The sequence below is a fragment of the Luteibacter sp. genome, from assembly GCF_035539195.1.
GTDB lineage: Bacteria > Pseudomonadota > Gammaproteobacteria > Xanthomonadales > Rhodanobacteraceae > Luteibacter.
Genome location: NZ_DATLIW010000042.1, coordinates 1 through 57,671, shown reverse-complemented (window position 1 = coordinate 57,671; position 57,671 = coordinate 1). Strand labels below are relative to the sequence as shown.

Below are 57,671 nucleotides of genomic sequence, written 5' to 3'. Positions count from 1 at the left end.
GGTGACGGCGGCGACAGGGTGATGGCACATCACGCCAGTACCGAATATGGCCCCGGTGTCGATATGCGCGTCGACATGCCGCGCAGCAACCTCGACGACCCCGGCGTCGGTCTGCGCGAACGCAGCCACCGCGTCCTCACCTACGCGGACCTGCATACCATCGGTGGCCCGCTGGATACGCGCGCGCCGGGACGAACGATCGAGCTCCATCTCACCGGCAACATGGATCGCTTCGCGTGGTCGTTCGACGGCGTGAAATATTCCGCGGCGACGCCGGTGCATTTCCGCCGTGGCGAGCGTCTTCGCCTGCGACTGGTCAACGACACCATGATGAATCACCCGATCCATCTGCATGGCATGTGGAGCGAGGTCGAGTCGCCCGACGGCGCCTTCCAGGTGCGCAAGCACACGGTGAACGTGCAGCCCGCCCAGCAGGTGACCTATGCGGTGACCGCCGATAACCCGGGGCGCTGGGCCTACCACTGCCACATGCTCTATCACATGGAAGCGGGCATGTTCCGTGAAGTGGTGGTGTCGTGAGGTGGCTCGCCTTCGCCCTCCTGGCGCTCGGTGGCATCGCCTCCGCCTCGGCACAGGACGCGCAAGGCATGCAGGACATGCCAGGCATGCAGCACAGCGATGCGCCGGCCCATGACATGGCCACGATGCACGACATGGCACCCATGGCCGATATGAAAATGGGTCCCATGCAGGGCGGCAAGGTACCTGCCGATGCGCGCAGTCCCAATTGGTCCGACGGCGTTCCTTCCAGCGGCATGCACGGCATGGCGATGAAGGACATGGACGACACGGCGCCCGTCGGCATGGTGTTGATCGACCGCCTGGAGTCCTTTGCAGGGCAGGGCGGTCATGGCCAGTCCTGGGAGGCCGAGGGCTGGTACGGCAATGACAGCGACAAGCTCTGGTTTCGCAGCGAAGGCGAGCGCGAAGGCAACCGGCCGCGCGATGGCGATGCCGAACTGTTCTGGAGCCATGCGGTAGCGGCGTTCTGGGACACCCAACTCGGTCTGCGGCGCGATATCGGCGAAGGACCGAAACGGAACTGGGCGGCCTTTGGCGTCCAGGGTCTCGCGCCGTACTGGTTCGAGCTGGAGGCGACGGCGTATGCGGGGGAGGGCGGTCGCACCGCGGCGCGGGTACGCGCGGAGTACGAGTTGCTGTTCACCCAGCGGCTGATCCTCCAGCCCGAGATCGAGGTCAACGCCTATGGCAAGGACGACGTCCAGCGGCAGCTGCGCGCCGGCGTGTCCAGCGTCGAAGGCGGCTTGCGCCTGCGCTACGAGATTCGCCGCAGCATCGCACCGTACGTCGGTGTGTCCTGGGAGCATCTGACCGGTGGCACGGCCGGCCTCGCACGCGACGCCGGTCGGCGTATCACCGACCGGCGCTGGGTCGCCGGCATTCGCATCTGGCTGTGAGGAACGACCAGGGCAGCGTCGCAGGTCAGGCGCCACGATCCATTGACGGAACAGGTGCCGAAGCAGATCGTTCGTGACTGACAATCACGAGTCGCCGCTCATGTCTTCCGATGGCCGCCTGCTCGGCAACCTCAGTGTCCTGGTCTCCGTGGTCGAGACAGGCAACTTCGCGCGCGCCGCCGATGCCCTCGGTCTGTCGCCATCGGGGGTGAGTCGCGCCGTGAGCCGGTTGGAGGAGCGGCTTGGCGTGCGCTTGCTCCACCGGACCACCCGGTCCGTCACCCTGACCGATGAAGGTGAGCGCCTCTACGCGCAGGTGGGCCCCTTGCTCTCGGGCATCGAGGATGCGGCCCTGGCCGCCGCCGGCGATTCGCAGGCGGTGCGCGGCCGGCTTCGGGTCAGCCTGGATGCCATGTTCGCCCGCCAGGTGATCGCGCCGCAGCTCGCCGCATTCATGGCCCGCTATCCGGCACTGGAACTGGAAATCGTCACCCGCGACGAACTCGGCGACCTCGTCGCCGACGGCATCGACGTCGCCGTCCGCTTCGGTGTTCCGCCGTCGTCCTCGCTCATCGGCCGCAAGCTGCTGGAAACCCGGGTGCTTACGGTTGCCGCCCCGGCCTATCTGGCCGCCCACGGCCGTCCCGCGGCACCGAAGGATCTGGTCGACCATCGTTGCATCCAGTTCCGCGACCCGGTGACCCGTCGTCCCTTCGACTGGGAGTTCCATCGGAAGGGCAAGGTGCTGCCGGTCGAAACGACGGGCCCGCTGCTGGTCAACGACTCGGGGATCATGTTTGCCGTTTGCGTAGCCGGGGCGGGCATCGCACAGGTGCTGGCGGTGAGCGTCCAGGACGCGCTGGCGGACGGACGGCTGGTCGAGTTGTTTCCGGACTGGGCGGAGGAGAGCTTTCCCCTGTATGCCTTCTATCCGTCGCGGAAGAACGCGCCGCCCAAGGTGCGCGCCTTCGTCGACTTCTGCGTCGAGCTCGCGTCTTCGCCCTGAGCGGCTTGGCTACGGCGTTCTCAATACACCCGGGTAAAATCAGGGTATCCGCGACGGCCTTCACAACATAAACGTGATAGGCATCACACTTTTCGGATAACATGCCGCAAACGCGCAGGCGCCGAACCGGCCCCGCGCTGCCCGCAGGGGGGCCCAAGCAACCATATCGACTCGGCTAACGCTGGGTACGCCTCTGCCTATGCACGCGCCCACGACCGAAGGTTGCTCGAATGAATCGTATCTATCGCCTGTGCTGGAATGCCGCCACCTCGCAGTGGGTCGCTGCCAGCGAACTCGCCCGTAACAGCCGGCCCGCGGCACGCTCCGCGTCCGCTTCGAAGGGCCCGCGCGCGGCTTCGATCGCGTTGGCCATCGCATGGGCGCTCGGCGCCGCGGGCGCCGCCCATGCCGGCCAGACCGGTGGGCAGATCGTCGCCGGCAGCGGCGCGATCCGCCAGAACGGCGCGACCACCACGATCAGCCAGAACAGCCAGCACCTCTCGCTGAACTGGCAGAGCTTCGACATCGCACCGAACGAGACGGTGAACTTCGTGCAGCCGGGCAGGGACGCGATCGCGGTCAATCGCATCCTCGGCAACAGCGCGTCGGAGATCTACGGCCACCTCAATGCCAACGGCCAGGTGTGGCTGATCAATCCGAACGGCGTGCTGTTCGGCCAGGGCGCGCAGGTGAACGTGGGCGGCCTAGTCGCTTCGACGCTCGACACCCCGGACAGTTCGCTGGCGTCGGACACGCGCAGCTTCAGCGGTAACGGCAAGGGCAGCATCGTCAACAAGGGCGCCATCCATGCCGCCAACGGCGGTTACGTGGCCCTGCTCGGCAATACGGTGTCGAACCAGGGAACGATCGGCGCGCGGCTCGGTACCGTCGCGATGGGCGGCGGAAGCGCGGTCACGCTGACCTTCGACGGCAGCCAGCTGCTGCACCTGCAGATCGATCGCAGCACCCTGGACAACCTCGTCGAGAACCGCCAGCTGGTGCAGGCCGACGGCGGCCGCGTGCTGATGACAGCGGGTGCGGCCGATTCGTTGCTGGCCAGCACGGTGAACAACACCGGCGTCGTCCGCGCGCAGACGGTGGAAAACCGCAACGGACAGATCGTGCTGCTCGGCGGCATGCAGGCCGGCCATGTCAACGTGGAAGGTACGCTCGACGCGAGCGCGCCGACTGGCGGCAACGGCGGCAGCATCGAGACGTCCGCGGCGTTCGCGCACATCGGCGCGGCATCGATCGACGCGAGTGCGCCGAAGGGCAAGGCCGGCACGTGGCTGGTCGATCCGTATGACCTGACGATCGACGCGACGGCGGCGGCAACCATGTCGACCACGCTCAACGGCGGCACCAATGTCACCGAAACGACGACGGCGACGGGTGCCACCGGCAACGGCGTGCAGAACGCCGCCGGTGTCGGCGATATCAACGTGAATTCGGCGATCGCCTGGAGCAACGCGGCGAGCACGCTCACCCTCGACGCGTACCGTGGCATCAACGTCAACGCGCCGATCTCCGGTGCGGGCCGCGTCGTCCTCAATGCCAACGGAAACGGTGGCAATGGCAACATCATCCTCGCCAGCGGCGGCACGATCGCCGGTGGCGCCGGCGTCACGCTCACCGCGGCGAACAACTTCATCAACAACGCAGGCTCCGCAGCACTGGGTTCGGCGTCGGGCAGGTGGCTGGTGTACTCGTCCGATCCCGCGCTGGATACGCGCGGCGGGCTCTCTCCGCAATTCATGCAATACGCCGCCAGTGCGGGCGCGACGCCGCTCGGCGCCGGTAACGGTTTCCTCTACAAGCTGGCGCCGACGCTCACCGTCACCGGTCTGACCGGCACGGTCGGCAAGGTCTACGACAACACGAACGCGGCCAGCTTCGCGGGTGCGAACCTCACCACGACCGGCCTGACCGACGGCGACACGATCGTCGGCGCCACCGGCGGCACGTACGCGACGGTCAACGCCGGGTCGAACATTCGCGTGACCTCGCCCGGCGCGATCGGCAACTTCAGCATCGCCGACAGCACCGGTGCGATTCCCGTCTTCGGCTACACGCTGGCCGGTACACCGGTGAGCGCCAGGGTGGGTCAGATCACCCCGAAACCGTTGACCGCACAGATCGTCGGCAACCCGACCAAGACCTACGACGGCACCACCACGGCGACGCTGGGCACGAGCAACTACGAGATCGATGGCTTTGTCAGTGGGCAGAGCGCCACGGTGAAGCAGCCGAGCTCGATCGCCTATGCCGGCTCCGACGCCGGCAGCGTGGCACTCAATGCGACGTTCTCGGTCACCAACTTCACTGCCGGCTCGGGCACCAACCTGGCCAACTACCTCCTGCCGACCGCGGCGACCGGCGTGGGCACGATCAACCAGGCACCGCTGCTGATCAGCGGCCTGCTGGCCAGCAACAAGGTCTACGACGGCGGCACCGCCGACACCATCGTCACCGGCGGCGCGAAGCTGTTCGGTGTGATCCAGCCCGACAGCGGCCATGTGCAGCTCGATACCAGCGGTATCTTCGGTAACTTCGCCGACGCGAATGTGGCCAACGGCATCGCCGTGACGGTGGGCGGCTATGCGCTGACCGGTGACAAGGCCCACAACTATGCGCTGGTGGCGCCTTCGGGCCTGAGCGCGGATATCACGCCGAAGACGTTGACGATCGACCAGGTCATCGCCAACAACAAGATCTACGACAACACGAAGAGCGCCACGCTCAACACGACCAATGCCGCCTTGAACGGCAAGGTGGGTAGCGACGACGTCACGCTCGACACGGCGGGTGCCACGGCGACGTTCGGCCAGGCCGACGTGGGCAACGGCCTTGCCGTGACCGCCGGGGGCTTCTCGCTCGCCGGTGCGGCAGCGGGAAACTACACGCTGGCTGCGCCCGTCCTGACCGCGAATATCACACCGGCGCTGCTGAGCATCGTGATGACCGGCACGCCGACCAAGACCTATGACGGCACGCGGGCCGTGACGCTCGGCGCGGGCAACTTCAACGTCTCCGGCTTCGTCGCTGGCCAGAGCGCGACGGTGGGCCAGAGTTCGGCCGCCTACGCCACCGCGAACGCCGGCACCGGCATCGACGTCACGGCTACATTGCAGCCGTCGGACTTCCTGCCGGGCGGCGGCACCTCGATGTCGAACTATACGTTCGCACCTTCGGTGACCGGTCTCGGCCTGGGCGTGATCAACCCGCTGCAGCTGACCGGGCAGATCGTCGGCAACCCGAGCAAGGTGTTCGACGGCACGACCGACGCCGCGCTGACCGCGTCGAACCTGCAGCTGGTCGGCCTGCTGTCCGGCCAGAGCATCAACGCCAGCTTCAGTGGCACCGTACCCGGCCAGTACGACAATGCGAACGCCGGCGCCCGTGGCGCGAGCGCGGGTGCCCTGCCCGGCGCGGACTTCACCGCCGCCAACGGCACGCTGCTGAGCAACTACATCCTGCCGAGCAGCTACCTCGGTTCGGGCTCGATCACGCCCGCGCCGCTGACCGGCAGCTTCACCGTGCTCAATGTCGGTATCGTCAACGCCAGCAAGGTCTACGACGGCCTGTTGACCATCCGCCTGCAACCCAACAACTTCACCCTGAGCGGGTGGGTCGGCACGGATGATGGCGTGGTGTCGCAGCCCATTACCGGTACGTTCGGCCAGAAGAATGTCGGTACGAATCTGCCTTTGTCGGCGGAGCTTTCCACCTCCGACCTCACGCCCAGCGGCAGCACCAATCTCGCCAACTACAGGATCAATTCGCCGGTGCTCGGCGTCGGCAACATCACGCCGGCACAGTTGACGGTGACGGTCGTCGGCAATCCGACCAAGACCTATAACGGAAGCACGGACGCTGCCCTGTCCTCGGGCAACTTCAGCATCAATGGCTGGGTCTCCGGCGAGAGCGGCACGATCAACCCCAGCGCCACCGCCAGCTACGACAGCGCGAATGCCAGCGCCGCCAACGGCCGCACCATCAGCGCGACGCTGACGCCGGGCAACTACGTCCTTGGCAACGCCACGCTGCTTTCCAACTACAACGTCGACCTGGTAGCGACCGGCACCGGAACGATCAACCAGGCGCCGCTGTTCGTCACCGGCGTCTTCGCGACCAACAAGACCTACAACACCACCACGGCCGACACGCTCAACCTGAGCCGCGCCGGTCTGGCCGGGCTGGTCAGCACGGATGCGAACGACACCAGCAAGATCGCGCTGGATCTGTCCGGGGTGAGCGCCAACTTCAGCCAGGCCAACGTCGGCAACGGCCTGGCGGTCACCGCCACCGGCTTCGGTATCACCGGCAGCGCGGCGGCGAACTACCTCCTGCAGCCGGTCACCGGCCTGCTTGCCAACATCACCCGTGCCACGCTGACGCTGGGCGGTGTCACCGCCAACGACAAGACCTACGATGGCAACGCCAGCGCCACGCTCACCATTGCCGATACCAGCCCGGCGGCGTTGAACGGTGTATTCGCCGGCGATACGGTGGGCTTCGATGGAACCGGGGCCTCGGCCCAGTTCGTGACGGCCAACGCCGGGAACAACCTGGGCGTCACCGTCGGCGGATTCGTCCTCAACGGCGGCAGCGCCGGTAACTACCAGTTGCAGCAGCCGGCCGGCCTGACCGCCACGATCAATCCCAAGCCATTGACCGCGATCATCACCGGCAGCCCAACCAAGGTTTACGACGGCACCGACTCGGCGACCCTCACCGCGGCCGATTACCAACTGAACGGCTTCATCGGCAACCAGGGCGCCTCCGTTCCGCAGTCGGCCACGGCCAACTACGCGACCAAGAACGTGGGCACCGGCCTGGGCGTGGTCTCCACGCTGGTCACTTCCGACTTCGTCGCCAACGCCGGCACCAATCTCTCCAATTACATCCTGCCGACGTCGGGCGCGGGCAACAACGGCGTGATCCAGTCGAAGGTCATCGATCTCACGGGCACGCGCGTCTACGACGGCACCACCACGGCGGCCAGTGCGCTGTTCGGCGTGCTGCAGGGCGTGAATGGCGAGACGCTCGGCGTGAGCGGCAGCGGTACGCTGGTCACCAAGAATGTCGGCGAACAACAGTCGTTCGCCGACCTCGGCAGCCTCGCGCTCACCAATGGCGGCAATGGCGGCCTGGCCAGCAACTACACGCTGCTCGGCGGCGTCGACTGGGTGACCATCACGCCCAAGGCGCTGACGGCCGACTTCCTCGCCTCGAACAAGACGTACAACGGCAACAACGGCGCCACGCTCAATGGCGCGGCCACGCTCGACGGCCTGGTCGCGGGCGACGACATCACGCTGAACAATCCGACCAGCGCGCACTTCTCCGACAAGAATGCCGGCGTCGGCAAGACGGTGACCGGCGACATGTCGATCAGCGGCGGCGACATCGGCAATTACACCTTCACCCAGGGCACGACGACGGCGACGATCGATCCGTTGCACATCACGGTCGCCGCCACCGGCAAGGACCGGCAGTACGACGCCACCGTCAACGATCCGGGCACCACGGTGACCAGTGCCGGCGTCATCGGCGGCGACGACATCGGTTTCGCGTACGGCTCGGCCACCTTCGGCGACAAGAATGTCGGCAACAACAAGACCGTGACGGTCGCCGGGGTCAACGGCACCGGCACCGACGCGGGCAACTACGTGGTGGACAACACCACGGTGACCACGACGGCGAACATCACGCCGCGCGTCATCAATCTCAGCGGTACGCGCATCTACGACAGCACGACGGTTGTCGATGCCAGCATCCTGTCGTCGGGCGGCGTGCTGTCGACCGGTCTGGCTGGCGAGACCCTCAACCTGACGGGCACCGGGTCGGCCGCCAACAAGAACGTCGGCAACAACAAGGGCTTCAGCCTGGGCACGCTCAGCCTCGGCGACGGTGGCAATGGCGGCTTGTCGGGCAACTACACCCTGCTCGGCGGTACCGACAGGGTCACGATCACCCCACGTCCGCTGACCGCGACGTTCACTGCCAACGACAAGTCCTACGATGGCAACACCAACGCGATCCTGGCGAACGCCGCCCCGGTGCTGGCGAATGGCTCGACCACGAGTGGGCTGATGAGTGGCGATATCGTCTCGTTGACCAATCCGACCGTCGGCAGGTTCGACGACAAGAATGCCGGCAACGGCAAGACCGTCACCGGCAGCATGGGTATCACCGGCGCCGACGCCGGAAACTACAGCTTCACCAACGGGACCGCGTTGGCCAATATCGGCAAGCTGGCCTTGACGGTCACCGCGCTGGGCGTGAACAAGGTCTACGACGGTACGACGAACGATCCGGGCCTCACGCTCGCCAGCAACAAGGTGGCTGGCGACGATATCGTCCTGGCCGATGGCTCCGTCGCGTTCAGGGACAAGAACGTCGGTAGCAACAAGATCATCGATGTCGGTGGCATCACGGTGGGCGGTGGCGACGCGGGCAACTACGACCTGCAGAACACCGATGCCACCGCCACCGCGAGCATCACGCCGTTCGTGATCAACCTGCACAGCACGCGCGTCTACAACGGCCAGACCGATGTGAACGCACTGCTGTTCGGCAATGGCGTGGTCAACGGCACGGCCGGCGAGACGCTCGCGCTGAGCGGCATCTCCAACGTTGCCAACAAGAACATCGGCTTCAACAAGGCGTTCAACGGCGTCGGCGATATGGCGCTGGGCGACCGGGCCGGCTCGCTGGCCAGCAACTACATCATCGGCACGTCGACCCTCGACATCACACCCTTGGCGATCACCGGCACGATCACGGCCAGCAACAAGACCTACGATGCCACCACCGGCGCCGTGACCCATGGGACGCTCACCGGTGTCCTCGGCGGCGATACGGTCGCCTTCAATACATCGGGCACCTTCGACACCAAGAACGTCGGCGATGGCAAGACGGTCGCCGTGAACGGCGCACTCGGCGGCGGCGATGCCGGCAACTACACCTTCACCGCCAACACCACCACGACCGCCGATGTCACCCCGCTGACGATCGTCGTGGGCGCCACGGCCAACAACAAGGTCTACGACGGCAACAACGCCGCCGTTGCCACCCTTGGCAGCAGCGGCATCCTGGGCGGCGACACGGTGACCTTCAGCGGCGACCCGGCGACCTTCAGCGACAAGAACGCCGCCAACGGCAAGACGGTCACGGTCGACCACATCGTGGCGGGCGGTACGGATGCCGGCAACTACGTTTACAACACCGTCGCGCAGACCCTGGCCAACATCACACCGCTGGCGATCACGCTGGATCTCACCGCGCAGAACAAGATCTACGACGGCGCCACCTCAGCCATCGCGACGTTGGGAAGCGCGGGCATCCTGGGTGGCGACGTCGTGACCTTCAGTGGCGACCCGGCCACCTTCAGCGACAAGAATGTTGCCAATGGCAAGACGGTCACCGAGAACAACATCGTGGCCGGCGGCACCGATGCCGGCAACTACACGTTTGCCAACACGGTCACGACGACGGCCAACATCACGCCGCTGACGATCATCGTCGGCGCCACCGCCGACAACAAGGTCTATGACGCCAACAGGACGGCCAACGCCCATGTAGGCAGCGGCGGCGTGCTGGCCGGCGACACGGTGGACTTCACCGCCGGCTCGGCGAACTTCGTCGACAAGAACGTGGGCAACGGCAAGCAGGTCGATGTCAACGGGATCACCGCGACCGGCGCCGATGCCGGTAACTACCTGTTCAACACCACCGCGCAGACGACGGCCAACATCACGCCGCTCACGATCGTGGTGGACGCCACCGCCAACAACAAGGTCTACGACGGCAACAATGCCGCGGTAGCCGCCCTCGGCAGCAGCGGCATCCTGTCCGGCGATACGGTGACCTTCAGCGGCAACCCGGCGACCTTCAGCGACAAGAACGTCGCCAACGGCAAGACCGTCACGGTGAACGGTATCGTCGGCGGCGGCACCGATGCGGGCAACTACACCTTCAACAACGTCGCGCAGACCACGGCGAACATCACCCCGCTGGCGATCGCCGGCAACATCATCGCCGGCAGCAAGGCGTATGACGGCAACACCACGGCGCAGACCAGCGGCACGCTGACCGGCGTGCTCGCCGGCGACCAGCTCGGCGTGACCAGCACGGGCGACTTCATCGACAAGAATGCCGGCAACGGCAAGACGGTGAACGTCGCGGGCGTGTTGACGGGTGCCGATGCGGGCAACTACACCCTCACCACCAATGCGACCACCACGGCCGATATCGCCAAGGTGGTGCTGAACCTCGACGGCACCCGCGTTTACGACGGCGGCACGGTAGCCTCCGCAGGGATGTTCGGCAGCGCCGGCGTCATCGCCGGTGTGGCCGGCGAAAGCCTGATCCTCAGCGGCCAGGGTGTGCTGGGCAGCAAGAACGTGGCGACCGGCCGGCCGCTGGCGAGCCTCGGCTCGCTCGCCCTGAACGACGATGGCGCGGGCCTCGCGGCCAACTACACCCTCGTCGGCGGCAACCATATCGCCACGATCACCCCGCTCGGCATCAACGCGGCCATCGCCGCGGACGACAAGGTGTACGACGGCAATGCGAACGCGGTGACCCATGGCGTGTTGAGCGGTGTGATAAGTGGCGACCAGGTCGGCCTTGCGACCAACGGCAGCTTCGTCGACAAGAACGCGGCCAACGGCAAGACGGTGAACGTGACCGGCAGCATCGACGGTGGCGACGCCGGCAACTACACGCTCATCGTCAACCCGACCACCACGGCAAGCATCACGAAGCGTCCGGTCGTCGTCGCCGCGCAAGGTACCGACAAGTTCTACGACGGCAACACGTCGGATCGCGCCACGCTGAGCAGCAACGGGATCCTGCCGGGCGACGTGATCGCCTTTGGCGCGGCCAGTGCCCTGTTCGGCGACCCGGCGATCGGGATCGGCAAGGCGGTGTCGGTCGACGGCATCTACGCCACGGGTGCGGATGCGGGCAACTATGCGTTCAACACCTCGGCGCAGACCACGGCCACGATCAGGCAGAGCTCGTCGCAGGGCGCCTCCGCCGTTGCGCTGACCCAGATCGAGTCGCTGCTCGGCCCGGACCTCATCGCCACGCCTTACGGTGTCGCCTCGAACGTCACGGTCGGCCCGTTCTCCGGCAACAACAAGAAGACCCGCCAGCCGATCGAGAAGAACGTGCAGCGCGCGGACTTCGTTCCGGGCCTGTCGTTGCAGGTCGTCGATGGCGGCGTGCGGCTTCCGGCGGACGCGATGCAGTGATGCACCGTTCCGCCACGCGCGACTTCATTCCCTCTTTCGTATCGAATTCCCGATGACCATGGCTATCCTCTCCAAGCGCGCCGCGAACACTCTCGGCGCATGCATCCTCCTCGCGCTGGCTTCCACGTCCGCTGCGCAGGTGCGTCCGCCGCAGAGCGGCGATCTGTTGCGCCAGGTGCCGGCCACGCCGCAGCCCTCGAAGGCGGACGACACCGGCCTCAAGATGGCGCCGCAAGCCAGGGCCGACCAAGGCGACAGCGCACCGTTCCATGTGACGACCATCGAGATCACCGGGGCCACCCTGATCCCCATGGAACAGTTGCACGCGCTGGTCGCGTCCGGTGAAGGCAAGGACATCACCCTGCGCGAGCTCAATGCGCTGGCCGACCGCATCACGGCCGCATACCGCGCCAAGGGCTATCCGCTCACGCTGGCCTATGTTCCGGCGCAGACGTTGAGCGGTGGCACCGTGCGTATCGCGGTACAGGAAGCGCGGCTGGGCAAGGTGGTCTTCGAGAATCACAGCGCCACGCACGATGGCCCGCTCAAGGCGACGCTCGACCCGCTGACCAGCGGCGCGCCGATCAGCGCGCACGGCTTCGATCGCAGCCTGCTCCTGCTCGGCGACATCCCCGGCGTGATGGAGACATCGGCGCTTCGCCCGGGTGACGAGCCCGGCACCTCGGATCTGGCCGTGCGCGCCGACGACCGTCCGCGCTACACGGGACTGGTCGCCCTCGACGACTACGGCAATCAGTACACCGGTCGCGCACGCCTGACCGGCACGTTCAACGTCAACGGCCTGTTCCACCAAGGCGACCTGCTCGACGCGACGGCGCTCTCGGCGGGCTCGAACATGAACTACGGTCGCCTCGAGTACCGCTACCTTCTCAATGGCGAAGGCACGGTGCTCGGTGCCTCCGCATCCTCGCTCGACTACAAGCTCAAGGGCGACCTGCGTGTCCTGGACGCGCACGGCACGGCGCAGGTCGCCAGCCTGTTCGTCAGCCACCCGTTCATTCGTTCGACCGAGGGCAATCTGTATGGCCAGCTCGGCTACGACCGTCGCCATCTCAACGATTCGATCGATATCGTCGGTGTGCGCACGCTGCGTCACACCTATGGCTGGACCGCCACGCTGGCCGGCGACCAGCGCGACGAGCATGGCGTGACCAACTTCAACATCGCGGCGACCTACGGCCTGCTCGGCTTCGACGACGCTTTCGCGCAGTTCGTCGATGCGATCGGCGCGCAGACCCGGGGTCATTACCTGAAGTACACGGTCTCGGTCGCGCGTCTGCAGCAGCTCTCCGAGGACAATGCCGTCTATCTCGGCTTCCAGGGCCAGTGGGCGAACAAGAATCTCGACACCGCCGAGCAGTTCTACCTGGGCGGTGCCAACAATATTCGCGGTTACGACACCGGCGTGCTGGCCGGTACGCAGGGCCAGATGGTCAACCTGGAGTTTCGCCGCAGCCTGCATCTCGGCCTGCCCGGTAGCTGGACCGCGCTGGCTTTCGCCGACGCCGGTCGCGTGAGCATCTACAAGGACCGTTTCGCGCCGGGCACCAACAGTGCGCACATGCAGGACGTGGGTCTGGGCATGCGCTGGCAGGGCGACGACCAGTGGTCGCTCAGCGCGGACGTGTCCCATCCGATCGGTGCGCGGCCGTCGCTCGCCGGCGAGACGCACAGCGCGCGCGCCTGGGTGCAGGTGCAGAAGGGCTTCTGATAGGCGCCGGCAGCGGGCTGCATCCTGGCCCGCTGCCGCGGGATCGCCGATGAATCGGCTCCCACATGAGGTCCGGTGCCGCGGGATCGCCGATGAATCGGCTCCCACATGAGGTCCGGTGCCGCGGGATCGCCGATGAATCGGCTCCCACACGAGGCCCGCTGCCGCGGGATCGCCGATGAATCGGCTCCCACATGAGGTCCGCTGCCGCGGGGTCGCCGATGAATCGGTTCCCACATGAGGTGCGATGACTGGCTACCTTGCTTTGTGTGGGAGCCGCTTCAGCGGCGATCGACCTTCATCGAAGGCCGGATCGTCACCCCCGCCACGACGGCCGATAGCCAGGCCAGCGCCGCCGACAACAGCATCACCCGCCGGAACCCCGCGACGAACGCCGCGTCGATCGCCTGTCGCGCCGCGTCGTTATTCACCTGGATGCCAGCGAGCTTCGCCTTCTGCGCCATCACGCTCTGTACCACGTCGGCCGGTACGCCCGAGGTCAGCCCCGCCTGCAAGGCGGCATCGAAACCCCGTGTCAGCACGATACCGAACACCGCGATGGCGAGTAGTCCAGCCACGCGCGACACGGCGTTGTTCACGCCCGATGCGGTTCCTGCCAGCGCCGGCGTCAAGGCGTTCATCACCGTCGTCGTCAGCGGTGCGATGGTGATGCTCATGCCCAGGCCAAGCACGCTTGCCGCAGGAAAGAAGGTGGTCCAGTACGAGCCGCCCACGCCGGGCAAGGCATAGAGCGCAAAGCCTACGCCGGCGATCGCGGGTCCGGCGACCAGCGGTATGCGCGCGCCCATCACATCGACCAGTCGCCCGGTCCATCGCGACAGGGCGAACATGATCGCGATGAAGGGCAGCAACGACGCCCCCGCCCCCGTCGGTCCGTAGCCCTGCACCTGGATCAGGTTCAGCGGAACGAAGAACATGCTGCCGCCAAGCGACGCGTACAGCAGCAAGGTCAGCAGGTTGGCGCCGGCGAAGTCGCGATCGCGAAAGAGTCCCAGCGGCAGCATCGGATCGGCGATACGGGTTTCCACGACGACGAAGACCGCCAGGGCAACGACGCCGATGACGGCCGAAGCGAGCACGCCGGGTGAAAGCCACCCGTGCAGCGGCGAATCGATAAGCGCATAGACGACCCCGGCCAGGCCGATCGTTGCCAGCGCCGCGCCGACGATATCGATGCGGCCTGCATCGCTGCCCTTGCTCTCGGGCACGCGCCAATAGCAGATAGCGACCAGGGCGATGCCCAGCGGCAGGTTGACCAGGAACGCCCAGTGCCACGACACGTGCTCGACGAGGAATCCGCCCAACACCGGACCGATCGCGGCGGTGATGCCACTGAAAGCGGACCACGTGCCGATGGCGGCACCGCGTCGCTCCTTCGGATACGCCGAGGTGATCAGCGAGAGGCTGCCCGGGATGAGCAAGGCCGCCCCGGCGCCCTGCACCGCACGCATACCGATCAACCCGGCCACGCTGCCCGCGGCGGCGCAACCGAGCGAAGCCAGCGTGAAGACCACGGCGCCGACGACAAAGACGCGTCGACGACCGTAGTGATCGCCGAGGACGCCGCCGACCAGCAACAGGGCGGAGACCAGGAGCGCGTAGCTCTCCATCACCCACTGCGCGTCGGCCGTGGTGGCGTTCATGGCTCGCTGGATGGCGGGCAAGGCCACGTTGACGATGGTGCCATCGACAAAGGCCATGCCCGAGCCGACCACCGCGGCGACCAGGGTCCAGCGGCGCGCCGCCTCGCTGCAGGTGACGGTGTCGCCGCCGGACGGGTCGTCGCTGGTCGTGGAGCCGGGCTGGGTCATCGGCGCAGCCTAGCGCGATCGGGTGCTCGCCGGCTTGGACGTGGCCTTGACGGCGCGGGTGGTCTGCTGGACTTTCGCCATGCGGAGCTTCCCATGAAAGAGCGCGACACTTACGACGAACCCACCACCGGATCCGGCGACCCCGGTCACGGCGACGGCCCCAAGCCGGTCGAGCCGGTCAATACCGGCTCCGGCGATCCCCAGCACAAGCCGGAACCGGCCGACTGACCCGTATGTCGATTCGGCTGCCTTCCGTTCGACGTAGACATGAAGTCCCAACGTAAGGAGGTCACCATGTCAGGCCGTTTCCAGCGCATCACACCCTTCCTCTGGTTCGACAGCCAGGCCGAGGAAGCCGCCAACTACTATGTTTCCATCTTCCCGAATTCCCGTGTCCTGTCGCTCACCCGGTACACGAAGGAGTCGGCCACCGCATCCGGCCAGCCCGAAGGCGCCGTCATGACCGCTTCGTTCGAGCTGGATGGTTGTCCGGTCACGGCGCTCAACGGCGGCCCCCTGTTCCAGTTCAGCGTGGCGATCTCGCTGGTCGTGCACTGCCAGGACCAGGCCGAGATCGACCACTATTGGGAGAAGCTGTCCGCCGGCGGCGATCCGAACGCGCAGGCCTGCGGGTGGCTCAAGGACAAGTACGGCCTGTCCTGGCAGATCGTGCCGGCGGATATCGAGACCCTCGTGCGAAGTCCCGGCGCGGTCGCCGCCCTCATGCAGATGAAGAAGATCGACATCGCGGCGATGAAGGCGGCGGCCTGATCGCTCGCGTTATGCCTGCTTCCAGGCGGCGGCGGTCTCGCGTGCGAAGTCGCGGTAGTTGCGCGGTGCACGACCGAGCAGCGAGGTCATGATGTCCGTGGCGGAAGCCTTGGCCAGCATGCCGTCCGAGTGGAAGCGGGCAAGCATCAGGCGCAGGTCGTACGCGGCCCAGGACGGCGCATTGCGTGCGATCGCCGCCTCGGCGGCATCGAGATCGTCGCCCCCGTAGACGACGGGCCGGCCGAGCGTTTCGCTCCAGATCCGCGCGGCGGACTCTCCGGTGAGCGCATCGGGACCGGCCAGTTCGATGACTTCGCGTGGCAGTGCGCCGGACGCACGCTCGCGGCGCAACAAGGCGGCAGTGGCGATGTCCGCGATATCGCGGATATCCACCATGGCTACGCCGACGTTGCCGAGCGCCATCGGATACACGCCGTGTTCGGCGATCGGCACCTGCAGGCTGGCGTCGTTCTGCATGAAGTACGACGGCCGCAGGACGGTCGCCGGCAGGTCGTATTGTTCGATCGCGCGCTCGATCGTGTATTTCACGGTGAAATGCGGGACATCGGCGAAGCGCTCGCCGTTGAGCACAGACAGATAGACGATCCGACGGATGCCGGCATCGCGGGCGAGGCTGAGCGTGGCCAGGCCCTGGGTCAGCTCGTCCGCCGTGACGGCATTGAGCAGGAAAAGCGTGTCGACGCCGTCGAGCGCAGCTCGCATCGAGGCGATGTCGGTGAGGTCGCCGGCGACGGCGCGTACGCCTTTGGGCGCCTTCAGCGTGTCCGGACGACGGGTGAGGGCACGGACATCGGCGCCGGCCTCGGCCAGACGTGCGGTAACGGCCGAACCGATATTGCCGGTGGCGCCAGTAACGAGAATGCTCATGATCGACTCCTTGGGTGGGTGGATGAGACCTAGATTGGGCGTTCCATCCGGTGGACGAAAGCCGCAGAATCGGGACACCTCGTCTCATTGGTGGAACACCTATGGATCTCCTCGCCCTCGCCGATTTCGACGCCGTCGCCCTACACGGTGGTTTCGGTGCCGCCAGCCGCGCCACGGCGCGGCCCAAGGCGACGCTGTCACGGCGGGTTCGCGAATTGGAAGACGCGCTTGGCGTACGCCTCATCGAACGGGGCGCCCGGCCGTTCCGCCTTACCGAGGAGGGAGCCACGCTGCACTCCGAGGCGCACGCCATGCTCGGTCGTCTCGAGGATGTCGCCGAGGGCCTCGTCGCCCGGGCTGGCGCGCCGCACGGGACACTTCGCGTGAGCGCGCCCGTGCTGTTCGCGCATCGTGGCCTGGGGCGCCTCGCAGCGCGCTTCGCGATGAACTACCCGGCGATCCATCTCGAGGTCGTCATCGACGACCGCTTCGTCGATCCGCTCAAGGAGGGCTTCGATGTCGTTATCCGCGCGAACCCGGCGCCGTCGACGGAACTCGCCGGCCGCTGCTTCCTGCGCGATCGCCTCGTCGTTGCCGCGGGCCCGTCGCTCCCCGTGCCGGAGGATGGCGATACGTTTCCGGCCATCGTGCTGGGCGGCGGCCAGTTGACGGCATGGCGACTGGCCGCCGACGGCAGGGCCAGGACGATCCTGCCGCGTGAAGTGATCCGCCTCTCGTCCATGGCCCTGGTCTACGACGCCGTGCGCGAAGGCATTGGCGCGGCGATGATGCCGGCCTCGCTCATCCAAGAGGACATCGCCAACGGCACGCTGACCGCATGGGGTGGTGTGGATGGCCGCACCATCGAAGTGTGGGCCCTGTATCCGCCACAACGGCACGTGTCGGGCAAGGTTTCCGCCTTCGTCGGTATGCTCGTCGACCACTTCCACGACGCTTCGCCGACGCATTTCCGTACGCTCTGACGCGACCGGCAGCGCTCTGTATGATGGCCGCGCGGTGACCATCACACCGAGACAGGGGCAGGACATTGGAAGACGCACAGATTTGGCTCGGCCTGAACGGACAACGCTTCGGCCCGTACACGCAGGCAACGGTCCAGCGCTGGCAGCAGCAAGGCGCCCTGGACACCGGCACGCTGTGCTGGCGCGAAGGCATGATCGAATGGGTGCCACTGGACCGTTTCCTGCGCGACAACGCCGGCGCCGGGACAGGTGTCTTCGGCGAACCCCCCTCGTTCGACGTGCCACCGCCGGGGCTGACGCCGCGCGCATCGGTGGCTACGGTGGCCGCGCGCGACGACGTACCCGTTGCGCCGTCGCTGCACTGGGGCTGGGTCGCCTTGCTCAGCGTGGTGACCCTGGGCATCTTCGCGCTGATCTGGATGTTCGTGCAGTCGACCTGGGTCAGGAAGATCGACCCGCGTAGCAGTGCCACGACGTATCTGATCGTCGGTGTGGTCTGCGGCCTCAGCGGTGGCTTCGTCGGACCCGACTCGCAGGTGTACTTCCTGTTGCAACTGGTCAACGTGGTTCTCGTGGTCATGGGCTACTTTTCGATGTCCGCGTCGATCAAACGCTTTGGCGCCGAGCGCGGGCTGCCCGTCGATATCGGTGGCGTGACGCTGTTCTTCTTCACTCTCTGGTACATGCAGGGCCAGCTGACCCGCATCGCCAACTGGCAGCGCACGGGTGTCGTCGAAGACGCGCCGAAGGGGATCTTCTGGGCGATCTACGCGGTCCTGGTCGTCCTGCTGATCGTCCTCGTCGTCGCCGCGGTGCAGTTATTCCGCTGAGCGTCACGAAATGCGCCACCGCTGTTTGACAGCGCTGGCGATGACGGCGAAAGTCGGTCGTCATCCCATGCGGAGATCGGCCATTGAATCGACGTGAGTTCGCCAAATCACTGGCTGTCGCCAGCGTGATCGGAAGTGGAGCGTGGTCCGCGACCCGCGTGAGCGCCGCGGCGGCGCCGCCGGCTTCGCCCGCGCCGGCGCCTTCAAGGCACGTGCCCGTGGACCCCGTGCGACTACAGGCCTTGCAGCAAGCCTTCCTCGACCTGCGCTTTGGCATGTTCATCCATTTGAACATGGCCACCTTCGAGGAGCGCGAGTGGGGCGACCCGACGTTGTCGCCCAAGCTGTTCGATCCGAAACACCTCGACACCGACCAGTGGGCGCGCGCGGCGAAATCGGCCAACATGGGTTACGCGTGTTTCACCACCAAGCATCACGACGGCTTCTGCCTCTGGCCGACGAAGACCGCCAGCGCCAACATCATGCAGTCTTCGTACCCGCACGATGTGGTGCGCCGTTACGTCGATTCGTTCCGCAAGGCGGGCCTCAAGGTCTGCTTGTACTTCTCCATCCTCGACCTGCGCGCGGATATCCGCGCCCGCACGGTCACGCCGGAGAAGATCGCGCTGATCAAGGCGCAGCTCACCGAGATCCTCACCCAGTACGGTCCACTCACGGCGTTGATCCTCGATGGCTGGAGGGCATCGTGGTCGCGTATTTCGTACGCCGAGCTGCCTTACCGGGAGATCTACGATCTGGTGAAGACGCTGCAGCCCGATTGCCTGGTCACCGACCACAACGCCGGCAGCTACCCAGGCACGGCGCTGTACTACACGGACATCAAGCAGTACGAGCAGCACGCCGGGCAGAAGATTCCGCCGAACAGTCCGGTGCCCTCGCAATCGGGCACGACCCTGCAGAGCGACTGGTTCTGGAAGAAGGCGTATCCGACCTCGGAGCTCGCCTCGGCCAAGACGATCGTCGACGAGTGGCTGGTCCCGTTCAACGAGAACCACTGCAACCTCATCCTCAATGTGGCCCCCAATCGTGACGGGCGCTTCGACGACAACGCCGTGGCCCGTCTCGCCGAGATCGGCAAGCTGTGGAAGAACCCCGGCCCCGCACCGAGGATCGGCCGCTCGGTCACCATCACCACGCCAGACCTCGCCGCGGGGAAGCCGGCCTGGGCCAGCGCGAGCGACGAAGCGGTCGGACCCGACCAGGCCTTCGACGACAACTTCCGCAGCTACTGGCTGGCCGACCGCGGCAAGACCGAGGCCTGGATCGAAGTGCGCTTCGAACAGCCCGTGGCGTTCAACACGCTATCGATCGTCGAGGCGCTCGGCGCCGAAGGGTATGGTCAGGCGAGCCGTATCACCGCTTACCGGGTGGAAGTGGAGCGCGACGGTGCATGGGTCGCCCTGGTCTCGGGCGGGCAGCCGGCGCCCTACCAGTTTCACGAGGTGGCGCGGACCACGGCGAGCCGGGTCCGTCTGAACGTGACCGGCCAGCAGCCGGGCATCACCGAGTTCGGCATCTACGACGAGCCCCGCGCCGGCTGAAGCCGGCATCGCCGCTGAAGCGGCTCCCACACGAGGCATCGCCGCTGAAGCGGCTCCTACATGAGGCATCGCCGCTGAAGCGGCTCCCACATGAGGCATCGCCGCTGAAGCGGCTCCCACAGGAAGCTTTGGCGCTTTGTGTGGGAGCCGATTCATCGGCGATGCCCTGGCCCCTTGGAAGGCGATGCCCGGGCCCTGCGGAAGGCGATGCCCTGGCCCTTTGGAACCAGTGACTTGGCACCATATCGGTAGCTTGAGGCAAGCCACCGGGAGGTGACCCATGGCAACCGGATGGGCGGGCGATACCGCCGTGCAGGACCAGATCGACGCGACCATCGAGGACGCGGTCAAGCGGGCGCGCAGCCAGCTGCCGAAAGGCCCGAGCCTCGAGCGCTGCGAGGAGTGCGACACACCGATTCCGCAGGCACGCCGCAAGGCCGTGCCGGGCGTGCGCCTGTGCGTGGCATGCCAGGAGCTGGCCGATCGCGACGAAGCCGCTTTCAGCGGCTACAACCGTCGGGGCAGCAAGGACAGCCAGCTGCGCTGAAGGCGTTGGCCAGATGCTTGGCGTGGCCTGTAACAAATTAGAAATAACTGATTGTAAAAGGGTTTTCTAAAGTATCGTCGCGGTCGGCCGTTACCTTTCGCAGTTTTCCGGCTCTCCCATGACGATGCTTATGAACACGCCCACCGGCAGTCGCGAACCGTCGTTGATCGAGCAGGCCCTCGCGGGAGACTCGCTGATGGCGGTCTTCCAGCCGGTCATCCGTGTCGACACCGGCGATGTCGTGGCGCACGAGGGGCTGATCCGCTCGTCCTTGCCCCACTTCAACCTCACCCCGCCCGATCTGCTCGATCTGGCACGGGCCCGCGGGCGCCTCGGTGAATTCGAACTCGCCGCGGCGCGTTGCGTCGTCTCGCACTTCGCGGCACGTGCCTTGACCGGCCGCCTGCTGGTGAACCTGAGCGCCCAGGCGATCATGCAGGACGGCGTGCGCGCCGAAGACGTGCTGGACGCGCTATCCATTCCGGGCTTCGACCTCGGCCGGGTGACGATCGAAATCACCGAGCGCGACATCGTCGAGAATCCGGCCCGACTGGCCCATTCGCTCGGTTTCCTTCGTGCGCGCGGGATACGCGTCGCGCTGGACGACTTCGGCAACGGTCATTCGAACTTCGAGATGTGGAATGAGGTGCATCCGGAGATCGTGAAGATCGATCGCTATCTCATCAACGGCCTGGCACACAGCGTGGAGCGACTGGCCATCGTGCGTGCCCTGATCTCGGTGGCGGAAACGTTAGGTGCCGAACTGGTCGGCGAAGGCGTCGAGGACGAAGCGGACCTGCTGATGCTCCGTGAACTCGGTATACCGTATGCGCAGGGCTTCCTGATCGCGCGACCGTCGGCCGGATCGACCATGGAGGCCCCCGCCCGGGTCACCACCGCGCTGTCGATCGCGCACGTGCCAGTGCCGCCACGTTCCCGCGGCCCGGTATCCGCACGGCCGTTCACGGCCGGCCACATGTTGATCGACGCACCGTGCCTCTCGCCCGCGCAGACGAACGAGGACGTGGTGGATCTCTTCGCCTCGCAGCCGCGTCTGCATGCCATCGCCGTTGTCGACCAGGGCCTTCCCATCGGTATCGTCAACCGACGCACGTTCACCGAGCGCATGGCGCAGCCTTTCGCGCGCGAGCTGTTCGGACGCAAGCCGTGCACCAGCTTCATGCATCCCGAACCGTTGCTCTGCGACGAGGAGATGTCGTTGCAGAGCATGGCCGATATCCTGCGCGGCGAGGATCAGCGTTACCTCAGCGACGGCTTCATCATCACCTCGCACGGTCGTTACCTGGGCCTGGGCACGGGAGAAGCGCTCGTGCGCCGGGTCACCGAGATTCGTGTCGAGGCCGCGCGCTACGCCAATCCGCTCACTTTCCTGCCGGGGAATCTCCCGGTGACCGAACACATCGTGCGCCTGCTGCAGACGGGCCGTCCGTTCGCGGCCGCGTACTTCGATCTCGATAACTTCAAGCCCTTCAACGACCAGTACGGCTATTTCCGCGGCGATGAAATGATCCGCCTGCTCGCCAGCACGCTGACCGGCGATCTGCGTCAGGATGGCGACTTCGTCGGGCATATCGGCGGCGACGACTTTCTGGTCATCTTCCAGGGCGACGACTGGGTAGCCCGCTGCGAAGGCATGCGCCTGCGCTTCAATGCCATGAGCGGTAACCTGTTCGACGAGATCGACCGCGAACGCGGTGGCATCGACAGCGAGGATCGCCATGGTCACCAACGATTCTTCCCGATCACCACCGTTGCCGTGGGCGTCGCCTGTTTCGTCGACGCGTACCCGGTCGACCCGGAAACCGTGGCCAGCCTTGCCGCGTCGGCCAAGCGAGTGGCGAAGAACACCGGCGCCGGCCTGCACATGGTGACGTACGAAGAGCAGCTTCGGGTTGTCGTGTAACCACGTATTCAAGTGCCTGAAACAAAAGCATAATCTTCGAAAATAAAGCTAAAGTTGCCGAATTTGCGGCCGAAAGGGAGGCATCCCCGTCCCCCCGAGTACGCCATGCGATCCCCCCGAATCCGCCTGCCCGAGCTCACCCTGCGCGCCCGTCTGTTGTTGCGCATGGCCGGCACCATTCTTCTCCTTCTCGCGCTCTGGATCGTCGGCGGCGTGCAGTTGCGCACCGCCGACCAGCGACTCCAGTCCGTCGTCGACGAGACGCTCGCCCCCGTCGCCGATGTCGGCCGCATCCAGAACGACTACAACGACCTGCTCGACGCGCTCGTGCACGCCACGCTGACCCGGCTGCCGTCCTCGGTCGACGACGCCGTCACCGCCATCGGCAGCGATCGCCACGACATCGACAAGCAGTGGAAGTCGCTCACGGCCAGTGGTTTGGGCAAGGCGCAGAGCAAGCTGGTCGCGCTCGCCGCGGAGCATCGCAAGGCGGCGGACAAGGCCGTGGACGATGTGATCGAGATGCTCAAGGCCGAGCAATACGACATCGCCCAGTTGCAGCTGTCCAACGACGTACAGTCCGCCGTCGTACCGCTGAAGAGCGACTTCTCGAACCTCTTCGCACTCGCGCTGGATGGCGGCAAGGCCGAGGCCGAGGCGCAGCACGCCGACATCCGTCGTGGCGGCGTCACCTCGGCGATCCTTCTGGTCGTCGCCTTGCTCCTGGCCAGTATCGTCGACCTCGCGATCATCCGTTCGCTCGGCCGCCGACTTCGCCAGGCCTCGGAGGTTGCCGCCGCGATCGCGCGCGGCAACCTCGGCGCACGCATCGATATCGGCCGCAACGACGAGATCGGCGCTTTGCTGACCTCGCTCGCGGCCATGGATGCACAGCTGGGTAACGTCGTCATACAGGTGCGCGATCGCGCCGAGCATGTGGCGCAAGCCGCCGGCGGCATTGCCCGCGGGAACGATGCGTTGAACGAGCGCACACGCACGCAGTCCGAGCATCTGCGCTCAACCTCGGCCTCGATGAACGACATGGCCCGGGCCGTCGCCGGCGGTCTCAACCATGCCAGCGCCGCGCACGGCGCCGTCGCCCAGACGCGCGCCATGACCGACGAAGGTCACAGCGTGGCGATGGACGCCATCGGCAACATGCGCGAGATCCGCCGCCGTACCGAACGCATGAACGAAGTGCTCGACCTCGTCGACCAGTTCGCCTTCCAGACCAACCTCCTCGCGCTGAACGCGGCCGTGGAGGCCGCGCGTGCGGGGGACCACGGGCGCGGCTTCGCTGTCGTCGCCTCGGAAGTGCGCGACCTCGCCAAGCGCTGCGCCGCGGCCGCCCGCGACATTCGCGGCCTCATCGCCGAAAGCGACGACGCCGTGCAGGCCGGCGTCGCCTCGGTCGATCGTGCCGGTGCCGTCCTCACCGGGATCGGCGAGCGCGTGAACCAGCTCTCCGCCCTGGTCGATTCGGTCATGGACGCCACCCGCGGCCAGAGCGACGGTATCGCGCGGGTCAACGGAGCCATCCACGGTATCGACGAGACCACGCGCGAGAACGCCATGCTCGTCGAACAGGCGGCAGCGGCAAGCCGCGCGATGCGCGAGAGCGCCCAGATACTGCGACAGGAGATGGCTTACTTCGTGCTGGAAGGCGAGGCCGCCTGATTCACGGCTAGGTCGCTTCGCGCACGGCCTTGAGTGTCTTGTACAAGGTCGCGCGCGAAAGACCCAGCAGCCTGGCGATGTACGTCGCGGCGTGGCGTACATCGAACAGGCCGCGGTCCTCGAGCAGCGTGACCAGGGCCTCGCGCTCGACGATGCTCATACCGGCCAGTGTCGTCCCGTGCTCGCCGAGGAAACGACCGACGATGTCGTTGATCTCTTCGCGCCAGTCGTTGCGAAACAACGCGGCAGGGCGCGGCGCCGTTTCGGCGAAGCGCAGGAAGTCCTTCGAGATCGCCTGCATCGCTTCGAACATGCTCACATCCACATTGATGCACAGCAGCCCGACGGGCTTGCGGCGGTTGTCGCGCAACACGGCCGTGATCGATTTCAGCGAGCGGCCATCCGCGTTCGTCTTGGGATAGGGGCCGATGACGGGATCCTCGAGCGAGCCGAGGTCGTCGAGTTCCGCGAGCGAGTCGTCGCCGGCCTTTCGCGGCGACATGCGATTGGCGATATGACGGATCGTCCCGCTGCCGAGGTCGTGGATGACGACCTCGGCATGCGGCTTGAACACAGTGGCTATCGCATCGGCGACGGGAACGTAGGGTGCAAGAAGGTCGGCCATCACCGGATCATCCGTGTCGCGATACGGATTGTCCAGATTGGACGTCCTGTTGAATATCCTTGGTCGCGGTCACGGTCGGGCGCGCCCAGGGGAAACGGCGGCCGGCAAGGGCGGCCCTCGTCGACGGCACGGTCTTGCTATCCTCGCCGGCAACGAAGAGGACCACGGATGAAAGTCGCCATCGTAGGCTACGGAACGGCAGGGCAGGCAAGTGCGATCCTGCTGTCCGCGCAGGGACACGACGTTACGGTTTTCGAGAGAAGCCCGACACTTGGCCCGGTCGGTGCGGGTTTCCTGCTGCAACCCACGGGTATCGCGGTACTCGACCGGCTCGGCCTGGCTGGGCAAGCGATGGCCCTGGGCCAGCGTATCGACGAACTTCACGGCGCCACGCCCCGCGGGCGCCCGGTGATGGCCATGCGCTACCGTGACCGTCGTGCCGACTGCTTCGGCCTGGGCATGACGCGCGGTGCGCTTTTCGAGCTACTGCGCGAGGCGCATCCGGAGGCGGCGCATGTCCGTACCGGTGTCTTCATCGCCGGCTACGACGCGGCTACGCGCTCGGTCATCGACGCCGACGGTGTATCGCACGGCCCGTTCGACCTGACGATCGCCGCCGATGGCGCACATTCGGTACTGCGCGTCGGCTGCGAGAACCAGGTCAGCCGCGAGGCGCTGTATCCCTGGGGCGCGGTGTGGTGTCTGCTGCGCATCGACGACTGGGCGTCCCCGACGCATCTGCGGCAACGCTACGCCGGCACGCGCGCGATGATCGGCATGCTGCCGGTCGGCACACGGCCCGGTCACGACGGGCGCTGGGTGACCTTCTACTTCAGCCTGCCGGGTACCGTGGTCGACGTCTTCGACGACCTCGCCGTCGTGGCGATGAAGGCGACGGTCGCCGAGATCTGGCCCGAACTCGCCCCGCACATCGCGCACCTGGCGCATGCCGAGCAGCTCAATCGTGCGCGCTACCGCGACGTGGTCCTGCGTCAGCCGCATCACGGGCGTCTCGTCGTCATCGGCGATGCGGCACACGCCATGAGCCCACAGCTGGGGCAGGGCGTGAACATGGCCCTGCTCGATGCCGCCGCCCTGGCCGACGCATTACGCGACCACCAGGATATCGATCGTGCCCTGGACGCCTACCGTCGCCGGCGTCACGCCCACGTGCGGATCTACCAGCGCATGAGCCGCTGGCTGACGCCGCTCTTCCAGTCCGATCGCACGGTGCTCGGCTGGTGTCGCGATGCCTTGTTCGGACCACTGGGCAGGATGCCCGGTGCCCGCGGGCCGATGCTGAGCATTCTCACCGGTGAGGCCGGTCACGCGGCAGAACCATACTCGCGCGTGCGGGCAGACTCGGTTTACGCTCTGGGCGAAGGGGAACAAGGGAGATCCGGATGAAACGCGTTGCCGCTGTCGTCGTACTGTTCGTGTCGCTCGCCACCGTCTCGTACGCCGCCAATCCCATTCCCATGTGGGGCGCGAAGCAGTCCAGCCCGGCGGATACCCGGCCGGCCGATCTCAAGCCCGGCCAGTGGATATGGGGCGGCCGCGGTGCCTCGCCGGGTCCGATGGCGGTGATCGTCAGCATTACGGAGCAGCGCGCCTACGCGTACCGCAACGGCATCCTCATCGGCGTGACCACGGTCAGCACGGGAAAGAAGGGACACGAAACGCCGACCGGTGTGTTCACCATCCTGCAGAAGGACAAGGACCACCATTCGAAGAAATACGACGACGCACCGATGCCCTATCAGGAGCGCCTGACCTGGGACGGTGTCGCCCTGCATGCCGGCGGGCTGCCCGGCTATCCGGAATCCCATGGCTGCGTGCACATGCCCACCGAGTTCGCGCGACTACTCTTCGATGCGACCAATATGGGCATGACCGTTGTCGTCGCCGAGGAAGGCACCGCGCCGGTGACCGTGGTTCATCCCAGCGCGGTCATTCCGATCGACCCACGCAACGGCAGCGATCTGCCACTCGAACCGCTAGCCGATGGCGTGCCCTATCGCTGGAATCCGGACGCCTCGCCTACCGGTCCGATCTCCATGGTGCTCAGCGTTCCCGACAGCAGGGTCATCGTCTTCCGCAACGGCATCGAGATCGGTCGCAGCCGCGTCGAAGTGAAGGACCCGCTGGTCGGCACGCACGCCTTCATCGTCGCCTCCGGTTATATGCCGGAGGCGCCCCAACGCGCAGGTCTGCAGATGCCCAACTGGATCACCATCGGTATTCCCGGCCATGGTGACGAAGCCGGCAAGGTCGTAGACGAAGCGCTGGTCGACCGCGTATCCGTGCCGCGCGAATTCATGGAGAAGATCGTGCCCTTGCTCGCGCCGGGGTCCGTGCTGCTGGCCACCGACGAGAGCGTGCAGCCGGAAACCACCGGCGGCAAGGTACAGGTCATCGACTCGAATCCGCCGGGCGTCTGAGCGGACCCTTCAGTTCGGTAGCGGCAGCGAGATCGGGTTGGCCTTCACCGTTGCGCTGAGGGACGGGAACGGATCGATGCCGGTCTCGTCGACGATGGTGTCGATCGAGACCACCGCACATACCGGCGCATCGACGTTCGAGCAACGCCACGCGGCCGCGCCGCCTTCGCTCGGGGCGTAGATCGCCTTCCAGGTGTAGTTCGGAACGACTACCGCATCCGCACCGATCGTGTCGGGCGTCGGGCCGTCGAAGGCCGGTCCGGTGACGACGAACACGTCGCCGTCTTCCGTCGCCATGGTGCGCAAGGCGGTTTCGATGCGCTCCCACTTCCCGGTATTGAGCGTGTGATTCTGCGGCACCATGTTGGCGAGCGAGAAACTCTGCTTCTGCGCCGTGGCATCCGGCTCGTCGCCGGACGGCGTCATGTGGCCACGGTCGTATCCGCTGCCCTTGTAATCGGCCAGCTCGGCGCGGTCGGCTACGGGAATCGCCGTCTCGGCATGGAAGGCGTCTTTGCGCGGTGTGTTCTGCGCATCGGCGATCTGTGCCGCGGTGAGGTGCTCGGCCGACCACAACGGACCTTTGGTGACGCCCGAGGCGAGCACCGAGTAAGCCTCGTTGCATAGGGCCGTGGTGCGCTCGGCAAGCGAGTTGTCGATCAGGTCGGGCGCCTGTTCACCCGGAAAGAACTGCGGACAGGCCGTGTCGGATGCATTGACGGCGCCGGCAAGGCACAACGTGACGAGCGCGACGAACGCGCGTGCATGGCGGATGCTCATGATATTTTCCCCACAAGAATGAACGAAGATCCCCTGTTCGCGAGCCTCGCCATTCTTGCCGCACGGGATGACGCTAGTGGTGCACGAACACCTCGCAAAGTGCGACCTCGTTCGCACTTCGAGATATCGCTATCGCGTGTTCAGTGATCGAAGCCGTTCTCGCCGATGGCGTCGACAAGATACGTTACGAGTGACGCGATGCGCGCGGAGATCGCCGTATTGCGGTAGTACACGGCATTGATCGGCTGGCGGAATTCGATGGTTTGCCTGGTCAGGACCTGCACGAGCCGACCGGATTCGCGATCGTTGCGGGTCATGAAGTCGGAAAGGCAGACGATGCCGTTGCCCTCGATCGCCAACTGGCGCAGCGTCTCGCCGCTCGACGCACTGATCGTCGGCTTGATATGCACAGGCTGTTTCTTCTCGTCGACAAGGGGCCAGTCGTTGAGTGCGTCGGGCTCGGTGAAGCCGAGCAGCGAGTGCTTCGACAGTTCCGACACCTTGCGTGGCGCGCCACGTGCATCGAGGTAGCCAGGACTGGCCAGGCAGCGCACACGGCTGCTGCCGATCGGGCGTGCGTGCAGCGTCGAATCCTTGAGCCGGCCGATCCGTAATGCGACGTCCGTGCGCCGCTCCAGCAGGTCGATGAAGCCTTCGTTGCTGTGCAGCTCCAGCTCCACGTCCGGGAAGCGCTCGCGGTACCCGGCGACCAGAGGCACGACAACGTGCAACATGAAGGGCGAGGCAGCGTCGACGCGCAGACGTCCGGCGGGGCGACTCCGCCGCGTGGCCATCTGCTCTTCCGCGTTCTCCACCGCGGCGACGATATCGCGAGCGCGCTCGAGGAAGGCTGCGCCCTCGTCCGTCAGCTCGATGCGGCGCGTGGTCCGACGGAGCAGGGTGGTCTGCAGCTTCTCTTCGAGCCGACCGAGCGTGCGACTCGCCGCCGAGACGGTCTGGTCCAGCTGCTGCGCCGCCCGGGTGATCGAGCCGGTATCGACGACGGCGATGAAGTTCTGGATCTCGTCGAGGGTGATGTTCATCGTTGATTTTCGCCCCGGGGCATCCGGTCCATACGTGTCAGGCAGCGGTGACGCTGTCGGCTTCGGAGGCGGCGATGACGCGATTCCGGCCGGCGCGCTTGGCGCGATAGAGCGCCTTGTCGGCCTCGCGACAGAGCAGGTGCAATGTGTAACCGCATCGGTCCGTGGAAGCCACGCCGACACTGACCGAGAGCGAGACAATGCGTCCATCGTCCTCGACGGGAGCGGCTTCGATGCCCAGGCGCAGGCGATCGGCCGTGGCCAGGGCCTGGGTGCTCGAGCAGCCGATCAGCAGGATGCCGAACTCCTCACCACCCAGGCGGCCGAACAGGTCCTTGGGCCGCAGGTGTTCCTGGAGAACGGCCACGGTGTGCTGGAGCACGATGTCGCCCATGGCATGGCCATGGGTATCGTTGACCTGCTTGAAATGATCCAGGTCGATGGAGATGAGGCAGGCGCTGCCGCGATTCTTCTCCTGAAGGCGCAGTAGCCGTTCGGCCTCGCTCATGAAATGCTGGTGGTTCAGGATGCCCGTCAGGCCGTCCAGGGAGGACATCCGCTTGAAGCGAAGCTGCGAACGTTTCACCCGGAACAGCAACATCGCGATCGATGCCAGGACGACGAGCAGGAGCGCGATGTAAAGCCGGCCCTTGGCCACGGTGCTGGCGTCCAGGGACTGCTGCAAGCGCAGAATGCGATTCTGCGTGCTCAGGCTTTCCGTCGTCAGGGTTTGCACCATCTGCTGTTGCTGGCTTACCTCGTAGGCCATGCTCCGCACGCCCAGGTCGTTGAGGTAGCCCTTGTCGAGGGTGACGAAGTGCTCGTAGTACGCGAGTGCGGCCGTAGCGTTGCCCTGCCGCTTTTCCACCCGGTACAGCACTTCGTAGGCTTCTTTGAGCCAATCGCTCATCGCATCGGCGCTGTTCATCGCGACGACGGCCAGCGCGGCTTTCTTGGCGTCGACGTCGTTACCCAGCTTTTCGAAGGCCTGTGCGCGCTGCACCTTGGCCGATTCTTCATGCGGGAAGTAGTGATTGTTGCGAATGCTGGGATCGAGTCGGTCCAGCATCGCGATCGCCTTCAACGGCTGCCCTTCGTCGAGCAGAAGGGTGACCATGAGCAACAGCGCACTGTTGGTCGTCACGCCCTCTCGTGAGGCGGTACAGGTGTCGATGGCTCGCGCCAGTTCCGGACTGGAGGACGTGAGTCGCTTTCCGTTATAGAGCGCCGCGGCCTTCAACCAGACGGTGAGGCAGTGGGATTCGCCCGGCGCGATGGCATCGTCAGCCATATCGGCATACTTGACCGCGAGGTCGGTTTGCCCCGCGAAATTCATCATCTGCGACAGGTTGGTGAGTACCGAGGATCGCGCCCGCGGATCCTTTATCGAGGGCAGGCTCGTCGACAGCTTGTTGGCCAGGACGAACGCCTCTTCGTAGCGTCGGTTGAGTGCAAGGTTGCTCAGCAGGAGCGCCGATGCCTTGGCGGCCAGGGTGTCGTCGCCCGAATGGCCGATGATCTGGCGAAACTCGGCCTCCGATTTCGCGTACGCGCCCTCGAACATGGCTTCCCAGGCGTCGAGATAGCGCAGGTGCCACTGTTCGGCGGTCGACAGGCTCATCGCTTCGGCGTGAACCTGCGAAAGGCGCTGTACGAACTGCGGGTGATCCTTCGTGCGCAGGTCCTCGATCTGGTCGAGGATGCCTGCACGTTCTATCTCCGCATGGGCCGAGACGGGATGCGTCAACGCACAAAAGGCCAGGGTCGTCGCGACGACCCATGACCTCATGGCGTTGCGCAGCCGAGTCACCGCTACTTCGTCGGATCGGATTTCGACGGGGTATCGGTCGTCTCGTCGTGCTCCGGATCCGTTTCGCCGTCCAACTGGCCCGGCGTCTGGGTGGCCTGGGGCGCCGCATTGGTGTTGTGCCCCAGTTCGACCGCGAGCAGCGAGCTGTCGCCCGATGCCACCGCCGCCGTCAGCGCGTCGGAGGCCTTGGCCTGCTGGAGGACGCTCGTCAGTTCCTCCGACGTGGCGTGACGCAGCGACGCGTCGCGCCCAATCGCTTCGAGAAGTTCAATCGTGTCGGACATGTCATCCCCTGTTTGGCGTGGTCGTATCGAAAGCACCATGACGGCGGTGCTCCCGATTTCTTGAGCTTAAGCCGGACCGCAATAGTGCTGGTTCACCTGCGGCACCTGCATGAGCTTGTATCCCAGCTCGGCAAACAGCGCCGAGGTGTCCCCTGAAGCGACGGCGGCGGTCAGCGCCTCCGAAGCGTGCGCCTTCGCCAGCGCGGTGCCCAGATCGTGTGCGGAGGCGTGGCGCAGGGAAGCGTCGCGACCGATGACTTCGAGCATTTCGATGGTATCTAGCATGTCGTTCTCCTTCCGGTGGTGGTTGGCGCAGCGGATCGGACCACTGGCCTCAAGCCGATGATGCTTCTTTTTCCATCTTGTCCAGGGCGGCGAGCCGTTCCCGGATCGCCATGTTCGCCTTCAGCGGTGCCGCCGGCGGCAGGATCACCGTTTCCTCGGTAGGCACGTCCACATGGGGAAGGTCGCGCAGAGCGATGCGACGAATGCGCGGCTTCTGAATGGGTAGCGTGACCGCGCGATAGAGGATGATCTCGTGGTCCAGCGGGTAGTCCTGGCTCAGTACGTCGACCAGCACCTGCCGGTACGCGCCGCTCGTGGTGAAGCGGGCCAGCGAGCGATCGCCGACCAGGCCGACCTGCCAGAGCACGAGATAGGCGCTCGGGTCGATACGGCGCTCGTAGAAAAGCAACTGGCCGGCTTCGTAGTGCTGGCAACCCACGGTGCCGGGGTCGATACCCAGATCGGCGTAGAGGCAGTCTTCGGCCGACACCCCAGGCTCCATATGCGCCGGGAAGCCTTCGGCGCGGGCCACCTCGATCGCCTTGTGCGGCGACCAGGCGAAGATGCCCGGGTGCCCGTAGAACACGCCGCAGACGCGCTTGCCGGCACGGACCTCGGCCATCATCAGGTCGACCCACTCCTCGTAGGTCTTCCGGCGCGATTTCCCTTCCTGGTAATACGGCTGGAGGCTGCGTACGTCGGGATGCATCCGCTCCAGCCACTGCTCGACGATGTTGTCGGAGAGGCCGGCAAAGACGACGTCGGCCTGTTCGATGTGGCTGCGCGACAGCGGGGTCAGGTGGGAGCCCAGGGTCATGCCCATGCCGACGATGGCCAGGCTGCCCCGGCGGGGGGCTTCAGGAGGGGCCAGCAGAGTGGTGTTCATCGCCTGATAGTAGGCGATGTCCCGCGGCAGAAGCACGCTCGCTTGCAGCAGCCTTTCCCTGGGCAAACGCGGCCTGGCCGTGCCTTGGTGGGCGACGGTTGCCGAATTTGCACGTCCTGCCCCGGTGGCTCCCTGGGAAAACGATGACAGGAGGCTCTCTCCTGTCGCTCGCATGTCAGCTCACTTGAGCGGCGCGTAAGTGGCCCGATAGCTGCGCGGGACGACGAACGGCATGATGAGCCGACGAAGGCCATAGGGAAGGCGCGCCGCCTTCGATAGACGGTCGGTCGCGGCTTGTACATGGGCGACCCGCGGTTGGCGCGCCTGCTCGAAGCGGCGCCCGATCGTCGCGGTGTCATCGGCCCCGGCGACCATGCCGGCGAGCGCGAGGGCATCCTCCATCGCCAGCGCGGCACCCTCCGCCCACACCGGTGCGGTAGCGTGTGCCGCGTCACCGATAAGGATCACCCGGCCCTCGCTCCACCGAGCCAGTCGCACTTCCTCGATCGGCGAATGGTAGAGGGCTTCGGGGTGCGCGAGCGCCCAGGAGAGGGCCTTACGGGCCCGCTCGGGGAAATCGCCGAACACCTGATCCAATGGGTGCGGATCGTCTGCGGCCACACCCGGCGAGTCCACGGCGACCCAGCCGTAGACAGTCGCGTCGTCGACGGGAAGCAGCAGGATCATGCCGCGCCTGCCGGTCCACAACGTCCAGCCCTCGACGCCCGGATTGGGCGCCATGAAACGCCAGCTGGCGGAGGCGAGACGTGCTGCGGACGGTTGCGATGCCGCCATGAGCGCCTGTCGCACGGTGGAGCGGACGCCATCGGCGCCCACCAGCAGGCTTGCGGAAAGCTCCTCGCCATCGTCGAGACGCAACGTGGCGGCGGTGGCGTCCTGATGGACGTCCGCGATGGAGCGATCAGCCCTGTGCGCGGACGCATCCAGGCCAGCACCGAGCAGGCCCATGAGATCGGAACGGCGCATTGCACGCGGGCGCATGGCCTCACCCCAGAACGCGTCTTCGTCGATGGTCGCAAGAAGACGATCGTCTTGCGCCCGGTATTCGCGCTTGCGCACCGGATGGCCCAGCCGCTCGATGTCTCCGGCCAAGCCAAGTCGCGCGAGCGCCGCGATGGCGTTTCCGGGAAGGTTGATGGCGAGGCCTCCGTCGGCCGCCAGCGGCCTGCGCTCGACCACGAGGGAGTCGATGCCTTGCTGCTTCAATGCGCGCCATGTCGCCAGGCCGGCGATACCGCCACCGGCGATGACGATGCGCTGCGAAGGTGCGGTTGCCATGGGAAGCGTCCTTAAAGAGCCAATTCCCGATTATGCCCCGCCAGCCTTCGATGGAGGCACCTAAGCGACGACGTCGACGCCCTTCGCTCGGACTATGCGTCACGACCGTGATCGCCAGCGTCGGTGGCAGGCGGCGAGCGAGCTGCACGCACGTCGTTCCGCCGTCCAGGATCACCACCTGCCCCGGAAGAATCATGGCTGCCGCGCGTGTCGCGATGGCCGACTCGGCAACGGCGCCGTCGTAGCCTCGACACGGGTCGGTCGCGGTGGCGGTCTCGAAGGGGAGGGCGAGGACATCGAAGTGATCGAAGTGGCGTTCGACGACGCGCTCGCCATGATCGAGCGCGGCGAGATCGTCGACGCGAAAACGATCATGTTGCTGCAGTACGCGGCGCTGCACATCTTCGCCTCGTCCCGCTCATTCGATCGCCTCGACGCCCATCTGCCTTAGCGCCTCAACGGGAAGGCGCGCCGCAGGAGCAGGACATCGAATCACCGCCTTCCGGTTCGCCAAACCATCGGCCCACCTGGCGTGCTACATCCTCGGCAACCGCGTCGCTATCGGTCGCCCAAGCCACGATGCCGTCGGGTCGAACCAACAGGGCGCGAGCACCAGGCCACCGCTTCGCGTCGCCGGACACGTAGACGATGCGATCCTCCCAGCGACGTGCCAGGGACGCCAGTGGCGCACTCGCGTCGAAGTCGAGTAACACGCCCTTTCCCGTTCGCAGGTGCTCGCCCAGTCGCGTTCCATCGGCCAGTTCGACGTCGGGGGCGCTGCGACCGATGAGCGGATGCTCGCCACCAAGGGGGTAGCGCAGCGAAACGCCCCACACGCGCTCGGCGAAATAGGTCGCGCCATCACGGGTGTCGACCAGGTCCCGAACGATGGCTTCGAGCGCGCGTGAACTTGCGCTTGGCCGCATCAGCGCCACCTGCGCGCGCGACCAGTCCAGGACCTTCGTGCCCACCGGATGCCGTTCCGTCATGTAGGTGTCGAGCAGCCCATCCGGCGCATGGCCGCGGATCGTCGCGGCCAGCTTCCAGCCAAGATTCATCGCGTCGCCAAGGCCGAGATTGAGGCCCTGGCCACCCAGGGGCGAATGGATGTGTGCGGCGTCACCGGCGAGCAACACCCGTGTCTTGCGATACGCGGTCGCCTGGTGGGCGCGATCGGTCCACGTCGTGGCAAGTCGAAGGGCCGTCAGGGTGATGTCCGTGCACGAGACGCGGCGAAGCACCGCCTGCACGTGTTCGAGTGTGATCGGGTTCACGCGATGGCAAGCACCGCCGTCGAACTCGACCATGCCGATGATGCCGGGCGGCGCGTACGTGTACATGCCCGTCGGCGTGTAGTGCCGGCCAGGCCGAAGTGCATTCGGTTCGGCGATGTCCCCATGGATGGTGTAGCCCGTGAACTCGGGATCCGTGCCGACAAACGCAAAGCCCGCCGCCTTGCGCACCGCGCTTCGGCCACCATCGCAACCGACGAGCCAGCGGCCGTGATATACCTCGCCGCCCGCGCTTACCGTCACGATGTCATCCGACTGCGCCAGGCTGTCGACGCCCGAGCCCCGCCTGATGTCGGCCCCCATGGCCGTCGTGTGGGCTTCAAGCGCCCGCTCCAGCGCTTCCATCTCGACCATCAGGCTCGTGCCGGCGGGGCCGGGCAGGCGCCACGGCCACTGCGACCGGTCGATCCTGTCTTCGTAGAACGGAATGCCGGCAAAGTGACCGGCCGGGCGTCGGGCCTGCCCGGCCCAATGGACCGTGCCCGAAGCGCCGCTCGCCTCGCTCGACGGCTGCGCCGCGACAACGGCGTCCAGCATGCCGCGGCGGTGGAGGCCTTCGATCGAGGGTGCGGAGAGGCCGCGCATTCCGAACGGGAGTCGCTTCAAGGCGGAGCCTGGATCTTTCCGCGGTTCCAGCACCAGCACGGACACGCCGTGGAGGCGCAATTCACCGGCGAGGAACAGACCGACCGGGCCCGCGCCCGCCACCACCACGTCGTAGACCAAGGCAATATCCTCCGCTGACGGCCAGGCGACGCTGGCGCTCTAAATAGTTACACTGAGTGTAAGTTTCTACAGGGCAGGCGGCCAGATGTCAAAACCGGACGGGCTTCGGAAGCAGAAGAAGGCAGAGACGCGGCAGGCGATTTCGAACATCGCCACGCGACTGTTCGTCGAGCGTGGCTTCGACAACGTCTCGGTGGCCGAAGTCGCCCTCGAGGCCGGCGTCGCGCGGAAGACGGTGTTCAACTACTTCCCGCGCAAGGAAGACCTGATCTTCGACCGTGAGGACGAAGTCAGGGCGCTGGTGCGCGAGGCGATCTCCGGGCGCGGAACGCAGCCGCCGGTCCCGGTGTTCCAGGCCCTGATGCGCACCCTGGTCGCGACGGGCCATCCGATCTTCCGGATAACGGAACGGCCGATCGCCTTCTGGCGTACGGTCTCGCAAAGCCCGGCGCTCACCACGTATGCGCGTGAGCTGCAGGTGACACTCGGCAACGATCTGGGGGACATGCTTTCGGACACCGTGGACCAACCACGCGGCGATCCCGGCGCACGCCTTGCCGCTGCGATGCTGGTTTCCACGCTCGTGGTGGCCTATGGCGAAGCGCTGCGGGCCTTTCGGGAAGACCGCGATCCCATGAAAGCCTTCGTGCGTGTGATGGAGCGCGGCTTCACAGGCGTTCATGCCGCGGTCGCCGGCACGCCTTATGGCTGAGCCGCCGGCACGCTGTCGATTTCTCGCCGGGCCATTCGACGAGGTAATGAAAGCAACATATCCCGCCGTCCCGAACACCGCCCCAGGAGACACGCACCATGAGCATCACCATTACCGCCTTTGAACACTCGCCCGACGGCGGCAAGGGACTCGCGCGCGATACGCGTGTCCGCTGGGCGCTCGAAGAAGTGGGCCAGCCTTATGACGTCCGTCCCCTGTCGATGCAGGCGCTCAAGGAGTCCACCCATCTGTGCCGGAACCCGTTCGGCCAGATCCCCACGTATGAAGAAGGCGATCTCTGCCTGTTCGAGAGCGGTGCGATCGTCTTCCATATCGCCGAGCGGTACGCAGGTCTGTTTCCGTCCGACGCGGATGCCCGCGCGCGCGCGATCATGTGGATGTTCGCCGCGCTCAACTCGGTCGAGCCGTCGATTCTCGAGATCGTTGTCGCCCGCTTCGCCGAGGGCGACAAACCCTGGGCACACGAGCGGCTTCCTCTGGTCTTCGATCGGATTCGCCAGCGGCTCCGGCCGCTTGCCGTCCGCCTGGGCGATGCCGACTGGCTCGATGGTGAATTCAGCGCAGGCGACCTGATCATGGTTTCCGTGCTGCTGCGCTTGCGACCCTCGGGCATCCTCGACGAATTTCCGACCCTGGCCGCCTACGTCGCTCGCGGTGAAGCACGGCCTGCCTATCAGCGGGCGTTCGCTGCGCAGCTGGCGCAGGCGACGGCGGCCATGTCACCGGGCGCGTAGCCTGCGACGACGGAACGACCAAGAGACGACATCCCGTGCCGTGCCGGACGGCCTTCGGCACGGGCACCAGCTGACGCCCGTGCCGGGGCAGCGGGTCGATATACTCGCGCAATGGAAATTCATTGAAGCGAGCAAGCATGATCAGCGCGGCACCTGGTGAACGGCTCTTCGAGGAACGACGCTTTTCCTTTCCAGGCTTCGGCTCTCAAGGACTGTGTTACATCAAGGCGTTGGTACGCCAGGACTCGATTGTCGTTCTATGCGCGCAACTGGTGGGATATCGCGGTACATCCGTGACGAATGGCTTCGAAGACATCCGTGACCGTCTTTTCCAGACACTCGAACAGCGCGGGGATCTCGATCGATTCAAGACCCGGTCGTTCCTGAGCTTTAGACCCACGCTGCAGGCAGACATCATGAGCCGCGTCGCCTGGATCGAGCACTATCCGGAGGGAACGAGCATGGCCGGAACGGCCACGTACGCCTTTGTTCGCGCCATTCCCGGTTTCCCGGCATGGAGTTACACGACGAAGGAACGAGCGGCCGCCGAATGCCATGTGGATCAGGGCTTCTTCGAGGTGCCCCTCGAGAGGCTGAGGTACGAAGATGCGTAAACCTCAGCCGTACAAGGTCGGTGTATTTCCGCAGTTCATGGAGTTGGTGGCGCACACCACCGCCGGCCGAATGATCGAGAGCGGACAGGGGACTCGTGGCCACATGGCTGAGGCGGAAGTACAGCGAATCATCACCAACCTGTTCACCGCTCATCTTCCGTCGCCGGAGCTGGTCGACTGGAACACCGAGTTGAAGCATCCCCAGTTCACGAGGAAGATGATTCCGGACATCAAGATTCTCGATGTGCAGAAGGATCTGTGGGGCGTCTTCGAAGTCAAGACGCTGTTCCAGGAGGCCAGGCTCGACCTGGAGGAAGCTCTCGACGATCTGGCCAAGCTGGTCGAGTACAAGGCGTGCTATCCGGAAACGACCGCCTGTTTCTGGCTCGTTGCCGACAAGAAGATGCTGGACCACGCCACGCGGAAGGATCGGTGGGGACGCTCGGCCCTCAATTACGAACAGCAGACCTTCGAATCTCGCACCGTGGTTTCGCGTGTCATCGATGACACAAAGCCGGAAAAGTTTGTCGTGGTGCCGAGCGGTTACTGCCTTGCGGGAACCGTGGCCTGTTATGTCTGGGAAGTGCTTCCGGCCGCCAAGGGATCCCACATGTCGCGCAGGTCCTACTCCTTCCAGGCGGAGATGATCGCCCCCTGAGCTGCCAGGGCCCTGCCACTCATGAGACCGGAGCTGCCTCGCATGGGTTTCGCTGGCGCAGCCGGAAGGGTGCCGCGCCCTGCGCGCGGCACCCCGCTCCCGGGCTTACTTGCCTTCGGGAACCAGGTTCGCGAGCTTGCCCTTCTTGTCGAACTGGCAGCTGAAGTTCTTCTTGCCGTCCATGCCCGCGTCGGCGGTACCGGCAATCGAGTAGCCCGAGCCGGAATCGGCGGCCTGGATCGGCTGAAGCTGGATGTAGTCGTTCTTTACGTCGTACTTCTTCGCGGCGGCATCGAGGCAGCGCGTGGTCAGCTTGCCCGGGTCGGGTCGGTCGGAAGCGAAGGACTGCGAGGCCAGGACAAGGCCGAGGGAACCGGCCAGAAGCAGGGCGGAAGTGCGCATGGGTCTATCTCCGTACGAGGCACGAGGCCGGGGTTATTGCCCGGCCGAGTGTGCCCATCGATTCCTTGCGCCAGGATGAATCACCCGCCCCGGCGCTGTCGCATGCGCAAAGAGATTCGCGGCTCACTCGGATTCACGCCGATGTCTTCGTGCCTGCCACGTGTCAAACGGGCGGCTGCGCACCCGACTGCTCGCTGACCAGGTACTCGGCGTACCAGTCCGGCCAATTCTCATCGTGTTTGCCGCCGGTCCGTTTCTCGTGCTCGCCGTGCGCAGCCCCGGCCCGCCGCAGCGCGGCTGCGAGGTCTGCCGCCGAGGAAAACGTCGTCGTGTTCGCGTCCAGTCGCCCGGGCAACCGATGCGTGAGCTCCTGGAACAGCCAGCCATTGCCGTCCGGATCGCTGAACGAAGCGAACGAGCGGTAACTGGCGTGTTCGGGATGCGCACCGCTGACCCTTACCCGGCCGAAGAGGTAGGGCGCGTCCTGGCCGAGGTAAACGCCGCTGCCATCGTGAAAGACGTCGCTGACCGCGATACCGCGGCCGACCAGTTCATTGCGGGCCGCCTCGATGTCGGAGACGATCAGGTACAGGCCCTGGGCGGAGCCGGGGGTAGCCGCGGTGACGTTCTTGCCGAAGATCACGGAGCAACCCGAACCGGGCGGCGTGAACTGGATGACACGGAACTCGCCATCGTCCGAGGCGAAATCGGCGTCCAGTCGCCAGCCCAGGCCACCATAAAAACCCTTGGCGCGATCGACGTCGGACACCGGAACGACGACGATCTCGAACTTCATGTCCACGCCCCGACTCCCCGGGGTCTCGACGGCGACGCTGCTCATGGGAACCTCCGATCGCTTTATGCGACCGGCGGAAAATCACACATAGCCGCCCCATGCGTCTTGCGAACGCATGCCTGGTGTTGGCGATTCAGACGATGCGTGTCAGTCGGCGTCGAGTTCCGCGACCTCGGCGCGAAGCGCCTCCACCAGTGTCGCTGCCTGGGCGTGGTAACGCGAACCCTGTTCCTCGATCAGGGTCTCCAGCTGGTGGGCCAACTCGCCGATCGCGTCATAACCTGCCACGCAGGCGGCGCCCTTCAGTCGATGCGTGAGGTCACGCAAGGCGTTGGAAGCCAGCACGTGCGCCAGGGCGTTCACGTCGTCCTGCAGGGCGTCGCGGTCGCAGACCCATCGCGATGCGCCACGGTTGTTCCATGCGGGAGGGTGGCGCGGCGAGCTGGGGAGCGGCCCTATCCACGTCTCCAGCATCCCCCGCAGCCGATCGAGTCGTAGCGGCTTCTCGAGCACGTCGTCCATGCCGCTGCGGATGCACTGCGCGTGATGCGCGGCGTCGGTGGCGGCCGAGAGCGCAATGATGGGAAGGCGGTTCCAACCCTGCTCGACCTCCCTTTGGCGGATCTGCCGGGTGGTCTCGTAGCCGTCCATGTCCGGCATGTGGCAGTCCATCAGCACGAGGGCGAACGACCGGTCCTCGACGGCCTTCAGTGCCGCATCGCCGCCCGACACCGTCACGGTCGTCACGCCGAGTTCCCTCAACTGCTCGGCGACAACGAACCGATTGATGCTGTGGTCGTCGACGAAGAGGATGTTGCCGGGTTCTGTGGGCGGGTCGGTCTCGAGCAGCGCGGCGTCGTCGACGAGGGACGCAGAAACAGTCGACTCGCCGGACGCCGCCACGACCCTCTCCCGTTCGACCCACTCGACAGGCAGGGTGAAGCGGACGCGGGTGCCTGCGCCCGGCGTGCTGTCGAGCGTGATGTCGCCTCCCATCAGCTCGACCAGCTCCTTGCAGATGGTCAGCCCCAGGCCGGTACCGCCATAGCGGCGCGTCGTGGAACTATCCGCCTGGGTATAGGCATGGAACAGCCTGCCCTGCTGTGCGAGAGGGATGCCCACGCCGGTGTCGATGACCTCGACCGCCAGCCTCGAGTTGGCCGGGCCGTTAGCTTGCACCGAGGTCTCCACCTTGACCGTGATGCTGCCGCGCTCGGTGAACTTCAGCGCATTGGTCAGCAGGTTCAGCAGGACTTGTTGAAGACGCGTCGGATCGATAAGGGCGTCGCGGTCGACCGGCAGTCGGGAGCGAACCTCCACGGAGAGCGCCTTGCCATGCGCCGTCGCCCTGACGATGCCGACGACTCTCGCAGCGAGCGTGCCGACATCGGTCGGGATGCGTTCCAGCGGCAGGTGCCCGGCATCGAGTCGGGACAGATCCAGCACATCGTCGAGCAGGCCGAGCAAGGCTTCTGCGGCGGTCGATGCGGTATCCGTCAGGACGTCCTGACGCGCATCCAGGGGCGTGCGCCGGAGCATCTCGACCGAGGCGATCACCGCGTTCATCGGCGTGCGAATTTCATGGCTCATGATTGCCAGGAAGCGGGACTTGGCCAGCTCGCTTTGCTCTGCCCGACGATGCGCCGCCCTGGCCCGAGAGGCGAACAGGACGAGCAGGGCGATGCATACGCCAAGTGTCGCCAGTTCCGCGGCGCGGTACTTGGCGATCGACAAGAGGCTGGGCGCGCCATAGTCGATCTGGTCGAGCGCGCGTTCCTCGATCTGATCCGTCTGGGCGGCTGTCAGGCTGGCCAGCGATTTGCGGATGATCGAATACAGCAGGACGTTGTCCCGGCGCACGCCCATCTCGACGGTCAGCGGCATGCCGTCGAGGGCGCCGGACACACCGAGGCGTCCCGCAAACTGTCGCCTGAGAAAGGGAACAAGTGCCGTCGACGGTCCGACCGCGGCCGCGGCCCGTCCGTCGATCACCGCCGCCAGTGACTGTTCGGTGGTGGCCGTCGGCAGCAAGGCGACGGTGGGATACCGCTCTTCGATGATCGCCGCATACGCACTATCCCCTTGTACGGCGATGGTCTGGCCGCTGAACCCGGCCAGGCTGGAGGTCACCGGACTGTTGCTGCGGGTGACGATCACCGTGGCGCTGAAGAAATAGGGCTCGGTACGCGACAGTTGCGATCTGGCCGCGTCAGATACGTTCCATGTGCTCACGTTCGGAATCAGATCGATACGTCCCTCCAACAGGTCGCGCTCGGCAGCGGACCAGGGGCTGACGGGCTCGAACTGGAATCGAAGACCCGATTGCCGCGCGATGGCTTCCAGGTAGTCGGCGGCTACGCCTTCGTATCGACCGTCGATCGTCATCTCGATGGGAGCGAGATTCGGCGCGCCGGTGAAGCGCAGCACGGGATGTTCCTCGATCCATCGCCGCTCTTCGGGGGTGAAAGCCGGCGTCGGCCGCGCGACCGCCATGGAACCGACCCCCATCAGGAGCAGGTAGATCGCAGCAGATCGATAGCTGCCGAGGAACATGACCCGGATGGGCGAGAGGGCGGGAGAAATCATGACGGTTCCTTCTCAGATTTTTCGGGCCACTTCGTCGGCCACCTGATCCATGGCCTGCGCATTTCTCAAGGGTCGGCACGACTTTCCGAGAGCCTCGGCCCTTTAACGTTCGTTTTCGGGAACGAGGCGCTCCGAGCTTATCGCACGAGCGATGCGTACCCGGGCCCGGCGATCTCCACCCGTGGCAGGTCCAGGCTCCGAACGGCCGCCTGGAGCGAAATTGGCGCTATGTGCCGGAAAATGTGAAAATTAACGGTCAATGGCGGTCCTCGCCATGCCGCTGACCCAAGAGATAGCTTGAAAACGCCCCAAGGCCTGCAGCCGTTGATCGACGACGGCATCATCGACGACGTGCTCCGGCCACTGAAGAGCGGCAAGGAGGCGGCGGTATACGTTGTCCGTAGCGGCAACGACATACGCTGTGCCAAGGTCTACAAGGACATGGCACATCGCAGCTTTCAGCAGCGCGTGCAGTACCAAGAAGGCCGCAAGGTAAGCAGCAGTCGCGAGGCACGCGCCATCGGCAAGGGCAGCAAGTACGGGCGCAAGCAGCAGGAAGTCGCCTGGAAGAACGCCGAGGTGGATGCGCTTTACCAGCTGCGCGATGCCGGCGTTCGTGTACCCGAGCCGTTCGGCTATTTCCACGGTGTGCTGGTGATGGAGCTCGTGACGGATGCCGATGGCCTTTCCGCACCGCGCCTGGACGATGTCGATCTCAGCGCCGACGATGCGCGGGAATTCCACCGGATCCTTGTGCGGCAGGTCGTCCTGATGCTGTGCGCCGGATTGATCCACGGCGATCTCTCCGCCTACAACGTCCTTGTCGGCCCGGATGGCCCCGTCGTGATCGATTTTCCGCAGGTGGTCAGCGCGGCGGGAAACAATGCGGCGCGCACCATGCTGCTGCGTGACGTCAACAATCTCACCGCCTACCTTGGGCGCTCGGCGCCCGACCTGCTGGACACCTGGTACGGCGAAGAAATGTGGGCCTTGTTTCAGGCCGGCGAACTCCGCACCGATACGGAGCTGACCGGTCACTTCGAGCCGGATGAATCCGAGGTCGATCTCGACAGCATCCGGCAGTCCATCAATGACGCCCGCGAAGAAGCGATCATCCGTCAGCAGGGTCGCGAGGCGGCGGAAGAAGATCAGGGCCGGTAGGGCTACGCCAACCCGGACGCGTCCCTCTCGGAGGCCCGGGCCAGTGCTTGGGTATCGATGTACTCCCGGATCTTCGCCACCTTCCCGTTCTGAACGGTGATGGCAAAGACCCAATCGTCCTTGAACGCCTTGTTCGTGGCTTTGATTTTCCCCGTGGCGACGCCGACGACCATCACCCGGTCCCCCTGCGCGATGAATTCCGGGGGGCTTGGGTAGGTCGTCTCCACCTCGTCGGATGCCTTCCGAAGTACGTTCGCCAGTGCCGCATGCCCGCGATGCGTTCCGGCGAGCGGCCAGTCCTTGCCTGGAATGATCCACTCGACATCCTCGGCCACCAACGCGAGCAGACGTCGCTCATCGCCACTGCCGATGGCGGCGAAGAAATCCTTCACGATCCGAATGTTCTGTTCGATGCTCATCACATGTCCTCGTTAGCCGATCCCGATGCGTCAGTCGAACGTGACCATGTCCTTGAAGATCAGTTGACCCCAGCTTTTTCCGCGTGCCTGCACCAGCAGTCCGCCTTCCGACAGGCCGCCAAGCATGATCGGCGAGAAACCGAGATGTTTCGCAAGCGTGCCAATCTCCGCCGCCGCACGATCGTCGTCGCTCGCCAGGAACACGACTCGCCTGCCGCCATGCACGGCGGGATCCTGGGCGAGCACCGCAGCGCCTAGATGGTTGAAGCCCTTGACCAGGCTTGCGCCGGTGAAGGCCTGCGCAACGACCTTGGACGAAGGCTCTCCGTTCAGTTCCTCGGGGGGCACACCGTAGGCATTGGTCACATCGATGATGGTCTTTCCCGTCCAGGTCGGCAGCGCCTTGGCGACATCCCGATGCGATTCGAAACGGACGGCCAGAAAGACGATGTCGGCCTCGACCGCTTCCATCAATGTTCTAGGAATGATCGTGGGTCCGATGGCGGCGGCGACGGATGCAAAGCTTGCCGGGTCGCGCGTGGTTGCAACGGATACGTCGATGCCGTTGCGGGCAAACGCCTTGGCGAGGGCCTGACCGATACTGCCGAAGCCGATGATCGCGTAGCTCATACATTCTCCTTGGTAGCGGGTCAGAGTTGCGCCAGGCCGCCGTCGACGGCGACTTCGCTGGCGGTCATGAAGCTGCTGTCCGACGACGCGAGAAACGCAGCCACCGCGCCGATCTCGGCCGGATCGGCCATGCGAAGGAGTGGCGTCATCGAGGCGTAGACCTTCTGACCCTCCTCGCCCAGCGCTTCCTTCGCGAGGTCGGTCGCCGTCGCGCCGGGCGACAACACGTTGACCCGGATGCCGGTGCCCTTGAGATCCTCCGCCCAGGTCCGTGCGAGGTTGCGCACGGCCGCTTTGCTTGCGCTGTAGGCGCTCATGCCCGGCGCGCCCGTGGTGCCGGCGCTCGATCCGGTCAGGATGATCGAGCCGCCCTGGCCCATCAGCGGCAGCGCTTTCTGGATGGTGAAGATCGTTCCCTTCACATTGGTATCGAAGTGCTCGTCGATGTGTTTGGCGGTGATCTCGCCGAGCCGGGCCTGGCTTCCCGCCCCGGCATTGGCAAAGACGATGTCGAGCCTTCCGCGCTCGGCCTTCACCGCCGCGTAGAGTCGGTCGAGATCGCCTTCATCCGAAACCGAGCCCTTCACGGCGCGCGCATGGGGCCCAAGCTCGGCGACGGCGGCATCGAGCGCGTCCTGTCGGCGGCCGAAGATGAAGACGAAGGCGCCTTCTTCGATGAAGCGCCGGGCAGCGGCGAGGCCGATGCCGGTGGCGCCGCCGGTGATCACGGCGGTCTTTCCAGTCAGTCTGTTCATGGCGTGCATCCTTCTTTGGAGTTATGGGAAAGCAGGGAGCTGCTTGCTTGAGTCCAAAGATGCAGGCCTGATAACCTAACGACAAGTATGCACTTTTTGGTAAGTACCCCATGACGACACCCCAGGAAATCTGCGACAGCGGCTGCGGGCTCAACGCCACGCTGCGCATCCTCTCGGGCAAGTGGAAACCACTGGCCCTGTTCTTCCTGCGCGACGGCCCTAAGCGCTACGGCGAGCTGAAGCGCTTGATCCCGGGCGTCAGCGACAAGGTGCTGATCCAGCAATTGAAGGACCTGGAGGCCGACCAGGTGCTGGTGCGGACCGACTACAAGGAGGTGCCGCCGCGCGTGGACTACGCGCTGACCCCGCTCGGCCGCAGCCTGGCCGAGGCGATCGTGCCGCTGTGCACCTGGGGGACGGAGAACGCGGTGGAGATGGCGAGCATCTTTGCCAGGCGTGACGCTTTGGCTTAGTGGGGTTTGGTGTTGTCGATCCCATGTTCCTGGTGGTGGGTATCACCGACCCTAGGAAAGTCCTGCATTCGACCCGCAACACATGGACGACGCAGGCCGATCTCGATTCTGTTCCTCGCAGTGCCTTCCGGGTCGTCAACGGCCATGCAGACGGGTCAGACATCGACGGCAACACGTACACCGCCCGCGCAACCCTGGTGGCCATGAAAAAGAGCATGGAGGCCACGGACATTCCTTAGACGCGTCCGAGCCTATAGGTGACGCTTGGATTTCGGGAAGCCGAACGGAGGCTCAGCCCTGCCAAGTGGCCGGTACAGGTGGCCCACGACGAGCGCGTGAATGCCCCGGCTCGCGATCTCTAAGTGATGGGTGCCGAAGCGCTCCGGGTCGATTAGGTCGGTGATATGCGCGATCCCGCGATTCGCAAACACCATGATGCTCCCGAGCGATTGCTCGGCTTCGTCGGCGTCCCCTTTGTATGCCTTGATGGCCTGCGCCCGTGTCACTGGCGGCAAGTCGAAGTCGGCAAGTCGCCAATCGGTATCGCGCGGGCCCTTCCGCTCGATTAGAGCACCATCTTTCTCGCTAAGGCCGAGGAACTCCAACAGGGCCCGGCCGTGAACAATGCCTACCTCCAGCCACGCATTAGTAATGCCGGCCGCGCTCCCTTGTACCGCGACGTTGCCGTTGACTTCGAGCGAGAAGCCCCCGGCATCGTCGGGGCTCTTCTTGGCAATTAAGTCGACGGCCATCGTCAGCGCGTAGAGTGCCTGCAGTCGATGTGGAACCGCGCGATCAAGAACGAAGTCTTTGTCAGCTTGGCTGCGCGGCATGGTTGCGGCTCGGAAGGAAGATGCTCGAAGGTAACGCTGCAAGAGTGTTTCTTGCCACTGGCAGGCACGTCGCGGTTCATCGCGATTTTATCAAACTGACCGCTGAATTAATCGCAGAACGCGGCGTGCCCGAGCCAGTGAAGAATCTTTCGCTCGACTACACGAACTAGATGATGCAGGTCCACATGTGCAAATGGCGGTCGTGTACACAAACACCTTGAAGCAAAATTTGACGATCCTCATAGCGTTCGACGATGGCAGAATTCCTCCGCATGAGCTTGCCGGCGACGATCCATTAGCTGTCGTTGAAGATCACTTTAGACGACTATTTGCTTCGGTTGGCGCCTCGCAGGCTGGCTTGTTGGCATACCACGGAGGACGGCGGTGGCGCCCACCGAAGTCCTCGCTCGCGTAAAACGCATCAGCGGCGAGCCTCGGGTGCTGCGCGCGGAGGGTCTGGCTTCCCTGCGTCGCATCTCCGCGACCTGAACCTCAAAGCGTCGCCACGCCTACCGCCGGTACGGTACGGCTAGCACCGTGCAGGCACCTAGGGGGACTCGCTGGATGTCTGGCTTGCGGTTATTCCAACCTGGCGACGGTTGCGTAAGGGCTACAGCATTACGGACAGCATCACGGCCCATAACGTCGCGCCTCGCCTCTGTCCGGTTTGCGTCCGGCCGTGATGCGGACACATCCCGGGCGCCGTCGAGGTCTGCTGGGTGGTGTCCGTGGAGATAGTGGATACCCCATGGAGCTGTAGGGCCCTTACAGCTCGAATACGTCAATGCCTGCCGGCAGGGTCTTCTTAAGCTCTTCAATCGACTTGTATTCATTCTGTCCAACCATCACAGCAACTCCTCCTCCACCGCCGGACTGTGCGATCTTTCCCAATAACGTTCGGAGCATGTCAGGATTTTCGAGGTAGGGACCAAGCGCCGCACGAAATGCCTCGAGCGAACTCTTGTCCTCTGCGTTTGTTGCCGCGTCTACCATCTTGTCCAACTCGCCTTTCCAATTGACATCTTCGCTGTTCACGAGGTCACCTCTCTTACTTGGTCGCGCGCTGTCAACGCTGGGTGGCCGGCAGCTACTTCGCTGCGAGCCATGAGATAAACAATTTTTCCTGGGCATTTGATTAGTGGTACCGACATTCCCGGCGAGAGTTCGCTCATTTCAATGAGGTCGCAGCCGAACATCATAAGATCCCGCCTCGGCTCATCATCAGAGACGAACACTTCGTGCTCAGCCCTCACAGCGTGCGATACCGAAGAATTGAACGAGTAAGCAACGCCAGGGTCGATAGAGATTTTCACCCTAGGATCGACAGAAAATCTAAATTCACCCGACTCCCGAAACGTGAGGCTCCCGCTTCTCAGGTCGGTGAAAGCAATCGTGATATCTGACCCCTCGCCAGAAAGGAACGTGTAGATCATTCTCGTCCGAGAATGCGCAACCTTCGATCGGCAAGTCTCGCATGGGTCGAGAAAGAGCACGTCGCTCACGCAACTATCTGTACTTGGGACGACTGTCCACGACCTTTCTCCGGTCTGTGCGTGAGACGAAGATGAGATATCAACCCCAAGTCTCTTTAAATCAGGCATCGGAGGTACAGATGAGGGTTTCCAGCCCGACGCATCAAGCATCACATAGCGGGCTCGTCCGCCTATCCTGACCTTGTGGCGAGCGAGATAGCGTTTTGGCGTCCTTAGTGCAGTCTGCGATAGACGCGAAACGAATAAGTGCGCATCGAATGGAAGTTTTAATTGATTGGTAACCACGGTCGGCCAGCACGCGCGACTTAGGTTTCTGGGAAAGGCGACAAGATCGTTATCGACGTTCCAGTCCTCGTTTGCGGTAGCCGAATAGAGAACTGGTTCGTCCCTTGTCACGACTCGCTCAAGATTATCAAAAGTGTGAGCCACCCCTCTCGGTATGACTAAGTGCCTTCGCTCGGTGGCAGCGTACTGGATCTCAACCCGTCTCCCGGCGCTAGAAGAGCCTTTCCTACAATCGATGAAGCTGCCGAATATTTCCTTATGTCCATCGCACATGAACGTGAGGCGATCATCCTGTCCTACGTGGATGCCGTAGTTTTCATACTCAAAACCGGCTGCGTGGGTCACGTAATCGGATACAAGTGGACCCTGACTGGATCCGAGCTTGCGGGAGAACCAGCCCGGTGGACCAGTGAGTATTTCGCAACGATTCTCTCGAAACTCGAGCCCGGGGATGGGTAGCGAGAGCTCGTTGCAATCATCAGGTACCCGGAACATCTTCGTCTCCTCACCAAAGGATGCGAGAGAATGTACGATTGGAAACACTCGAATCGGCATGGAGGGCCGAAGGACCAATAGACCATCAAGCCGATCCAAAGGGTATTAGCCATTCGGCTGACACAAAGGGGTTACACCTCTGTCCATGTGGACACTGGACATTTTTGCGAACAGGGTTCGTCAGGATCGAGGGCGTGAACGTATCCGCGTTACCGCATAGGTACGTGTCTAACCGTTCCATACCGACCTGGTAAGACAGCGTGACCGGGAATGCGTCCGCGCAAATCGTCGAAGCCGAACCGGCACGTTGCTGCCCGAAGGGAAAGCGCAAAATTGCCGAAAATGTGGGCTACGCCAGGATATTGGAGACGCAACCCTTGCGATGCACCCGGGGGCTGGGTCGCAGGTGCCGTCATGGAAGGAATAGCGTCAAGGAGATTCGCAAGTGGGACAGTTGTCGTCGCATATCGACCATGTACTGACGTTTCGGTGTGGCCGACGTGAATCGTTCTTTGGTAGCCGGGTGATGTCATACGTTGGGCAGATTCATCGATCTGTCCATGAGACATGCACCAAGTGCTATTGAGACGATCGTCAAAGAGCGAGAGGGGCGTGGATATATTACGCTTCGATGGTCTCGAAATATCGTCAGGCATTGCGGCTCATCAAATTATCGTTCCCTTTCGCTGCAAGTCCTCGCTCATCGTTGAGCTCGATCAAATCAACATCAATTCGCGCTCGATGTTCCCGAGATTGAATCGGTTTCAAAGTACATTAGCAGGCGATGGGTCATTCCTACCGGGACGAAGGGCGCAGCGGCCTGCGCCTCGACGGCAGGAAGGCGCTCCAACAGCTTTTTGCGTGATGTGCGTGCGGGCAGCTGTGGATTCGAAGCGGTGCTCGTCTTCGATGTGAGTCGGTGGGGTAGGTTCCAAAATGCTGATGAAGCCGCATACCACGAGTTTGTGCGCCACCCAGGCCTGGTGCTCGTAGTTGTGACAGCTAAGTCATTGTATTAGCTGAGTCCAGCCGGTCGAAACAGCAAAGTCTGTCTGTAGAAGCTCGACTTTGCTGTTTTGTCCACTAATTGTGGACGGATTCCCATAGTCGGTACGGGCAAATTCCCATAGTCGATCTCGAAACCAGTCGGAAGCGAAGCGGCTGTCAAGCCGCGAATGCTTCCAACGGGAAGCCGAGAGGCCGAATGGAGCAGTGAGGTCAAGGAGGGCGGCTCAGCCGCAGCGAAGGGCGTTGGCGCGGGATGGAGCGAAGAGACTGACACGTAGCCCGCAGCGGCCCTTGACCTGGCCAGCTGCAGCGGGAGGCGGGGAAGGGGGGAGCCGGCGCCGGGAAACGGTGACGGGGGAGGGGGCACCTCTCCCCGGGGGTCGACGTCGCGTAGGCGCAAAGCGCCGGAGGAAAGGGGGCGTAGCCCCGCGACGCGCGTTTGCACCTGATCGATCGGCGCACGCCAGTGCGGCTTGGTGCTACATGCGTTCACCGGGGACGCAGGGCGAACCATTGATTCTCCTAGTCGGGGCTATTCGACTATGGAAGTCCGCTTGGTAGCTGCCTGCGGCTGGTCGGGGAGCACGCAACCCCATGCCACCACTGACCCCGACGACGTCAATCTTGCCTTCGGCCAGTTTTCTGGATAGCTTTCAACGGCTGACGCGAATCGCCGTGCGTCGCTAGACTAGGCACAAAACAAAAGCTTTCGCGGCGCTGACGATATTGTCGTTTCGATCGTCATAAAGCTAGTTAGGACACCCCTCACTGCGCATGGAGAAGCTAGTGGCGCTTGGACGGTTTCAAAGGGTAGAGAACCCGCTAACCATCATCGCGATTTTTGCCGGAATTACGGAAGTCGCATCATCGGCCTGTCTTCCCTTTCTTGCCGAAACTGCTCAACAGACGTTCGTGTGGTTCCTCGTCCTGTTCCCGTTCGTACTGATTTCAGCATTCTTCTTGACCCTTAACTTCAACGCCAAAGTGCTGTACGCGCCGGGTGACTATCAGGATGAGACCCATTTTCTTCGGGCAATGCACCTGTCCGATAGCATCACGCAAGTGAGTGTTACCTCGCCCGACGAGATCGTCCCGCGCATTGAGCTGCCGAGCACACGTCCCGAAAGCAGGATTGCTGGGTCTCCCTTCGAGGGAATATCTCGAGCCGAGCTGGATGCGATGAATGAAGCGTTTCGCCACTTGGGGGACGGCATTCGTGAGCTGCTGATGAAGTCAGGTGACGTCCCAGGGTTCTCGTTCGGAATCGTAGGCGAGGGACTATTCAAGCTGAGCGTATTTACCAATGATCCAGCAGAGCCGCTTCTGGACACCTGGGTCTTGAAAGTGACGACGGGGACTGACGGGAAGCAGACGCTCTCATTGGTCGGAACCAAGATTAGTAGTTCGATCCCGGCCGACTTCGCTTCCAGTGTGGCCAAAAAAATAGAGTCGACCTTTCGGAGGTTCCAAGCTCAGCATACGAAATAGACAAGGGTGTCGTTGTGCGAACACTCGGATGATCTAACGCATGACATCGAAGGTGACTTCCACTTTTCCTGCGCCCAATGACATCAAAGCGGTCGTTGCATGTCGGTGTTGATCCGACGACATCGGACCTTACCGATTTCACGGCCGTCGGTGGCGCGCTTCTTCATGCCATCGCTGAGCTGGCGGCGGCTAAATGTACCGCTGAAGCGACGCGTCGTACGTCCGTAGGTCGCTTTCTCGATCGAGCTATACCCGATTCAAGTCACGGCACGATCGATAGCTTCGCATTTGCTCGTGCGTGCCTTCCTTTCTTAGAACGCCCCACCGCTCCCGATGAGTCTATGCGCGTCCCGACGGCGTCCGTCCTGGGCGAGAGCTGGAGACGGCGGCCGGAGAATGTGGACCCGAAGAATGCTGAAGCCTTGGAAGCATTCCTGCTCGACGACGAGCGTGACCGTCCATGCGACCTCCTTGGACTCGCGTGACAACAAGCGCACGGTAGGCCGAGGCCAGCCTCAATAGAAGTCAGAACGTCCCCGCGCAAAGCGTTCGTACGCTTGCTCGATTTGCTCTGCAGACAGTGGCAACGGCTCCTTCCATCGTCCGGCCTGCAGGCGTAGTTCGACCTGGTACCAGACTGCGAACTCATCGAGGCTTATAACAATTGCCGCGCCCGCTATGCGCGTTACAGGGTCCAAGGGCGGATTGCGGGCTGGATCTGCCAAACGAATAGCAGTTACGCATCGAGCGGCCGCTCCGGCGGCGCTCTCCACACTAACGTCTGGAAAGCGCATCGCGAACGTTGTGGCCCAGACAGTTCTCTCAACGTTATCCATAAGTTCCCAATCGATCATCAACGGAACGTTCGACTCGCTCATGGCCCACTCTCCGATCCATCTACTGGGATGGCTAGAGGAGTGGGGCCTGACAGTAGACGACTTCACTACAGAGACCGATGGAAATGTCTTGACGAGAATATGGTCGAAAGTTTGCTTGAACTCCTGGCCGATCCCAATGCAGACGAAGCGGATGCGGAGATCATCCTTGGCTTCCTGCGCGAGAAGGTCGACAGCTCGACCCCGTATCTTGCCGGCCTCTTCGCCCGCTTTCCTAACATTGCTAAGCAGTTGTATAACCTGGTCGGGGACGTACACGAGAAAAACGAGCTCTGTGCGAGTTTCGTAGAGTTGGTCAAGAGCGACGTCTATCTAATTGAGTATCAGCTCTTTTGGCTTGCTGTCATCGCTGAAGACCATCTGAGCGGGACTGGCGCATACGGCGAACTTTTGGTGGCCATCTACGAACGATCGGCGAACTATAACGTCGCGCTCGCCAAAGTGCTGGAGATACCGACTCAAGACTTCGGTTTCAAGCAGATACGCGCTGCGATTCTGAACTCTGGATCTTCGGATTGGCCTGCATGGGCAGCGGCTATGGGCACTCGAAGCCTCGGAACATCTGAGCGTAATCAACAGCTAAAGTATTTAGGTAGGGCGTCGACGATAAATCACATCATTGCTGATTGCGTCATTAGTCCTCCGTAGGTCGAACAAGACCTAGGCCCGCCGGCGTAGCTGCATCAGTCTGCAAAATGTCCGACCCATTTCGGCCGACGGGCACGCGCAGGCGTAAAGGTGCAGCCTGCAATCGGTACCGACGACGCATGACTTGGGCACCAGCCTCCGGAGGCCGCGGTGCCGAGCGCTATCCTCGATGGGTACGATTTTAGCGACAAGTACTCTACAACGGCTTAAACGAGACTTACCGGATCCGGTGGCGGCTGCACCCAACCATGGGATCGGAAGAAGGTAAGAACGTCGTTATATTTATCGGTGCAGCTAACTCGTCTAATGTGCTGATAGAAGCGATTTCGCCCGTCAATGCTCGGCTGATCAAAGGGTGTCGCGTTGCGGAGCATTCCGAGGACAAGCGTGTCCGTCTCGGCGGCATACCAGTTCTGTCCATTGGCGACCACGGCATCGAGGAGTTGATCCAGTTGCTGACTGCTGAGACGGCCGGCGAACGGCGTGATCAGGCCTCTGAAGTTTGCCTCTGATCCACGCCAGCTACTGGAACCTTCGTATTTTTCAATTGCGCCGGGCCACAATTCATCGAGCGGCTGAGTTGCGATCGCGTCGACTAACTGCTCTCGACTGAGGCCAGCGATCAAGGGCAAGAGTGCAGCTCGGAACTGCGGGACGGTCACGCCCGCCAGGATGCGATAGTCAATATGAGCTGCTGGAACGGCGTTATCGATTGTTGCTTGCAGTGCAGTTCGTGTCGGTTCCTGAAGTCGTGGCCAGAAATCCTGAAAGGCGGCGATGAACGCGATTGCACGAGGCCGGTTTCCTGGTTCGAGATTGTCGATGAGCCTGAGGATCGCCAAGGAAACGTCCGGCCAGGCGTGAGCGGCGCGTTCGCGTACCGCGACCAGAGACGGGATTATTTTCCGATGAAGCGTTTCCCATTGCGCCGGCACACCTTTGAGAAGCGACTTTGCGAGCACCGTGCCGAAATTTCGGACATTCTGAGCGCGGACCCGTGCGAGGTAGCGTTGCTCAACGTAGTCAAAGATGCGCTCGTAGGCATCGGGAAACCCTGGCGACTGCACGTCGGCGTCGTACAAGTCGAAGATCGCCTTGCCTTGTAGAGGCTCCTGCGAGAGAACGAGGTCAACCGCGTTGACTAGGTGAAGCCGCACCAGCTCGGGCGATGGTTCGAAGAGGTCCGCCTCAGCCGAGAACGCCGGATGCGCACAGAGATGTCTATCCTCGCGAAGACGTTCCAGATGCATTCGGGCGATGCGATTGACAACCTGGGTGTTGACCGTTGCATCTTCGAGGATGCCCCCCTCAAGTTGAAGAAGTTTGGCGATGTCGCCCGTGGCGGTCGCGTGATCCCACGACTGAAGAAACGCGGTGGCCGCGGCATCGCCCATGGCGTTCAATTCGCGATACTTGGCGATCAGATCGTAGACTAGAGCGACCCAGGCAGAGGTCAGTGCACCACGCAGAGCGCCCGACTTATAGGCTTTAACGGCGTCAAGAAAGTACACCTTCGATTGGGCATGCCGAATTCGTATAAGGAGAATATCGAGATCAACAAATCCGGCGTCCATATTTCTTTATCCAGGGATGAGTGTACAGCGATGTGTTGCGGCGAGATTGCGAAGTGTGAGTCACGAACATTGTCATGAACGAATTCTCCACTTTGATATGAGGCTCAACCTGGCGATAAGGAATTTCCCGAGCGGAGTTTAAGCAAGGGCTGTTACGCGTTCGACGATCTGCCGAAGGACCGGAAACCCTATTCCCTCATCATGAGCCCTCGATAAGAACATCGCCATCACTTCCGAGTTTTTTAGTGCCTTTCCTGGCTTCGGGTGACCGCACTCGTTAGCGCACTCGTCACGCAAAGGAAGGAAACGGTCACCAGCCTGATTTTTCAAATAGGCCTCGATGTCCTCATCAAAATTAGCGCAGCTTTGGCCGACCTTAGTATCGGGGTAGTCCACGACTTCTTCGCCCCCCAGTCTGAGTAGAAGACGATTGGCCGACGCACCCTCGTTCTTCGCCCGATCACCGTCGAAGATAAAGTATGTGGGGATGCCAAATCCTTGGAAAACGACAACAACCCTGTCTAAGTTGTTCTTCCCGCCAGCGGGTACTAATACGATCCCCTTTTCATCCCAACGTTGATTCATCAGCATCTGCATGGACCAAAGCGCTGCGATGTCAGACTCCCCTTCCACAACGACAGCGACGTCCGCAAACAGCCCTTCGTTGACAATCGATGTTAGTACAGGTGCAGCATGCGTAACGAACGACTTGGCGGAGAATTCCTCTGGACGGCGCCCCGATATTTCCGCCAACCTCGTTGCCGCCTGCTCGCGAGAGAATGGCCGGAACCCAGTTGTGCCGGGTGCGTCCGCTTCACCGGGTACCTTACGACACAAGCGGACTTCGTCGAAGTGCTCGACATCCACAAAGTACGGAGAGTGGGTGACATAGACCACTTGTGTTTCGGGACGCACTTGCCCCTCTATCTTCGCAGCCAATCCCCGAAGGATCGTAGCGAGGTAGCGACTTCTCGCCGGGTGCAGATACAGCTCGGGCTCTTCGATGGCGAGAATCAGATTCGGTAGCCTCGGCGCTAGTTCGCCCACATTCTCGCCTTCGTTGCCCTGTCCGTCTGCCGGATCACTCGGAGTTTGCGTCATGGACAACTGTTCGAGAAGCGCCAAGATGAGGGCGCGCTGCAGTCCGTGTCCGCTGTAGCGAACAGGGGCCTTGAAGTTGTCCTCCGAAACTGTGATGAGGGCATCGGGGAGAGGAATTACTGGAGGCTTCAATTCACCGAAATCGATTACTAGTTCGGCGCCAGGCGCATAACGAGCCAACTTCTCAGTGACGAGCTTGCCGAGATCGGTCAACTCCGGAAGATTGTCCTTGCCATACAGACGACGGGCCTCATCCTCAAACTGCCTTTTGAAGTTTTGGAAGTCCTGGCGACTCGCAATGCTTCGCGTAACAATTAGCTCCAGAAGCTGCATGATCGCGCCACGCTTCTCGGTTTCTGCATTTGCGTCACGCACGGCAGGTACCAGGACAAACTTTGTAAACTTGTCGAGCTTTCCACCACCTACATTCCGAGGGCCAAAAAATTGGGTTTCTCGATCCACTGGGCGAGTTAGATCCGGGTGCGCAACCTCGTACTCGTCCATGACGCGGTCTATGTCGGCAGATGCCCGCGGGACCGCCGGAAAATCCGGAAAGTCCCCCGCGTCTACTCTGTCCACCAAGCCTCGTCGCTTGTCCGCAGCGCCAAGGGTACGCAAGTGTGCGAATTCAGGGACTTGCATGGCCGTGCCGTAGTATCGGGCGCCGCCCGCATTGATAATCTTCGAGACTGTCAGCTTTCCGCCCTGCACGTACCTTCCGAATTCATCGATCTCGTCCTGTCGGAGCTTTCCATAGGTGACCCGAATGCGGATCGATGTGTCCAGCGTTACGTGGTTGTAATAGTCCAATTCTGAATACTGTGCTCCGACGTTATAGAAAGCTTCGAGCGCATAAAGTACGGTGGACTTGCCAGCACCATTTCTGCCTACAAAGGCGGTGATATCGTCGAATCGGACCTCGGCTTCCCTGATGGATCGAAAGTTCTCGATTTCAATTTTATCGATTTGCATGGTCTCCGCCTCTTGCGGTCGATGGGCGGCTTCTGCCGCGGTAATGGGATCATGATCTCCAGATCAACGGCTAACTGTCTGTCAGGGAACCCTTACGCCGCAAGTTGGATCCTGGATCTATGGAGCACGCTCATGGGCTCGCCGGTTCAACCGGAGGAACTCTCTGTGCGGGCGTGAAGGACAGGTGGCTCCTACGAACAATCTTGCGGGCCAGGAAGACTTAACTGACTGATGTGGCCGGGCGACGGCGTTGCGCTCGCCACAGCCGGATGTGTTGTTCCATCTGCGTGACGAGTAAGCTAGGTCCGCGCTGAACCCAACCTCAAAATGTCCTGGCGGTGGGAGACGAGTATGGAAACGCAAGATCTGCTTGCGCGAATTGAGAAGCTAGAAGCGGAGACGAACGTTTTACGGCGCTATGTTCGAGCCATGATCTCGCTGCTCCCGAGTACACCGCCGATCAACTCGGTCTTCGAGGAAGCGCATAGGCAAGCCAACCTTGATGCTATCGCTGCGCATGGACCTGGGGAAAATCATCTCCAGAAGGCCAATGCCGCCATGGGTATTCTCAAAGTGCCCAGATTCGGCCATCTCAAGTCGTGACGGCAAGGGCGGCACCGCCGTCTGGCCGTGCCCCCGCGTGGAAGGTCGGTGGGTGACCGAGTGCCCCGAGTTTCCCAAAGGGGCGCGATGCGTGCTTGGTCATAGGTTGGGGGTGTCGGGAGCCTTTTCTTTGCCTCGCCGGCTGGGTCGTGGCGGGGCCTGGCTTGGGGCGGCCCGCGTGGCGAGTCTCGGCGACCCTAGCGTTCTCTCGCCCCCGGACTGGGCGAGGCATCGTGTTTAGCCTGACCTGACCCAGCCCCTGATAACTGGCTCGTCGTAAAGTAGGGACTTCGGCCGTCTGGGCCCCGTTACCAAACGAGGAATCAGCGCGTGAAGAAGTCGCGTTTTACCGAGGAGCAGATGGCCTATGCGCTCAAGCAGGCCGAGTT

49 protein-coding genes and 3 pseudogenes (1 of these 52 running past the window's edge) are annotated in these 57,671 nt (G+C 63.9%); 27 read left to right on the top strand and 25 right to left on the bottom strand.

The window, feature by feature from the left end; all coding sequences use genetic code 11:
• The 5 genes from VM621_RS19095 to VM621_RS19075 all read left to right on the top strand — a co-directional run.
• Positions 1–540 carry the end of a copper resistance system multicopper oxidase gene (locus VM621_RS19095; protein WP_325470554.1) on the top strand. 1,149 nt of this gene lie to the left of the window's left edge, so the window shows 540 of its 1,689 coding nt (coding positions 1,150–1,689); its start codon lies off the left edge, out of view; the stop codon is at positions 538–540.
• Positions 537–1,439 carry a copper resistance protein B gene (locus tag VM621_RS19090; RefSeq protein ID WP_325470553.1) on the top strand — a complete coding sequence of 301 codons (903 nt, stop codon included), beginning with the start codon at positions 537–539 and terminating at the stop codon, positions 1,437–1,439. Before VM621_RS19095 ends, VM621_RS19090 begins: the two co-directional genes overlap by 4 nt.
• Positions 1,440–1,539: 100 nt before the next feature.
• Entirely contained in the window at positions 1,540–2,445 is a 906-nt protein-coding gene (locus VM621_RS19085; RefSeq protein WP_325470552.1) for a LysR family transcriptional regulator, read from the top strand.
• 230 nt (positions 2,446–2,675) lie between these two features.
• Positions 2,676–11,708 carry a YDG domain-containing protein gene (locus tag VM621_RS19080; RefSeq protein WP_325470551.1) on the top strand — a complete coding sequence of 3,011 codons (9,033 nt, stop codon included), beginning with the start codon at positions 2,676–2,678 and terminating at the stop codon, positions 11,706–11,708.
• Between the two features lie 52 nt (positions 11,709–11,760).
• Entirely contained in the window at positions 11,761–13,440 is a 1,680-nt protein-coding gene (locus tag VM621_RS19075; protein WP_325470550.1) for a ShlB/FhaC/HecB family hemolysin secretion/activation protein, read from the top strand.
• Positions 13,441–13,721: 281 nt separating this feature from the next.
• On the opposite strand, the gene VM621_RS19070 is transcribed toward VM621_RS19075, so the two are convergent.
• Positions 13,722–15,272: an MFS transporter gene (locus tag VM621_RS19070; RefSeq protein ID WP_325470549.1), complete on the bottom strand. Its 1,551-nt coding sequence runs from the start codon at positions 15,270–15,272 to the stop codon at positions 13,722–13,724.
• 93 nt (positions 15,273–15,365) lie between these two features.
• On the opposite strand from VM621_RS19070, the gene VM621_RS19065 reads away from it, so the two are divergent.
• Both VM621_RS19065 and VM621_RS19060 read left to right on the top strand, forming a co-directional pair.
• Positions 15,366–15,500 (top strand): hypothetical protein, encoded by a 135-nt coding sequence (locus VM621_RS19065; RefSeq protein WP_325470548.1) that lies wholly within the window; start codon positions 15,366–15,368, stop codon positions 15,498–15,500.
• Between the two features lie 66 nt (positions 15,501–15,566).
• Positions 15,567–16,043 carry a VOC family protein gene (locus tag VM621_RS19060; protein ID WP_325470547.1) on the top strand — a complete coding sequence of 159 codons (477 nt, stop codon included), beginning with the start codon at positions 15,567–15,569 and terminating at the stop codon, positions 16,041–16,043.
• 9 nt (positions 16,044–16,052) lie between these two features.
• On the opposite strand, the gene VM621_RS19055 is transcribed toward VM621_RS19060, so the two are convergent.
• Complete coding sequence (locus tag VM621_RS19055) at positions 16,053–16,931, bottom strand: NmrA/HSCARG family protein (RefSeq protein WP_325470546.1); 879 nt, start codon at positions 16,929–16,931, stop codon at positions 16,053–16,055.
• Between the two features lie 101 nt (positions 16,932–17,032).
• Here VM621_RS19055 and VM621_RS19050 point away from each other — a divergent pair, with 101 nt between their 5' ends.
• The 6 genes from VM621_RS19050 to VM621_RS19025 all read left to right on the top strand — a co-directional run bounded on the left by VM621_RS19050 (position 17,033) and on the right by VM621_RS19025 (position 24,454).
• Positions 17,033–17,914, top strand: a complete 882-nt coding sequence (locus VM621_RS19050; RefSeq protein WP_325470545.1) for a LysR family transcriptional regulator — start codon at positions 17,033–17,035, stop codon at positions 17,912–17,914.
• A gap of 65 nt (positions 17,915–17,979) precedes the next feature.
• Positions 17,980–18,744 carry a GYF domain-containing protein gene (locus VM621_RS19045; RefSeq protein WP_325470544.1) on the top strand — a complete coding sequence of 255 codons (765 nt, stop codon included), beginning with the start codon at positions 17,980–17,982 and terminating at the stop codon, positions 18,742–18,744.
• 218 nt (positions 18,745–18,962) lie between these two features.
• A complete protein-coding gene (locus VM621_RS19040) occupies positions 18,963–20,306 on the top strand; it encodes an alpha-L-fucosidase (RefSeq protein WP_325470543.1) in 1,344 nt (447 codons plus the stop codon).
• Positions 20,307–20,586: 280 nt separating this feature from the next.
• Entirely contained in the window at positions 20,587–20,853 is a 267-nt protein-coding gene (locus VM621_RS19035) for a DksA/TraR family C4-type zinc finger protein (RefSeq protein WP_325470542.1), read from the top strand.
• Positions 20,854–20,971: 118 nt separating this feature from the next.
• Positions 20,972–22,777 carry a GGDEF domain-containing protein gene (locus VM621_RS19030; protein WP_325470541.1) on the top strand — a complete coding sequence of 602 codons (1,806 nt, stop codon included), beginning with the start codon at positions 20,972–20,974 and terminating at the stop codon, positions 22,775–22,777.
• A 105-nt stretch (positions 22,778–22,882) separates the two neighbouring features.
• Complete coding sequence (locus VM621_RS19025) at positions 22,883–24,454, top strand: methyl-accepting chemotaxis protein (RefSeq protein ID WP_325470540.1); 1,572 nt, start codon at positions 22,883–22,885, stop codon at positions 24,452–24,454.
• Between the two features lie 7 nt (positions 24,455–24,461).
• Here the strand turns inward: VM621_RS19025 and VM621_RS19020 are convergent, their stop codons facing one another.
• Positions 24,462–25,079 (bottom strand): helix-turn-helix transcriptional regulator, encoded by a 618-nt coding sequence (locus VM621_RS19020; RefSeq protein WP_325470539.1) that lies wholly within the window; start codon positions 25,077–25,079, stop codon positions 24,462–24,464.
• A 168-nt stretch (positions 25,080–25,247) separates the two neighbouring features.
• Here VM621_RS19020 and VM621_RS19015 point away from each other — a divergent pair, with 168 nt between their 5' ends.
• Positions 25,248–26,486, top strand: a complete 1,239-nt coding sequence (locus VM621_RS19015) for an NAD(P)/FAD-dependent oxidoreductase (RefSeq protein WP_325470538.1) — start codon at positions 25,248–25,250, stop codon at positions 26,484–26,486.
• Positions 26,483–27,520, top strand: a complete 1,038-nt coding sequence (locus VM621_RS19010) for a L,D-transpeptidase (RefSeq protein ID WP_325470537.1) — start codon at positions 26,483–26,485, stop codon at positions 27,518–27,520. The genes VM621_RS19015 and VM621_RS19010 overlap by 4 nt, the downstream gene beginning before the upstream one ends.
• Positions 27,521–27,529: 9 nt before the next feature.
• On the opposite strand, the gene VM621_RS19005 is transcribed toward VM621_RS19010, so the two are convergent.
• The 8 genes and pseudogenes from VM621_RS19005 to VM621_RS19680 all read right to left on the bottom strand — a co-directional run.
• Positions 27,530–28,300 (bottom strand): DNA/RNA non-specific endonuclease, encoded by a 771-nt coding sequence (locus VM621_RS19005; RefSeq protein ID WP_325470536.1) that lies wholly within the window; start codon positions 28,298–28,300, stop codon positions 27,530–27,532.
• Between the two features lie 140 nt (positions 28,301–28,440).
• The gene (locus VM621_RS19000) at positions 28,441–29,343 is read right to left on the bottom strand and encodes a LysR family transcriptional regulator (protein ID WP_325470535.1); all 903 of its coding nucleotides are present in this window, start codon (positions 29,341–29,343) and stop codon (positions 28,441–28,443) included.
• A 37-nt stretch (positions 29,344–29,380) separates the two neighbouring features.
• On the bottom strand, positions 29,381–31,132 hold the full coding sequence (locus VM621_RS18995) for a GGDEF domain-containing protein (protein ID WP_325470534.1): 1,752 nt from the start codon (positions 31,130–31,132) through the stop codon (positions 29,381–29,383).
• A 23-nt stretch (positions 31,133–31,155) separates the two neighbouring features.
• On the bottom strand, positions 31,156–31,437 hold the full coding sequence (locus VM621_RS18990) for a hypothetical protein (protein ID WP_325470533.1): 282 nt from the start codon (positions 31,435–31,437) through the stop codon (positions 31,156–31,158).
• A gap of 66 nt (positions 31,438–31,503) precedes the next feature.
• Complete coding sequence (locus VM621_RS18985; RefSeq protein ID WP_325470532.1) at positions 31,504–31,722, bottom strand: hypothetical protein; 219 nt, start codon at positions 31,720–31,722, stop codon at positions 31,504–31,506.
• Between the two features lie 49 nt (positions 31,723–31,771).
• Positions 31,772–32,608, bottom strand: coding sequence for an SAM-dependent methyltransferase (locus VM621_RS18980; RefSeq protein ID WP_325470531.1), 837 nt, complete (start codon positions 32,606–32,608; stop codon positions 31,772–31,774).
• A gap of 180 nt (positions 32,609–32,788) precedes the next feature.
• Positions 32,789–33,907: an NAD(P)/FAD-dependent oxidoreductase gene (locus VM621_RS18975; protein WP_325470530.1), complete on the bottom strand. Its 1,119-nt coding sequence runs from the start codon at positions 33,905–33,907 to the stop codon at positions 32,789–32,791.
• 148 nt (positions 33,908–34,055) lie between these two features.
• Positions 34,056–34,103, bottom strand: a pseudogene (locus tag VM621_RS19680) (hypothetical protein); the annotation flags it as partial.
• A 60-nt stretch (positions 34,104–34,163) separates the two neighbouring features.
• Here VM621_RS19680 and VM621_RS18970 point away from each other — a divergent pair.
• Positions 34,164–34,358, top strand: a pseudogene (locus VM621_RS18970) (hypothetical protein); the annotation flags it as partial.
• A 4-nt stretch (positions 34,359–34,362) separates the two neighbouring features.
• On the opposite strand, the gene VM621_RS18965 reads toward VM621_RS18970, so the two are convergent.
• A complete protein-coding gene (locus VM621_RS18965; protein WP_325470529.1) occupies positions 34,363–35,925 on the bottom strand; it encodes an FAD-dependent monooxygenase in 1,563 nt (520 codons plus the stop codon).
• A gap of 85 nt (positions 35,926–36,010) precedes the next feature.
• Here VM621_RS18965 and VM621_RS18960 point away from each other — a divergent pair, with 85 nt between their 5' ends.
• From VM621_RS18960 to VM621_RS18945, 4 genes are all read left to right on the top strand, one after another.
• Positions 36,011–36,637: a TetR family transcriptional regulator gene (locus VM621_RS18960; protein ID WP_325470528.1), complete on the top strand. Its 627-nt coding sequence runs from the start codon at positions 36,011–36,013 to the stop codon at positions 36,635–36,637.
• A 98-nt stretch (positions 36,638–36,735) separates the two neighbouring features.
• Positions 36,736–37,392, top strand: a complete 657-nt coding sequence (locus VM621_RS18955) for a glutathione S-transferase family protein (RefSeq protein ID WP_325470527.1) — start codon at positions 36,736–36,738, stop codon at positions 37,390–37,392.
• A 137-nt stretch (positions 37,393–37,529) separates the two neighbouring features.
• On the top strand, positions 37,530–38,006 hold the full coding sequence (locus tag VM621_RS18950; protein ID WP_325470526.1) for a hypothetical protein: 477 nt from the start codon (positions 37,530–37,532) through the stop codon (positions 38,004–38,006).
• On the top strand, positions 37,999–38,664 hold the full coding sequence (locus VM621_RS18945; RefSeq protein ID WP_325470525.1) for a hypothetical protein: 666 nt from the start codon (positions 37,999–38,001) through the stop codon (positions 38,662–38,664). Before VM621_RS18950 ends, VM621_RS18945 begins: the two co-directional genes overlap by 8 nt.
• Before the next feature lie 105 nt (positions 38,665–38,769).
• Here VM621_RS18945 and VM621_RS18940 read toward each other — a convergent pair whose 3' ends face one another.
• From VM621_RS18940 to VM621_RS18930, 3 genes are all read right to left on the bottom strand, one after another.
• The gene (locus VM621_RS18940) at positions 38,770–39,066 is read right to left on the bottom strand and encodes a hypothetical protein (RefSeq protein WP_325470524.1); all 297 of its coding nucleotides are present in this window, start codon (positions 39,064–39,066) and stop codon (positions 38,770–38,772) included.
• A 163-nt stretch (positions 39,067–39,229) separates the two neighbouring features.
• Entirely contained in the window at positions 39,230–39,907 is a 678-nt protein-coding gene (locus tag VM621_RS18935) for a VOC family protein (RefSeq protein WP_325470523.1), read from the bottom strand.
• A 102-nt stretch (positions 39,908–40,009) separates the two neighbouring features.
• Positions 40,010–42,448 (bottom strand): ATP-binding protein, encoded by a 2,439-nt coding sequence (locus VM621_RS18930; protein ID WP_325470522.1) that lies wholly within the window; start codon positions 42,446–42,448, stop codon positions 40,010–40,012.
• Between the two features lie 297 nt (positions 42,449–42,745).
• On the opposite strand from VM621_RS18930, the gene VM621_RS18925 reads away from it, so the two are divergent.
• Positions 42,746–43,609 carry a PA4780 family RIO1-like protein kinase gene (locus tag VM621_RS18925; protein WP_325470521.1) on the top strand — a complete coding sequence of 288 codons (864 nt, stop codon included), beginning with the start codon at positions 42,746–42,748 and terminating at the stop codon, positions 43,607–43,609.
• A 2-nt stretch (positions 43,610–43,611) separates the two neighbouring features.
• On the opposite strand, the gene VM621_RS18920 is transcribed toward VM621_RS18925, so the two are convergent.
• From VM621_RS18920 to VM621_RS18910, 3 genes are read right to left on the bottom strand one after another with little or no spacing between them, the layout of a single operon-like run.
• Entirely contained in the window at positions 43,612–44,028 is a 417-nt protein-coding gene (locus VM621_RS18920) for a nuclear transport factor 2 family protein (RefSeq protein ID WP_325470520.1), read from the bottom strand.
• Positions 44,029–44,058: 30 nt separating this feature from the next.
• Complete coding sequence (locus VM621_RS18915) at positions 44,059–44,658, bottom strand: NADPH-dependent F420 reductase (protein WP_325470519.1); 600 nt, start codon at positions 44,656–44,658, stop codon at positions 44,059–44,061.
• Positions 44,659–44,678: 20 nt separating this feature from the next.
• Positions 44,679–45,413 (bottom strand): SDR family oxidoreductase, encoded by a 735-nt coding sequence (locus tag VM621_RS18910; protein WP_325470518.1) that lies wholly within the window; start codon positions 45,411–45,413, stop codon positions 44,679–44,681.
• A 110-nt stretch (positions 45,414–45,523) separates the two neighbouring features.
• Here VM621_RS18910 and VM621_RS18905 point away from each other — a divergent pair, with 110 nt between their 5' ends.
• Both VM621_RS18905 and VM621_RS18900 read left to right on the top strand, forming a co-directional pair.
• The gene (locus VM621_RS18905) at positions 45,524–45,886 is read left to right on the top strand and encodes a helix-turn-helix domain-containing protein (RefSeq protein ID WP_325470517.1); all 363 of its coding nucleotides are present in this window, start codon (positions 45,524–45,526) and stop codon (positions 45,884–45,886) included.
• Positions 45,887–45,909: 23 nt separating this feature from the next.
• Positions 45,910–46,125, top strand: a complete 216-nt coding sequence (locus VM621_RS18900) for a hypothetical protein (protein ID WP_325470516.1) — start codon at positions 45,910–45,912, stop codon at positions 46,123–46,125.
• A 12-nt stretch (positions 46,126–46,137) separates the two neighbouring features.
• On the opposite strand, the gene VM621_RS18895 is transcribed toward VM621_RS18900, so the two are convergent.
• Positions 46,138–46,719, bottom strand: coding sequence for a hypothetical protein (locus VM621_RS18895; protein WP_325470515.1), 582 nt, complete (start codon positions 46,717–46,719; stop codon positions 46,138–46,140).
• A 20-nt stretch (positions 46,720–46,739) separates the two neighbouring features.
• Between VM621_RS18895 and VM621_RS18890 the strand changes: the two genes are divergently transcribed.
• Complete coding sequence (locus tag VM621_RS18890; protein WP_325470514.1) at positions 46,740–46,889, top strand: hypothetical protein; 150 nt, start codon at positions 46,740–46,742, stop codon at positions 46,887–46,889.
• A gap of 595 nt (positions 46,890–47,484) precedes the next feature.
• Here the strand turns inward: VM621_RS18890 and VM621_RS18885 are convergent.
• The 3 genes and pseudogenes from VM621_RS18885 to VM621_RS19675 all read right to left on the bottom strand — a co-directional run.
• Positions 47,485–47,754, bottom strand: a complete 270-nt coding sequence (locus VM621_RS18885; protein ID WP_325470513.1) for a hypothetical protein — start codon at positions 47,752–47,754, stop codon at positions 47,485–47,487.
• Positions 47,751–48,152 (bottom strand): hypothetical protein, encoded by a 402-nt coding sequence (locus tag VM621_RS18880; RefSeq protein WP_325470512.1) that lies wholly within the window; start codon positions 48,150–48,152, stop codon positions 47,751–47,753. Before VM621_RS18880 ends, VM621_RS18885 begins: the two co-directional genes overlap by 4 nt.
• Before the next feature lie 471 nt (positions 48,153–48,623).
• Positions 48,624–48,770: pseudogene (locus VM621_RS19675) on the bottom strand (dTDP-4-dehydrorhamnose 3,5-epimerase family protein); the annotation flags it as partial.
• Positions 48,771–50,774: 2,004 nt separating this feature from the next.
• Between VM621_RS19675 and VM621_RS18875 the strand changes: the two are divergent.
• Complete coding sequence (locus VM621_RS18875) at positions 50,775–51,488, top strand: hypothetical protein (protein ID WP_325470511.1); 714 nt, start codon at positions 50,775–50,777, stop codon at positions 51,486–51,488.
• A gap of 515 nt (positions 51,489–52,003) precedes the next feature.
• On the opposite strand, the gene VM621_RS18870 is transcribed toward VM621_RS18875, so the two are convergent.
• Entirely contained in the window at positions 52,004–52,366 is a 363-nt protein-coding gene (locus VM621_RS18870) for a hypothetical protein (RefSeq protein WP_325470510.1), read from the bottom strand.
• Between the two features lie 99 nt (positions 52,367–52,465).
• Between VM621_RS18870 and VM621_RS18865 the strand changes: the two genes are divergently transcribed.
• Positions 52,466–53,032 carry a hypothetical protein gene (locus tag VM621_RS18865; protein WP_325470509.1) on the top strand — a complete coding sequence of 189 codons (567 nt, stop codon included), beginning with the start codon at positions 52,466–52,468 and terminating at the stop codon, positions 53,030–53,032.
• A 206-nt stretch (positions 53,033–53,238) separates the two neighbouring features.
• Here VM621_RS18865 and VM621_RS18860 read toward each other — a convergent pair whose 3' ends face one another.
• On the bottom strand, positions 53,239–54,606 hold the full coding sequence (locus VM621_RS18860; protein WP_325470508.1) for a hypothetical protein: 1,368 nt from the start codon (positions 54,604–54,606) through the stop codon (positions 53,239–53,241).
• Positions 54,607–54,744: 138 nt separating this feature from the next.
• Positions 54,745–56,679: an ATP-dependent endonuclease gene (locus VM621_RS18855; RefSeq protein ID WP_325470507.1), complete on the bottom strand. Its 1,935-nt coding sequence runs from the start codon at positions 56,677–56,679 to the stop codon at positions 54,745–54,747.
• A 351-nt stretch (positions 56,680–57,030) separates the two neighbouring features.
• On the opposite strand from VM621_RS18855, the gene VM621_RS18850 reads away from it, so the two are divergent.
• Complete coding sequence (locus tag VM621_RS18850) at positions 57,031–57,282, top strand: hypothetical protein (protein WP_325470506.1); 252 nt, start codon at positions 57,031–57,033, stop codon at positions 57,280–57,282.
• Positions 57,283–57,671 lie beyond the last annotated feature (389 nt).

Bases quoted from the DNA above. Each gene is read 5' to 3' on its own strand.
- VM621_RS19085 (WP_325470552.1), top strand. From the start codon at position 1,540: ATGTCTTCCGATGGCCGCCTGCTCGGCAACCTCAGTGTCCTGGTCTCC.
- VM621_RS19080 (WP_325470551.1), top strand. From the start codon at position 2,676: ATGAATCGTATCTATCGCCTGTGCTGGAATGCCGCCACCTCGCAGTGG.
- VM621_RS19075 (WP_325470550.1), top strand. From the start codon at position 11,761: ATGACCATGGCTATCCTCTCCAAGCGCGCCGCGAACACTCTCGGCGCA.
- VM621_RS19070 (WP_325470549.1), bottom strand. From the start codon at position 15,272: ATGACCCAGCCCGGCTCCACGACCAGCGACGACCCGTCCGGCGGCGAC.
- VM621_RS19065 (WP_325470548.1), top strand. From the start codon at position 15,366: ATGAAAGAGCGCGACACTTACGACGAACCCACCACCGGATCCGGCGAC.
- VM621_RS19060 (WP_325470547.1), top strand. From the start codon at position 15,567: ATGTCAGGCCGTTTCCAGCGCATCACACCCTTCCTCTGGTTCGACAGC.
- VM621_RS19055 (WP_325470546.1), bottom strand. From the start codon at position 16,931: ATGAGCATTCTCGTTACTGGCGCCACCGGCAATATCGGTTCGGCCGTT.
- VM621_RS19050 (WP_325470545.1), top strand. From the start codon at position 17,033: ATGGATCTCCTCGCCCTCGCCGATTTCGACGCCGTCGCCCTACACGGT.
- VM621_RS19035 (WP_325470542.1), top strand. From the start codon at position 20,587: ATGGCAACCGGATGGGCGGGCGATACCGCCGTGCAGGACCAGATCGAC.
- VM621_RS19030 (WP_325470541.1), top strand. From the start codon at position 20,972: ATGACGATGCTTATGAACACGCCCACCGGCAGTCGCGAACCGTCGTTG.
- VM621_RS19025 (WP_325470540.1), top strand. From the start codon at position 22,883: ATGCGATCCCCCCGAATCCGCCTGCCCGAGCTCACCCTGCGCGCCCGT.
- VM621_RS19020 (WP_325470539.1), bottom strand. From the start codon at position 25,079: ATGGCCGACCTTCTTGCACCCTACGTTCCCGTCGCCGATGCGATAGCC.
- VM621_RS19015 (WP_325470538.1), top strand. From the start codon at position 25,248: ATGAAAGTCGCCATCGTAGGCTACGGAACGGCAGGGCAGGCAAGTGCG.
- VM621_RS19010 (WP_325470537.1), top strand. From the start codon at position 26,483: ATGAAACGCGTTGCCGCTGTCGTCGTACTGTTCGTGTCGCTCGCCACC.
- VM621_RS19005 (WP_325470536.1), bottom strand. From the start codon at position 28,300: ATGAGCATCCGCCATGCACGCGCGTTCGTCGCGCTCGTCACGTTGTGC.
- VM621_RS19000 (WP_325470535.1), bottom strand. From the start codon at position 29,343: ATGAACATCACCCTCGACGAGATCCAGAACTTCATCGCCGTCGTCGAT.
- VM621_RS18995 (WP_325470534.1), bottom strand. From the start codon at position 31,132: ATGAGGTCATGGGTCGTCGCGACGACCCTGGCCTTTTGTGCGTTGACG.
- VM621_RS18990 (WP_325470533.1), bottom strand. From the start codon at position 31,437: ATGTCCGACACGATTGAACTTCTCGAAGCGATTGGGCGCGACGCGTCG.
- VM621_RS18985 (WP_325470532.1), bottom strand. From the start codon at position 31,722: ATGCTAGATACCATCGAAATGCTCGAAGTCATCGGTCGCGACGCTTCC.
- VM621_RS18980 (WP_325470531.1), bottom strand. From the start codon at position 32,608: ATGAACACCACTCTGCTGGCCCCTCCTGAAGCCCCCCGCCGGGGCAGC.
- VM621_RS18975 (WP_325470530.1), bottom strand. From the start codon at position 33,907: ATGGCAACCGCACCTTCGCAGCGCATCGTCATCGCCGGTGGCGGTATC.
- VM621_RS18960 (WP_325470528.1), top strand. From the start codon at position 36,011: ATGTCAAAACCGGACGGGCTTCGGAAGCAGAAGAAGGCAGAGACGCGG.
- VM621_RS18955 (WP_325470527.1), top strand. From the start codon at position 36,736: ATGAGCATCACCATTACCGCCTTTGAACACTCGCCCGACGGCGGCAAG.
- VM621_RS18950 (WP_325470526.1), top strand. From the start codon at position 37,530: ATGATCAGCGCGGCACCTGGTGAACGGCTCTTCGAGGAACGACGCTTT.
- VM621_RS18945 (WP_325470525.1), top strand. From the start codon at position 37,999: ATGCGTAAACCTCAGCCGTACAAGGTCGGTGTATTTCCGCAGTTCATG.
- VM621_RS18940 (WP_325470524.1), bottom strand. From the start codon at position 39,066: ATGCGCACTTCCGCCCTGCTTCTGGCCGGTTCCCTCGGCCTTGTCCTG.
- VM621_RS18935 (WP_325470523.1), bottom strand. From the start codon at position 39,907: ATGAGCAGCGTCGCCGTCGAGACCCCGGGGAGTCGGGGCGTGGACATG.
- VM621_RS18930 (WP_325470522.1), bottom strand. From the start codon at position 42,448: ATGATTTCTCCCGCCCTCTCGCCCATCCGGGTCATGTTCCTCGGCAGC.
- VM621_RS18920 (WP_325470520.1), bottom strand. From the start codon at position 44,028: ATGAGCATCGAACAGAACATTCGGATCGTGAAGGATTTCTTCGCCGCC.
- VM621_RS18915 (WP_325470519.1), bottom strand. From the start codon at position 44,658: ATGAGCTACGCGATCATCGGCTTCGGCAGTATCGGTCAGGCCCTCGCC.
- VM621_RS18910 (WP_325470518.1), bottom strand. From the start codon at position 45,413: ATGAACAGACTGACTGGAAAGACCGCCGTGATCACCGGCGGCGCCACC.
- VM621_RS18905 (WP_325470517.1), top strand. From the start codon at position 45,524: ATGACGACACCCCAGGAAATCTGCGACAGCGGCTGCGGGCTCAACGCC.
- VM621_RS18900 (WP_325470516.1), top strand. From the start codon at position 45,910: ATGTTCCTGGTGGTGGGTATCACCGACCCTAGGAAAGTCCTGCATTCG.
- VM621_RS18895 (WP_325470515.1), bottom strand. From the start codon at position 46,719: ATGCCGCGCAGCCAAGCTGACAAAGACTTCGTTCTTGATCGCGCGGTT.
- VM621_RS18890 (WP_325470514.1), top strand. From the start codon at position 46,740: ATGCTCGAAGGTAACGCTGCAAGAGTGTTTCTTGCCACTGGCAGGCAC.
- VM621_RS18880 (WP_325470512.1), bottom strand. From the start codon at position 48,152: ATGATCTACACGTTCCTTTCTGGCGAGGGGTCAGATATCACGATTGCT.
- VM621_RS18875 (WP_325470511.1), top strand. From the start codon at position 50,775: ATGGAGAAGCTAGTGGCGCTTGGACGGTTTCAAAGGGTAGAGAACCCG.
- VM621_RS18870 (WP_325470510.1), bottom strand. From the start codon at position 52,366: ATGAGCGAGTCGAACGTTCCGTTGATGATCGATTGGGAACTTATGGAT.
- VM621_RS18865 (WP_325470509.1), top strand. From the start codon at position 52,466: ATGGTCGAAAGTTTGCTTGAACTCCTGGCCGATCCCAATGCAGACGAA.
- VM621_RS18860 (WP_325470508.1), bottom strand. From the start codon at position 54,606: ATGGACGCCGGATTTGTTGATCTCGATATTCTCCTTATACGAATTCGG.
- VM621_RS18855 (WP_325470507.1), bottom strand. From the start codon at position 56,679: ATGCAAATCGATAAAATTGAAATCGAGAACTTTCGATCCATCAGGGAA.
- VM621_RS18850 (WP_325470506.1), top strand. From the start codon at position 57,031: ATGGAAACGCAAGATCTGCTTGCGCGAATTGAGAAGCTAGAAGCGGAG.